Annotated in this window: 52 protein-coding genes, 1 tRNA gene and 2 CRISPR repeat arrays (1 of these 55 running past the window's edge); of the genes, 19 read left to right on the top strand and 34 right to left on the bottom strand. The window is 62.6% G+C overall.

Annotation, left to right across the window (positions count from 1 at the left end):
• The 3 genes from FY251_RS00265 to FY251_RS00255 form a co-directional block, all read left to right on the top strand.
• On the top strand, positions 1-64 hold the final stretch of the coding sequence (locus FY251_RS00265) for a prefoldin subunit beta (protein WP_008577429.1). Its footprint begins 320 nt before the window's first position; only the last 64 of its 384 coding nucleotides appear in the window; the start codon falls outside the window, past its left edge; the stop codon is at positions 62-64.
• Complete coding sequence (locus FY251_RS00260) at positions 65-319, top strand: DUF3194 domain-containing protein (protein ID WP_004970217.1); 255 nt, start codon at positions 65-67, stop codon at positions 317-319.
• A 184-nt stretch (positions 320-503) separates the two neighbouring features.
• Positions 504-710 (top strand): HVO_0649 family zinc finger protein, encoded by a 207-nt coding sequence (locus tag FY251_RS00255; protein WP_089779155.1) that lies wholly within the window; start codon positions 504-506, stop codon positions 708-710.
• Positions 711-828: 118 nt separating this feature from the next.
• On the opposite strand, the gene FY251_RS00250 is transcribed toward FY251_RS00255, so the two are convergent.
• From FY251_RS00250 to FY251_RS00240, 3 genes are all read right to left on the bottom strand, one after another.
• Positions 829-2,742, bottom strand: a complete 1,914-nt coding sequence (locus tag FY251_RS00250) for a DUF2070 family protein (protein WP_148412947.1) — start codon at positions 2,740-2,742, stop codon at positions 829-831.
• A 216-nt stretch (positions 2,743-2,958) separates the two neighbouring features.
• On the bottom strand, positions 2,959-3,510 hold the full coding sequence (locus tag FY251_RS00245; RefSeq protein ID WP_148412946.1) for a GMP synthase subunit A: 552 nt from the start codon (positions 3,508-3,510) through the stop codon (positions 2,959-2,961).
• 115 nt (positions 3,511-3,625) lie between these two features.
• Entirely contained in the window at positions 3,626-4,168 is a 543-nt protein-coding gene (locus FY251_RS00240) for a hypothetical protein (protein ID WP_148412945.1), read from the bottom strand.
• Between the two features lie 101 nt (positions 4,169-4,269).
• On the opposite strand from FY251_RS00240, the gene FY251_RS00235 reads away from it, so the two are divergent.
• Together FY251_RS00235 and FY251_RS00230 are read left to right on the top strand one after the other, a co-directional pair.
• Positions 4,270-4,617 (top strand): DUF192 domain-containing protein, encoded by a 348-nt coding sequence (locus FY251_RS00235; protein ID WP_148412944.1) that lies wholly within the window; start codon positions 4,270-4,272, stop codon positions 4,615-4,617.
• A gap of 207 nt (positions 4,618-4,824) precedes the next feature.
• The gene (locus tag FY251_RS00230; protein ID WP_089779168.1) at positions 4,825-6,363 is read left to right on the top strand and encodes a (R)-citramalate synthase; all 1,539 of its coding nucleotides are present in this window, start codon (positions 4,825-4,827) and stop codon (positions 6,361-6,363) included.
• Between the two features lie 64 nt (positions 6,364-6,427).
• Here the strand turns inward: FY251_RS00230 and FY251_RS00225 are convergent, their stop codons facing one another.
• A complete protein-coding gene (locus FY251_RS00225) occupies positions 6,428-6,607 on the bottom strand; it encodes a hypothetical protein (RefSeq protein WP_148412943.1) in 180 nt (59 codons plus the stop codon).
• A gap of 135 nt (positions 6,608-6,742) precedes the next feature.
• A complete protein-coding gene (locus FY251_RS22330) occupies positions 6,743-6,892 on the bottom strand; it encodes a hypothetical protein (protein ID WP_187367304.1) in 150 nt (49 codons plus the stop codon).
• Between the two features lie 102 nt (positions 6,893-6,994).
• On the opposite strand from FY251_RS22330, the gene bluB reads away from it, so the two are divergent.
• A complete protein-coding gene (gene bluB / locus FY251_RS00220; RefSeq protein ID WP_148412942.1) occupies positions 6,995-7,660 on the top strand; it encodes a 5,6-dimethylbenzimidazole synthase in 666 nt (221 codons plus the stop codon).
• A gap of 185 nt (positions 7,661-7,845) precedes the next feature.
• Here the strand turns inward: bluB and FY251_RS00215 are convergent.
• Positions 7,846-7,930: transfer RNA gene (locus FY251_RS00215), tRNA-Ser, on the bottom strand.
• A 196-nt stretch (positions 7,931-8,126) separates the two neighbouring features.
• Between FY251_RS00215 and FY251_RS00210 the strand changes: the two genes are divergently transcribed.
• Positions 8,127-9,077: a MoxR family ATPase gene (locus tag FY251_RS00210; protein WP_148412941.1), complete on the top strand. Its 951-nt coding sequence runs from the start codon at positions 8,127-8,129 to the stop codon at positions 9,075-9,077.
• A 47-nt stretch (positions 9,078-9,124) separates the two neighbouring features.
• Here the strand turns inward: FY251_RS00210 and FY251_RS00205 are convergent, their stop codons facing one another.
• The 4 genes from FY251_RS00205 to FY251_RS00190 are packed head-to-tail and all read right to left on the bottom strand — an operon-like array spanning position 9,125 to position 12,412.
• On the bottom strand, positions 9,125-9,631 hold the full coding sequence (locus tag FY251_RS00205; protein ID WP_148412940.1) for a hypothetical protein: 507 nt from the start codon (positions 9,629-9,631) through the stop codon (positions 9,125-9,127).
• Positions 9,619-10,887, bottom strand: a complete 1,269-nt coding sequence (locus FY251_RS00200) for a DUF58 domain-containing protein (RefSeq protein ID WP_148412939.1) — start codon at positions 10,885-10,887, stop codon at positions 9,619-9,621. The genes FY251_RS00205 and FY251_RS00200 overlap by 13 nt, the downstream gene beginning before the upstream one ends.
• A complete protein-coding gene (locus tag FY251_RS00195; protein WP_148412938.1) occupies positions 10,884-11,456 on the bottom strand; it encodes a hypothetical protein in 573 nt (190 codons plus the stop codon). Before FY251_RS00195 ends, FY251_RS00200 begins: the two co-directional genes overlap by 4 nt.
• Positions 11,453-12,412, bottom strand: coding sequence for a DUF4129 domain-containing protein (locus FY251_RS00190; RefSeq protein WP_148412937.1), 960 nt, complete (start codon positions 12,410-12,412; stop codon positions 11,453-11,455). The genes FY251_RS00195 and FY251_RS00190 overlap by 4 nt, the downstream gene beginning before the upstream one ends.
• 1,607 nt (positions 12,413-14,019) lie before the next feature.
• Here FY251_RS00190 and FY251_RS00180 point away from each other — a divergent pair.
• The 3 genes from FY251_RS00180 to FY251_RS00170 all read left to right on the top strand — a co-directional run bounded on the left by FY251_RS00180 (position 14,020) and on the right by FY251_RS00170 (position 19,370).
• Positions 14,020-15,246, top strand: coding sequence for an orc1/cdc6 family replication initiation protein (locus FY251_RS00180; protein WP_148412936.1), 1,227 nt, complete (start codon positions 14,020-14,022; stop codon positions 15,244-15,246).
• Positions 15,247-15,342: 96 nt separating this feature from the next.
• Positions 15,343-16,797, top strand: a complete 1,455-nt coding sequence (locus FY251_RS00175; protein ID WP_148412935.1) for an ATPase domain-containing protein — start codon at positions 15,343-15,345, stop codon at positions 16,795-16,797.
• Positions 16,794-19,370, top strand: coding sequence for a PAS domain S-box protein (locus FY251_RS00170; RefSeq protein WP_148412934.1), 2,577 nt, complete (start codon positions 16,794-16,796; stop codon positions 19,368-19,370). Before FY251_RS00175 ends, FY251_RS00170 begins: the two co-directional genes overlap by 4 nt.
• A gap of 30 nt (positions 19,371-19,400) precedes the next feature.
• Here the strand turns inward: FY251_RS00170 and FY251_RS00165 are convergent, their stop codons facing one another.
• The 5 genes from FY251_RS00165 to FY251_RS00145 all read right to left on the bottom strand — a co-directional run bounded on the left by FY251_RS00165 (position 19,401) and on the right by FY251_RS00145 (position 26,354).
• Positions 19,401-19,799 carry a hypothetical protein gene (locus FY251_RS00165; RefSeq protein ID WP_148412933.1) on the bottom strand — a complete coding sequence of 133 codons (399 nt, stop codon included), beginning with the start codon at positions 19,797-19,799 and terminating at the stop codon, positions 19,401-19,403.
• Positions 19,800-19,805: 6 nt separating this feature from the next.
• Positions 19,806-20,741 (bottom strand): ABC transporter permease, encoded by a 936-nt coding sequence (locus FY251_RS00160; protein ID WP_148412932.1) that lies wholly within the window; start codon positions 20,739-20,741, stop codon positions 19,806-19,808.
• Positions 20,738-21,757, bottom strand: a complete 1,020-nt coding sequence (locus FY251_RS00155; protein WP_148412931.1) for an ABC transporter permease — start codon at positions 21,755-21,757, stop codon at positions 20,738-20,740. The genes FY251_RS00160 and FY251_RS00155 overlap by 4 nt, the downstream gene beginning before the upstream one ends.
• Before the next feature lie 24 nt (positions 21,758-21,781).
• The gene (locus tag FY251_RS00150) at positions 21,782-23,503 is read right to left on the bottom strand and encodes an ABC transporter substrate-binding protein (protein ID WP_148412930.1); all 1,722 of its coding nucleotides are present in this window, start codon (positions 23,501-23,503) and stop codon (positions 21,782-21,784) included.
• A 148-nt stretch (positions 23,504-23,651) separates the two neighbouring features.
• A complete protein-coding gene (locus FY251_RS00145) occupies positions 23,652-26,354 on the bottom strand; it encodes an ABC transporter ATP-binding protein (protein WP_148412929.1) in 2,703 nt (900 codons plus the stop codon).
• A gap of 168 nt (positions 26,355-26,522) precedes the next feature.
• Between FY251_RS00145 and FY251_RS00140 the strand changes: the two genes are divergently transcribed.
• Together FY251_RS00140 and FY251_RS00135 are read left to right on the top strand one after the other, a co-directional pair.
• Complete coding sequence (locus FY251_RS00140) at positions 26,523-27,032, top strand: hypothetical protein (RefSeq protein ID WP_058568506.1); 510 nt, start codon at positions 26,523-26,525, stop codon at positions 27,030-27,032.
• A gap of 104 nt (positions 27,033-27,136) precedes the next feature.
• Positions 27,137-27,562: an EamA family transporter gene (locus FY251_RS00135; RefSeq protein WP_042664268.1), complete on the top strand. Its 426-nt coding sequence runs from the start codon at positions 27,137-27,139 to the stop codon at positions 27,560-27,562.
• Between the two features lie 35 nt (positions 27,563-27,597).
• On the opposite strand, the gene FY251_RS00130 is transcribed toward FY251_RS00135, so the two are convergent.
• Both FY251_RS00130 and FY251_RS00125 read right to left on the bottom strand, forming a co-directional pair.
• A complete protein-coding gene (locus FY251_RS00130; protein ID WP_148412928.1) occupies positions 27,598-28,095 on the bottom strand; it encodes a zinc ribbon domain-containing protein in 498 nt (165 codons plus the stop codon).
• A 98-nt stretch (positions 28,096-28,193) separates the two neighbouring features.
• Positions 28,194-28,622, bottom strand: a complete 429-nt coding sequence (locus FY251_RS00125) for a MoaD/ThiS family protein (protein ID WP_148412927.1) — start codon at positions 28,620-28,622, stop codon at positions 28,194-28,196.
• A gap of 150 nt (positions 28,623-28,772) precedes the next feature.
• Between FY251_RS00125 and FY251_RS00120 the strand changes: the two genes are divergently transcribed.
• Complete coding sequence (locus tag FY251_RS00120) at positions 28,773-29,666, top strand: UbiA family prenyltransferase (RefSeq protein WP_148412926.1); 894 nt, start codon at positions 28,773-28,775, stop codon at positions 29,664-29,666.
• 113 nt (positions 29,667-29,779) lie between these two features.
• On the top strand, positions 29,780-31,594 hold the full coding sequence (locus FY251_RS00115) for a histidine kinase N-terminal 7TM domain-containing protein (RefSeq protein ID WP_148412925.1): 1,815 nt from the start codon (positions 29,780-29,782) through the stop codon (positions 31,592-31,594).
• 401 nt (positions 31,595-31,995) lie between these two features.
• On the opposite strand, the gene FY251_RS00105 is transcribed toward FY251_RS00115, so the two are convergent.
• From FY251_RS00105 to FY251_RS00100, 3 genes are read right to left on the bottom strand one after another with little or no spacing between them, the layout of a single operon-like run.
• The gene (locus FY251_RS00105; protein ID WP_148412924.1) at positions 31,996-33,276 is read right to left on the bottom strand and encodes an RNA-guided endonuclease TnpB family protein; all 1,281 of its coding nucleotides are present in this window, start codon (positions 33,274-33,276) and stop codon (positions 31,996-31,998) included.
• A complete protein-coding gene (locus FY251_RS22325; RefSeq protein WP_187367303.1) occupies positions 33,251-33,412 on the bottom strand; it encodes a hypothetical protein in 162 nt (53 codons plus the stop codon). Before FY251_RS22325 ends, FY251_RS00105 begins: the two co-directional genes overlap by 26 nt.
• Positions 33,409-34,350: a site-specific integrase gene (locus FY251_RS00100; RefSeq protein ID WP_255516576.1), complete on the bottom strand. Its 942-nt coding sequence runs from the start codon at positions 34,348-34,350 to the stop codon at positions 33,409-33,411. The genes FY251_RS22325 and FY251_RS00100 overlap by 4 nt, the downstream gene beginning before the upstream one ends.
• Positions 34,351-34,981: 631 nt before the next feature.
• Between FY251_RS00100 and FY251_RS00095 the strand changes: the two genes are divergently transcribed.
• Positions 34,982-36,430, top strand: a complete 1,449-nt coding sequence (locus tag FY251_RS00095; RefSeq protein WP_148412923.1) for a lamin tail domain-containing protein — start codon at positions 34,982-34,984, stop codon at positions 36,428-36,430.
• Positions 36,430-36,729, top strand: a complete 300-nt coding sequence (locus tag FY251_RS00090) for a DUF3006 domain-containing protein (RefSeq protein WP_148412922.1) — start codon at positions 36,430-36,432, stop codon at positions 36,727-36,729. The genes FY251_RS00095 and FY251_RS00090 overlap by 1 nt, the downstream gene beginning before the upstream one ends.
• Positions 36,730-36,798: 69 nt before the next feature.
• On the opposite strand, the gene FY251_RS00085 is transcribed toward FY251_RS00090, so the two are convergent.
• The 13 genes from FY251_RS00085 to cas6 all read right to left on the bottom strand — a co-directional run bounded on the left by FY251_RS00085 (position 36,799) and on the right by cas6 (position 51,567).
• Positions 36,799-37,260, bottom strand: a complete 462-nt coding sequence (locus FY251_RS00085; protein WP_148412921.1) for a hypothetical protein — start codon at positions 37,258-37,260, stop codon at positions 36,799-36,801.
• A gap of 80 nt (positions 37,261-37,340) precedes the next feature.
• Entirely contained in the window at positions 37,341-37,862 is a 522-nt protein-coding gene (locus tag FY251_RS22995; RefSeq protein WP_255516575.1) for a transcription initiation factor IIB family protein, read from the bottom strand.
• A gap of 520 nt (positions 37,863-38,382) precedes the next feature.
• Positions 38,383-38,607 carry a hypothetical protein gene (locus FY251_RS00075; protein ID WP_148412920.1) on the bottom strand — a complete coding sequence of 75 codons (225 nt, stop codon included), beginning with the start codon at positions 38,605-38,607 and terminating at the stop codon, positions 38,383-38,385.
• A 48-nt stretch (positions 38,608-38,655) separates the two neighbouring features.
• Positions 38,656-39,204 (bottom strand): SWIM zinc finger family protein, encoded by a 549-nt coding sequence (locus tag FY251_RS00070; protein WP_255516574.1) that lies wholly within the window; start codon positions 39,202-39,204, stop codon positions 38,656-38,658.
• Between the two features lie 75 nt (positions 39,205-39,279).
• The gene (locus FY251_RS00065; RefSeq protein ID WP_255516573.1) at positions 39,280-39,915 is read right to left on the bottom strand and encodes a DNA polymerase domain-containing protein; all 636 of its coding nucleotides are present in this window, start codon (positions 39,913-39,915) and stop codon (positions 39,280-39,282) included.
• 51 nt (positions 39,916-39,966) lie between these two features.
• A CRISPR array of direct repeats spans positions 39,967-42,194; the repeat unit is 37 nt; unit sequence GTTTCAATCCCGGTCTAGGTTTTCTCCCTACTGCAAC.
• 115 nt (positions 42,195-42,309) lie between these two features.
• Positions 42,310-42,582: a CRISPR-associated endonuclease Cas2 gene (cas2, locus tag FY251_RS00060; protein WP_148412919.1), complete on the bottom strand. Its 273-nt coding sequence runs from the start codon at positions 42,580-42,582 to the stop codon at positions 42,310-42,312.
• Positions 42,582-43,628, bottom strand: coding sequence for a CRISPR-associated endonuclease Cas1 (cas1, locus tag FY251_RS00055; protein ID WP_148412918.1), 1,047 nt, complete (start codon positions 43,626-43,628; stop codon positions 42,582-42,584). Before cas1 ends, cas2 begins: the two co-directional genes overlap by 1 nt.
• Positions 43,628-44,242: a CRISPR-associated protein Cas4 gene (cas4, locus tag FY251_RS00050; protein WP_148412917.1), complete on the bottom strand. Its 615-nt coding sequence runs from the start codon at positions 44,240-44,242 to the stop codon at positions 43,628-43,630. Before cas4 ends, cas1 begins: the two co-directional genes overlap by 1 nt.
• Positions 44,239-46,152, bottom strand: a complete 1,914-nt coding sequence (gene cas3 / locus FY251_RS00045; protein ID WP_148412916.1) for a type I-D CRISPR-associated helicase Cas3' — start codon at positions 46,150-46,152, stop codon at positions 44,239-44,241. The genes cas4 and cas3 overlap by 4 nt, the downstream gene beginning before the upstream one ends.
• Complete coding sequence (locus FY251_RS00040) at positions 46,149-46,862, bottom strand: hypothetical protein (protein ID WP_148412915.1); 714 nt, start codon at positions 46,860-46,862, stop codon at positions 46,149-46,151. Before FY251_RS00040 ends, cas3 begins: the two co-directional genes overlap by 4 nt.
• Positions 46,855-47,790, bottom strand: a complete 936-nt coding sequence (gene cas7d, locus FY251_RS00035; RefSeq protein WP_148412914.1) for a type I-D CRISPR-associated protein Cas7/Csc2 — start codon at positions 47,788-47,790, stop codon at positions 46,855-46,857. The genes FY251_RS00040 and cas7d overlap by 8 nt, the downstream gene beginning before the upstream one ends.
• Positions 47,790-50,201 (bottom strand): hypothetical protein, encoded by a 2,412-nt coding sequence (locus FY251_RS00030; protein WP_187367302.1) that lies wholly within the window; start codon positions 50,199-50,201, stop codon positions 47,790-47,792. Before FY251_RS00030 ends, cas7d begins: the two co-directional genes overlap by 1 nt.
• Before the next feature lie 508 nt (positions 50,202-50,709).
• The gene (gene cas6, locus FY251_RS00025) at positions 50,710-51,567 is read right to left on the bottom strand and encodes a CRISPR system precrRNA processing endoribonuclease RAMP protein Cas6 (RefSeq protein WP_148412913.1); all 858 of its coding nucleotides are present in this window, start codon (positions 51,565-51,567) and stop codon (positions 50,710-50,712) included.
• 142 nt (positions 51,568-51,709) lie between these two features.
• Between cas6 and csa3 the strand changes: the two genes are divergently transcribed.
• Entirely contained in the window at positions 51,710-52,354 is a 645-nt protein-coding gene (gene csa3, locus FY251_RS00020; RefSeq protein WP_148412912.1) for a CRISPR-associated CARF protein Csa3, read from the top strand.
• A 109-nt stretch (positions 52,355-52,463) separates the two neighbouring features.
• A CRISPR array of direct repeats spans positions 52,464-54,103; the repeat unit is 37 nt; unit sequence GTCGCAGTAGGGAGAAAACCTAGACCGGGATTGAAAC.
• A 9-nt stretch (positions 54,104-54,112) separates the two neighbouring features.
• Here the strand turns inward: csa3 and FY251_RS00015 are convergent.
• Positions 54,113-54,988 carry an ImmA/IrrE family metallo-endopeptidase gene (locus tag FY251_RS00015; RefSeq protein ID WP_148412911.1) on the bottom strand — a complete coding sequence of 292 codons (876 nt, stop codon included), beginning with the start codon at positions 54,986-54,988 and terminating at the stop codon, positions 54,113-54,115.
• Positions 54,989-55,270: 282 nt separating this feature from the next.
• Between FY251_RS00015 and FY251_RS22990 the strand changes: the two genes are divergently transcribed.
• Together FY251_RS22990 and FY251_RS00005 are read left to right on the top strand one after the other, a co-directional pair.
• A complete protein-coding gene (locus tag FY251_RS22990; protein ID WP_148412910.1) occupies positions 55,271-55,885 on the top strand; it encodes an ArsR family transcriptional regulator in 615 nt (204 codons plus the stop codon).
• Complete coding sequence (locus tag FY251_RS00005) at positions 55,886-56,341, top strand: hypothetical protein (RefSeq protein ID WP_148412909.1); 456 nt, start codon at positions 55,886-55,888, stop codon at positions 56,339-56,341.
• The last annotated feature ends 64 nt before the right edge of the window (positions 56,342-56,405 follow it).

The raw sequence follows: 56,405 nt of genomic DNA, 5'->3' as shown, positions 1-56,405 counted from the left end.
GCTCCAGCAGATGCTGCAGGGCGGCGCGGGCGGCGCGGGTCCGATGGGCCCCGGCGGCGCGTAAATGCCACAGCCGACGGACGAAGAGGTGGTCGAGACCGCCGCGGAGGCGGCTGAAGGCCTCATCTTCGCCCGCTTCAAGCAGTCCCGCGTCAAGGACTTCGACGTCACCGTGACGTTCGAAGACGGCGTCCTCGACGTGGACGTGTACGTCAACGCGCCCGACGACGCCGACGACGCGGAGGCGGTCGCCGAGGAGGCGGCGCTGACGGCGCAGGAGGCCGTGGACGAACTGTTCGCGGCCGCCGACGAGGAGTAAGGGACGTTCTCGCGGGCACCCCCCGCACTCGGTTTCTCCCGGCGAGCGGCCGCGCTGTCGCGGCCGTCGCGCGGAACGAACGCGAAGCGATTCGCGCACAGAATTTCGGATTCCGCAAGTATCACCAGAGGTCGGTGTGAAACCGCCCGACACAATTAAACATGATAGTGATGTATGTTACCTCATGTCAATACGAAGAACGCCGAGAGGGACGACCGCGTTGGACCGGTTACGAGAGCGATACAGCGAGGCCGACCGCACCTGTTCGAAGTGCGGCTTCACCGACGACGACGGCGAGTGGTCGGCCAAGACGACCGGGTCGAGCGTGTTCTACCGGCGCGTCTGTCCGAGTTGCGGCGCTATCGAGACGCGAACGCTCTCGCTGAAGTAGTGCGACGGGCGGTCGCTCATCGCTCGCATCAACTCGTGAGTGGCGACGGCGGAACCGCGGAGAACGAGAGGTGGGAGGGAGCGCCGGACGAAGACGAGCCGCCGGCCGCCGGCGTCGGCTACGCGAGGAGATACACGAGCAGGCTGACGGCCATCGCCGCGAGGATGAGCGCGATGGCGAGCGCCCCGCCCATCGAGACGACGACGTTGGCGTGACTGGCGAGCGTCTCGGTGCGGTCGTTGCCGAAAATCGTCACCTCCGCGCGTTCGGTCGCCATGCCGGCGACGACCGGCTCGGCGTCCGCGAGCGCGTCGTCGACGAGGCACTCGATGGTCTCGCGGAGTTCGTCGGGGTCGATGGCCGCGCCGACCTGATTTTCCGCCTCGACGGTGTTGACGATGTGGGTGTCCGTCGTCATCACCTCGGCCACGTCGACGCTCGCCTCCGGGCCGGTCGTCAGCGCCTCGACGATTCGGTCGCGCAGGCCCGGTTCCATGTTGTTGCCGTCGATGAGGACGTACGCGGTCGTCTGGTCGCCGACGGTCGTCGCGGCCACGCGGATGCCCAGCGGGCCGATGCCCTCCCGCGGCGTCCAGTCGGTCGGGTCGAACGCCGTCCCCAGCGAGAGCGACCCGCGCGGCGACGCCGAGAGTTCCTCCCCCGCGAGCCCGGCCGCGGTAATCATGTCGAACGACCGCTTGCTCCCCGGGGTGACGTGCCCGAGGTCGGGGCCCTGAAGCCCGTTGTTGCAGTTGTGGGCGTCGACGAGGAGTACGTCCCGGAGGCCACTCGTGCGGGCCTCGGCGGACGCCGAGAGGCCGACCGCGTACTCGACGTCGTCGGCGAACTGCGGGGCGTACGTCGAGACGAGGAGCGCGTCGTCGCCGAAGCGCTGGCCGAGCATCTTCGCGTCGCCGGACTGGACGCGGGCGCTTTCGGTCACCTCGGAGCTGTACTCGATGCGCTCGTAGGCGTCGTCGGCCGCGTCGAGGACCACGTCGACCTCGCGCTCGGTCACGAGGTTGAAGTCGTGGCCCGCGGTCGCGTGGGGCGGGAACACGAGGCCCTCGGCCCGGCGGGCGACGCGCTCGGGGAAGTTGCCGCCGCCGATTTCGCCCATCGGACCCGGGTGAATCATCGGTAGGACGAACCGGGCCTTCTCGGTGCCGTCCTCGCGCTCGAACGAGAGCACGGTGACGGGGACGATGGCCTCCTGTCCGAGCTGTTCGAAGAAGTCCTCCAGTTCGCGAGTGCCCTCGGCGATGTGGCCGATGAAGCCGCGGATGAAGTCGAGGACGGACACGCCGAGTCCGCGACGCCACGGCCGGTCGACGATGCGGAGGAAGACGTAGACGCCGAGGGCGTACATCACGCAGGTGATTGCGAGGAGTTGGAAGTGGCTCAGCGCGATGGCCGACAGCTCGGGCGGGGCCCGGTCGGGGCGGGCGAGATACGGCATCAGATAGGCGTCGAGGATGGGGCCGCCGACCTCGAAGAAACGGAGCGTCCCGCTGTAGACGAACAGGAGGGCGGCGGACGTGAGCGTCTGGATGCTCGCCGGGACCGCCGCGATGAGAAGCGACGACCGCGAGACGGCCATCACGATGAGCAGGCGGAAGGCGAACACCGACGCGAGGGCGACCACGAGCGCGTCGAAGACGAACGTCTGGCCGAGGCCCGTGAAGACGGAGACGATGGCGGCCCCGGTGAGGAACGTGACGATGATCACCTCGCCGGCGAGCGCGAGGAGCGACGAGCGGTTGTGCGTCAGCTTCCCGCCGACGAACCGGTCGACGCCGGTGGTGCCGAACGCCGCGACGACGGTCGGAATCCCGATGAAGAAGATGCCTTCCCAAGCGTCTCTACCGAGGAAGAAGATGCCCCGCCACGAGCCGGCGAGGTCCCCGGAGTCGAACGCCCCGATGCCCGCCATCGCGGCGACGAGCAGGGCGAACCCGAGACTCGTGTACCAGCTGGGCGCGCGGAAGATGAACCGCGAGAGCCCAGCGAGGTCGCTCTGGGTGGAGGTCATTTCCCGAACAGACAGAACGGAGGCCGGTAAATGTCTCGGCTTGCTTCCGAGGAACGACCGTGAGAGATTGCGTCGCGTCGCCGGGACGCGGTTTTCCGCGTCGGCGACAGGAGAGAGAGTCGGGTCGCGGCGAGGGAGAAAAGCGCGTCGCCGCGGAGCACGCGGCCGCGGTCGAAGGCGGCCGCGGTCGAACGGCCGACCGCTGGCAGTCGTCGATTACCGCTCGCAGATGTCGATGAAGTTCTCGAACACTTCCTCACCCTCGGCGGTGTGGGCGACCTCGGGGTGCCACTGGACGCCGTAGAGGTCGCGGTCGGCGTCGCTCATGGCCTCGATGGTACACACGTCGCTCGTGGCGGTGTGGGTGAAGCCCTCGGGGACCTCCTTGACCTCGTCGGCGTGGCTGGCCCAGACGCGGGTCTCGGGGGCGAGCGAGCCGATAAGGGGGTCGTCCTCGTCGAGGATTTCGACGTCCACGTCGGCGTAGCCGCCGTAGTCGCCGGAGCCGACGCGACCGTCGAGCTCCTCGGCGAGAACCTGCATGCCGAGACAGATGCCGAGGACGGGCACGTCGAGGTCGAGGTAGTCGGTACTGCGGCCGATGCGGTCCATGTCGGGGCCGCCGGAGAGGACGATGCCGTCCGCGTCGATGTCCGCGGGGTCGGTGTCGTTGTCGATGAGTTCGGTGTCCACGCCGAGGTCGCGGAGCGCGCGCCGTTCGAGGTGGGTGAACTGCCCGTGGTTGTCGATGACGACGATGCGGGTCATGTCCCGGATTGGACCACCGTGCCTAAAAGTCAATCGAAGAGTGGTCGAGATACGCGTATCCGTGCATCAGATTGGCACGTCGGGGGCGGTTGGGGACGGGAGTCGCCACGGCGACTCACTCGTCGCCGGCGCGGTCCCGAGCCGTCTGAAATCCGAGTTCGTCGAGTTCCTTCGTCCGGCGACCCTCCCGCTCGGCGATGGCCTCGACGTCGGGCGAGGCGTCGTCGTCGATGCGGGCGAACGACTTGTGGACCTTCGTGTGACACCACCGACACAGCGCGACTGTGATTTCGTGAGAGGGTTCGCTGCCGTCACCGTCGCCATCACCGCCGCGGCCACCGTACGAGAGGTGGTGTTCTTCGAGTAGCGGGCGGGCGGTCGAATCGTGGGCCATTCGGACCTCTTCGAGGCCGCACCGGATGCACTCGCGGCCGCTCGTCGTCGAGGCGTAGTGCGGGCAGTCGCGGAAGTCACAGCCCGCCGCGGCCGCGACGCACTCGTAGTCCGCTCGGGCGCGCTCGCGGGCGAACGCCGGGTCGCGGTCGGCGTACTCGCGGGCGAGGCGACACGCGCCGTCGCTCGTGAGGTGGTCGCAGCGGCCGGCGTGGTCGTAGGGGTCATCGACCCCCACGGGCGTCCCTGTCGGCGTCCGCTCCATGATGCGCGTTCGGGGCGGGGCGGGCCTAAACGTTGCTCTCGGCGGCGGACGGCCCGCCGTCTCGGCGGTGGTTTCATCACGCCTGCAATCGAAGCCGGGTCGTGAGACTCGTTCACCGACAGAACGGCACCCAATCGACCCTCGCGTCGGACGTGGAGACGGCCGATTCGTTTCTCTCGCAGGCGCGCGGGCTGATGTTCCGCGGCTCAGTGCCGGACGACTACGCACTCGTCTTCCGGTTCGACGACGCCGACCGCCACAGCCTCCACATGGTGTTCGTCCCGTTCGACATCGACGCGCTCTGGCTCGTCGGCGACGAGGTGACGAAGAAAAAGCGGTTGTCGGCGTGGACGGGCATCGGCTTCGGCATGGCCGACACCATCGTCGAACTCCCCGCGGGCGCTGCCGACGGCGTCGAACCCGGCGACCTGGTCGAGATTTCGGAGTGACTCGTCGGCCTCGAATCGACGCCCGTCCAGCGCGGTCCCCGGAGAGACACCAATTTCTGTCGGAACCATCTCTTTTATCCCTTCATCGACAAATGTCTTCAACTACTATGTCGGAACCTACCACACCGACGGAGGATAGAGTAAGTCGTCGCGAGACGGCTGGCTGTGAAATTCGACGGTTCTAACCCACAAGGACACGATTCTACCGTGAACGAACGATTCGGGAAGACCCCCGAGCTACGCACTTCTGATTCAGTACAGCTCTTAGACACCACGCTCCGCGACGGCGAGCAGGCCCCCGGCGTCTCCCTGACGCCCGCCCAGAAGGCCGATATCGCCCGCGCGCTCGACCGCGCCGAGGTCGATTACATCGAAGCCGGCAGCGCCTGCACCGGCCCCGGCGAGCGCGAGACCATAAAGCGCGTCACGTCGCTCGGTCTCGACGCGACCGTGACGAGTTTCGCCCGCGGCGTCAAGAACGACGTCGACCTCGCGCTCGACTGCGACGTGGACGGCATCACGCTCGTCGTCCCGGCGAGCGACCGACACGTCGAGTCGAAGGTCGGGACGACCCGCGAGGGCGTCGTCGAGACGACCGACGAGCTCGTCGCCTACGCCAAGGACCACGGCCTCTGGGTCGAGGTCATCGGCGAGGACGGCTCGCGGGCCGCCCCGGAGTTCCTCGAATCGCTCGCTCGCGCCAGCCACGACGCCGGTGCCGACCGCTTCTGCTTCGCCGACACGGTCGGCCACACGAGCCCCGAACACACCTACGAGGTCGTCTCCCGGCTCGCTGAGCTCGGCCCGACCTCGACGCACACCCACGACGACCTCGGCCTCGCGATGGCGAACGTCCACGCCAGCCTCGCCGCGGGCGCGGACCTCGTCCACACCACGGTCAACGGCATCGGCGAGCGCGCCGGCAACGTCGCGCTCGAAGAGGTCGCCATCGCGCTCGACCACTGCTACGACGTCGAGTCGGTGAAGCTCGACGAACTGTACGCGCTCGCCCAGAAGGTCGCGCAGGCCACGGGCGTCTCGCTCCCGCCGAACAAAGCGGTCGTCGGTCAGAACGCGTTCACCCACGAGAGCGGCATCCACACCGACGGAACGCTCAAGGACGACGCGATGTACGAGCCGTACCCGCCGGAGACGGTCGGCCGCGAGCGCCGCCTCGTCCTCGGGAAGCACGCCGGTCGCGCCGGCGTCAAGGCCGCGCTGGAGGAGCACGGCGTCGACGCCACCGACGAGGAAGTTGCCGCCGTCGTCGAGCGCGTGAAGGAACTCGGCGACCGCGGCAAGCGCGTCACCGACGCCGACCTCCTCGCGTTCGCAGAGGACGTACAGGGACGCGAGCGCGCCCGGCAGGTCGAACTGCTCGACCTCACGGCCGCCTCGGGCGGCGGCACGCCGACCGCGAGCGTCCGCCTCCGCGTCGAGGGCGAAGAGCGCGTCGCCTCCGACACCGGCTCCGGCCCGGTCGACGCCGCGGTGAAGGCCGTCCGCGAGGCGCTCGGCCCCGACGCCGACGCCCAACTCGACGAGTACCACGTCGACGCCATCACCGGCGGCACCGACGCCGTCGTGACCGTCGAGGTGACGATGTCGCTCGGCGACCGAAGCGTCACCGTCGCGGCGTCGCACGCCGACATCACGCGGGCGAGCGTCCAGGCGATGGTGGACGCGCTCGACCGACTGCTCGCGCCGAATCACACGTCGCCGACGCCCGCGTCGGCCGACGACTGAGAAAACGACCCCGTCGCGTCCGCGTCCGCGTTTTTCTCCCGCTCCCGGGACGGCTGAGTCCGGACTACTGCGTGTCTTTGGCGACGAGGTAGGTCCAGCCGCCCCGGCGCTCGAACCCGATAGCGGCGTCGCCGAGTTCCGTCTCCGCGAAGTCGGCGACGCGGCCGGTCCGGACCGTCGTCACGTCGATGCGTCGCGTCCCGTCCCGTTCGCTCGTGTCCGCGCTTGCTGCGTTCGCACTCATACTTGCGCTGACGCGGGCAGGGGATATGTATCGCATCCTAGTAGAGTGAAAGTGAAATCGAGGGACTGCACGGCCCCGTGCGGAAGACTCACTAATCACGTGTAACGGCGGCACTCGCTTCAAACGTCGAAGCGGTTACTCCGGACGAATGACGACGACGATGATAGTAACGATGACGACGAACGCGGCACCAAAGTAGCCGGCCACTCGGTAGCTCTCGATGAGCAGGAGCAAATACAGGAGGGCGATGACCGTGTCGAGTTTGTGTTCGAGTGCGGCGTCCATGCAGTCGCTATTCGTGTCTGATTATTAACTATTTCGAGCACGGAGTCCGCTCCGTCGGGCGTATCAGAACCGATTTGCAAACCAGTCTGGACTATCGAAACGATGGTTGGGTTCACGGAGCGCGAGCGGTCGGGAGTGTACAAGTCGATATACGCGCGGCGGGACATCCGGCGGTTCGGCGACGACCCGGTGACCGAGGAGACGCTGGCGCGACTGCTCGACGCCGCGCATCACGCCCCGAGCGTCGGCTTCTCGCAACCGTGGGACTTTGTCGTCGTCGAGGACGACGAGACGAAAGCGGAGATCGCGTCCATCGCGGAGCGGGCGATTGCGGCGGCCCGCGAGGGCTATCGAGAGCCTCGAAAGTCGGAGTTCGGCCGGCTGAAGTTGGAGGGCATCACCGACGCGCCGGTGAACATCTGCGTCACCTGCGACCCGACCCGCGACGCGCCGCACGTCCTCGGGCGCAACACGATGCAGGCGATGGACGCCTACTCGACGTGTCTCGCCGTGCAGAACCTCTGGCTGGCTGCGCGGGCCGAGGGCGTCGGCGTCGGCTGGGTGTCGTTTCTCTACCCGCACGAGGTCCGCGAGGTGCTGGGCATTCCGCACCACGTCGAGCCGATTGCGTATCTCTGCGTCGGCTATCCCGAAGACGGCTTCCCGGAGGAGCCGGTGCTTCAGCGAGAGGGGTGGCGCGAGCGCATCGACACGAGCGAACTCGTTCACTGGGGAGAGTGGGAGTTGAGAGAGGGCATCGAGGAGTGAGGGGCGACGAGACGAGACGCGCCGCTCGAAATGTTGTGGCCGCGGAAAAGCGCCGAGGGTGAGATTTGAACCGCAGTCGCTCCCGTGCGGTCGCTCCTTGATTCAAATCTCAGGACGTTGCACACGCGGCCACGAAGTCGCGACGCGACGAGACGCGCCGCTCGAAATGTTGTGGCCGCGAGAAGCGCCGAGGGTGAGATTTGAACTCACGTGTCCGAATGGACAGTAGATTTCGAATCTACCGCCTTGGCCGGGCTAGGCTACCTCGGCTTCCATCGTTGTCTCTCTCGCGGATAGTTTAATCCGTTTCGATTTCCGAGGGCCGCGGCGGAGAGTCACACGGATGCGGTCGGCGGGTCTGCGCCGGGCGGGGCCGATCGGGGCGGGCGGTGTCGCCGACGGGCGAGCGACCGGCCCGAGCGCCGCCGACCAATGGGAATAAGTCGCACGCAGACCCGGGAGATGTATGGACATCGACACGGCCAGCGAGACGTGCGCCGAGGTGCTCGACGCCATCTCGGAGGCCGTCATCGCCGACCGAGCCTTCCTCGAAACCGTCCTGACGGGCGTCCTCGCCCGCGGTCACGTCCTCCTCGAAGACGTCCCGGGAACCGGAAAGACACTCACCGCGCGGAGCGTCGCCACCGCGCTCGGACTGTCGTTTTCCCGCGTGCAGTTCACCCCGGACCTCCTCCCGGCCGACGTGACCGGGACGAACATCTACGACGAACGCGAGCGGACCTTCGAGTTCTCACCGGGGCCCATCTTCGCCAACGTCGTCCTCGCCGACGAGATAAATCGCGCGCCGCCGAAGACGCAGGCCGCGCTCCTCGAAGCGATGGAAGAGGGGCAGGTGACCGTCGACGGCGAGACCCACCAGCTCCCGAGCCCCTTCTTCGTCATCGCCACGCAGAACCCCGTCGAACAGGAGGGGACGTTCACCCTGCCCGAGGCGCAGGTCGACCGGTTCGTCGTGAAGTCGGCCATCGGCTACCCCGACCTCGACGGCGAGGTCGAACTCCTCCACCGGCGCGCCGGCCGGAGCGAACAGAGCCCGAGCGTCGAGCGCGTCCTCGACCGCGACGCCGTCGCCGCCGTCCGCCGCGCGCCCGAGTCGGTCCGCGTCGAGGACGACCTGCTCGACTACATGGCGAAACTCGCGCGGGAGACGCGCACCGACCGCCGGGTCCGCATCGGCGTCTCGCCCCGCGGGACCCAGCGGCTGTTCGAGGCCACCCGCGCCCGCGCCGTCATCGAGGGCCGCGAGTTCGTCACGCCCGACGACGTAAAGCGCGTCGCGCAGTCCGTGCTCGCCCACCGCCTCGTTCTGACGCCGGACGCGCGGGTCGAAGACGTGCGGAAATCGGACGTCGTCGACGACGTGCTCGGCCGGGTGACCGTGCCGACGCTGGAGTAATCGGGAGAGCGGAGACGGGAGCGCGAGACGCGAGACGGACACGCCGCTCAACGCGCGACGACCGCCACGAGCGCGACGACGCCGACCAACAGTAAGACGACGGCCGTGACGGGCTGGCCGCCGGCGGCCGTCCGGTCCGCGCCGTAGACGACGGCCGCGCCGACCGCGAGCACGACGAGCGTCGCCGCCGCGTGGACGAGTTCGAGCCGGCGCGTGTCGGTCTCGCGGCCGAGGTGTTCGCCGACGGAGCGCGCGTTGTCGGCGAGGTCCCACGCGAGTATCGACCCGACCGCGGCGAGTAAGAGCGCCTCCGTCCCGGCCCCGCTCGCGCCCGCGAAGAGGAGCGAGAGGAAGAACAGCCCGGCGGCGACGTCGACGATGCGGCGCGAGCCCCGGACCAGCCCGGCGGCGAGCGCGACCGTCGCGGCGAGGCCGCCGACCGCCGCCGTCGACGTGGTAAAGCCGAGCGCGAGGACGGTGAAACCGGCGGCCGACAGCGCCATCGCGATCCCCGTCCGGGTCGGCTTGCGGGTGATTTCGCTCACCGCGACCACCCCGCTTCGGCCCGCGCGAGCGCGACGCCGAGGGGTTCGTCACCCCAGTCGACGACGCGGACGCCGCTCCGCCGGAGTTCGCGGAGCCGCAGGTCGCGCTCGATGCGCGCGAGTCGCGCGCCGACGGTCGCGGTCGTCGTCGGGTCCGGCGAGACGACCGTCACGGCGTGGCCGTAGGCCTCCAACCGGCGGGCGACCGAGACGGCGTAGTCGTCCACGAGCGGCGAGCAGAAGACGACCTGCGCGTCGCTGGCGAGTCGCCGCCGGAGCCGTCGGAGGGCGACGGAGGAGAAAAAGGCCCCGTCCGGCGGCGTCGGCGCGAACGCCGGATGCGTGGCGAACAGCCGCCGGGCGCGGGCGCGGTGGTCGACTCCCGAGGAGGGGGCGAGCCAGCACTCGTCGGGACCGAACGCCGCGACGCCGACGCTGTCGCCGCTGTCGAGGAGCGCCGAGAAGGCGACGCTCGCGGCGTCGACGGAGCGCTCGACCGCGGTCTCGCCCCCATCGTCGGGGGCGACGTGCGCCTCCGCGCGGGTGTCGACGACGAGCACGACGGCCGCCGCGCGCTCCTCTCGGAACTCCACCGTGGCGAGTTCGCCCGTGCGGGCGCGGCGGTTCCAGTCGATGCGGCGAATCGGGTCGCCGTGGCGGTACTCGCGGATGGAGGCGAACTCCAGGCCCGACCCCGGCACGTCGGTCTCGACGCGCCCGGCGTACTTCGAGGTGAGGCCCCGAAGCGGCAGGTCGGCGGTCGCGGCGAGTTCGGGCTCACAGCGGAGCGCCGTCTCGGCGTCGACCGTCTCGCGGGACTCGACGGCCCCGGTCGGGTCGCGGACGACGACGACCGTCTCGTCCCACGAATGCTCGCCGCGGACGGCCGTGACGGTGTACGTCGCGGTCGCGGTCGCACCCGGGCGGAGCGCCGTCCCCAGTCGGGCGGGGCCGTCGGCGACGCCGAGCGCCGGCGGGACGCCGTCGACGACGCGGAGGTCGAACAGCGTCCGCGACCCCTCGTTGGTGACGCGAAGCGTGACCTCGACCTCGTCGTCGGGGTCGGGCGTCGCATCGGAGAGGTCGCGCTCGATTCGGAGCGACACCTCGGGAATCGCCGCGACCCGGACGTAGGCGAGGACGACGACGCCGAGGCCGGCCGCGAGGAGTAGCGACGGCTCGCGGGTGAACACGCCGGCGGCGGCCGCGACGAGGACGAAGCCGTCGAGGCCGGTCCAGCGTTCGGTGTCGAACCCGCGGCTCATCGGCGGTCACCCGCGGGACCGTCGGCGGTGCCGACTCGCTCTATCGCGGCGACGGTTCGTTCGGCGCGGTCGGCGAGCGACGACTTCCCGGACAGAAACAGGCGGACGCGCTGCCGAAGCGGAACCGAGACGGACGCGCCGAGGAACCGCGCGGCGACCGGGTCGTCGGTCCACCCGCCGGTTTTGAGGAGCGCGGCCGCCTCCTCGGGAGCGTGACCGCCGCGAGCGACGAGCGCCTCCGTGGCCCGCGTTTCGAGGCGGTCGACGACGCGCTGGCGGGCGGCCCAGCGAGTGTGCCGACCCGCCGCGGACACGAGGTCGTCGTCGAAGTCGGAGCCGGGTATCGGGACCGTGGCCCGCGCTTCCGGGTCGCCGGTGACCGTGGTGTTCGGGGCCGAATCGCGGCGGCGCTGGACGTACCGAAGCCCCTGCAGCGCCGCCAGCGCCGCGACGAGTCCGAGGAAGACGTCCGTCAGTTCGAGGCCGAGCGAGACGCCGGCGACGGCGGCGAACCCCGCGACGGTGGCGACCACGCCGACGAGCAGGAACAGCCGGCGCGTGAGCGTCATCGGTCGTCCCCCGTCGAATCGGCGTAGGCGTCTTCGATGTTTCTGAGCGCGTCGACCGCCCGGCGTTCCCGCTCCGGGGTCGCCTCGAAGCCGCCGTAGCGGACTTCCTCGAACAGCGTCGTCAGGTCGCCCACGTCGTCGCGGTCCATGCCGGCGTCGACGGCCGAGTCGGCGAACTCGGCGGGCGTCGCGGCGCGACGGTTCGGCACGTCGAGGAGCGCGGTCATCTCGCCCCACGCGCGGAACACCTCGTTTTCGACGTCTGCGTCGCCGTCCTCGATGCGCTGAGCCGCGGCCCCGGCGGCGCGGCCGACGGCGGCGACGTCCGGCCCCTCGTCCTCGTCGGTGGGGGCGACTTCGTCGTCGGCCTCGGGCGAGTCGTCGGTCCCGGTGACGAGCAGGAAGACCGCGACGACCAGTGCGACCGCGAGCAGGAGGCCGAACAGGAGCGTCGGCGGCGAGACGGCCTGTGCCGCGCCACCGCCGCCGAGACTGCCACCGCCGCCGGCGGGGAGAAACGACACGTTCCGCGCGGCGGCCGCGGCGCGAGACGAAAACGAGAACTCGCGGCGACACGCCGTCAGCAGGGCGAAAAGCAGGACGACCGGCGGTCCGACCGCCGCGAAGATGGCGAGCGGCGGGAGCAGAGAACCGGTCTCTCGGTAGGCGTACGCGCCGAGGAGGACGAAGACGAGCGCGACTCCGGCGAGGATTCCGGGCGAGAGCAACCACGGGAGACACGGCGTCGGGATGCTGAGACTGCCGGACGAATCGCCGGTCGGCTGGAAGGTGGGCTGGTCTGTGTCTCCCGCGACCGCGCCGCCGGTGTCGCCGCCACCGAATCCGACCGGACCGCCGCTTGAGACGACGGTCGAGTCGATGGTGGCGGCGACGACCGAGAGGGCGGCGACCGCGAGGAGGGCCAGTGCGAGCGCGCGGAGGGCGGAACGGTCCACGGTAGTCAGTAACAGTATCCGGGGTAAAGACATTTCGAGGGACGGAGCGGTCGTCGGGGGTGCGAACACCGTCGCCTCAGCATCCGACCGGACTGGATGGCGCTGTTGAAATCCTCAACCGCCGATAGCTTGTCGAGGCCGTGCTGAATACAGCGCGCGTGTCAGTCACGGGTTTCAGCACTAGTCTCGGAGAGTCGAATCGGTCAGAACAGAGAAAACGCATATCAGTTAGTCCAACGCACAGTTGTCGGGGTCATCGATATCAGGTTAGAATAAATACATGAAGGCGGTAGCGTCTGTTACTGGTATGAACCCTCCTCTCCCCCGTCGCCGGGTTCTCGCACTCGCCGGTGCAATCGGAACGGCGGCCCTGTCTGGGTGCCTCAATACTATTACGCGACGTGACCGGAACGTCTGTTCTTCGGGTTATCGAGACGTTGGGGACGTGTTCACCAACCGATCGATAGTGGACTACCTTCGATATGCGTCTCTGACAGTGCCACAATCTATCTCGCTAGGTGAGCAATTCGTCGCGACGCTCACAAACGAGTCTACTGACTCCCTCACCACACTCGGGAAACCACGATACATGATTCAGCGCTTGGTCGATAAGGGGACGTGGCGAAACACAATCGGTGTGCGAGACGAGTACGAGTGGTCATCCTCTGAACAGATACTGGCCCCTGGCGACGAGCTCCGATGGGAGATGGAACTCAGTGCGAACGACTTCTGGGGACCATTTCAACGGTGTACGATACATACGGCAGGAACGTACCGATTCATCTACTGGGGATTCTCCGATAACGATACGGGAATCGCACTCGCCGCACCATTCGAGATCGTCGAATAAGCGTTGGAACGTTCGCAGTCGCTACTCCGCGGTTAGTTCAGTGTGAGTGAGACGGAATAAACGAGTTCTCCGTGCTGAATGCACGCTCTATATTCAGCACGCCGAGTCCATCAGATTCTGCGGATTTCAACGGAGCCGACCGGAACAACTGCGTCGATTGACTACCCGTACAGACCACCTGTACAAGTGAACCACTCGTGAGCACGGCGGACGAACCCGAGGCTCGACACCCACACACCACGCTTGCAAGTGAATTGGCGGCGGAAGGGAGGGGGCCGGCGGACCCACAGACACCACCGTTACACGTGAAGCGCGGTGACGCTGCGGAGGGGGTGGCACCAACGGCCGCGTGGGGAGAGCACCGATGCAAGTGAACCGCGAACGGGACTCACCCCTCACCACCCACCACCGCTGCAGGTGATTCGGGGCGTTTCAGACCGGTTACGCGCCGTTCACAGCAGACACGTCCCACCGAGACTCGCATCGTGAGCACCAGAACATGTCATCGCTTTAGTTGAAAATATGCTCTGTTGTTCTACTAGTCACTCTCGCGTACTCTCATTCACTTGTAATAGTGGTGTGTGTCTGTTCAAACGAGTTCACACGAACCACGATATATGGTACCGTGACCCGCCTAGATGGCGACGATTCTGACCCGAACACGCGGTCCGACCCCAACGACACCGCCGCTCCAATTCACATGAATCAGATGAAATCGGGGTTTTAAATAAGGGGACGCTACAACGGACCGACGCTAATGCGCCGGTTCGAGCGAAAACAAAACGTCTTCACCAACAAGGACGCCCTCGGGGAGTCCTACAAGCCCGAGCGCATCGAGGAGCGCGACGACGAGATTTCGGAGTACATGGACGCGCTCCAACCGGTCGTCGACGGCTGGGAGCCGAACAACGTCTTCCTGTACGGCAACACCGGCGTGGGGAAGACCGCGGTCACCGAGTTCCTCCTCGAAATGCTCCTCGAAGACGTCTCGCAGTACGACGACGTGGACCTCAGCGTCATCTCCATCAACTGCAAGACGCTCAACTCCTCGTACCAGGTGGCGGTCGAACTCGTCAACGAGCTTCGACCGCCGGGCGCGGAGATCAGCTCGACCGGCTACCCCCAACAGACCGTCTTCAAGAAACTGTTTCAGGAGTTGGACGACGTGGGCGGGACGGTGCTCATCGTCCTCGACGAGGTGGACTCCATCGGCGACCGCGACGAACTCCTCTACGAACTCCCGCGGGCGCGGTCGAACGGAAAGCTCGAAGACGCCAAGGTCGGCCTCATCGGCATCTCGAACGACTTCAAGTTCCACGACCAGCTCGACCCGCGCGTGCAGGACACCCTCTGCGAGCGCGAACTCCACTTCCCGCCGTACCAAGCGCCCGAACTCCAGAACATCCTCGAATCGCGCGCGGAGGTCGCCATCGCCGAGGACGCCTGCGAGGAGGGCGTGCTCAACCTCTGTGCGGCGCTCGCCGCCCGCGACAGCGGGAGCGCGAGACAGGCGCTCGACCTCCTGCGGCTGGCGGGCGAACACGCCGAGAACAAAGACGACGAGCGAATCACGCTCGACCACGTCGACATCGCCCGGCAGAAACTCGAACAGGAGCGCGTCGTCGAGGGAATGCGCGAACTCACCGAAAACGGCCACTTCGCGCTCCTCGCGGTCGTCTCGAAGGCCGCCCACGACGAGACGCCGTGTCGGATGCGCGACCTCTATCAGGAGTATCTCCGGCTGTGCAACTCCGCCGGCATCGACCCGCTCGCCCAGCGGTCGGTCCACAATCACCTCTCGGACCTCCGGATGCTCGGTATCCTGTCGGCCGAGGAGAACCGCACCGGGTCGCGCGGGAACTACTACAGCTACGCGCTCGACGTCCCCTTCTCCAGCGCGATGGAGGCGCTGTCCGACGTGCTCGCCCTCGACTCCGTCCTCGACGAGATTCGGAAGACCGCAACGCAGGCCGAAGCGGTCTGACCGTCACGAAACGCCTCGCGTTGCGACGTTGTGTTCTGAATCACAGAAATTCAGACCGGTGGTAGTTTCTTGGTCCCTGAATGAGACGTGTGAGACATGACGGATCCTTCCCCGAGGCTCTCCACGGATATCACCGGACTCGACACGGTACTGGACGGCGGGCTAGTGCCGAATCGGACGTACATGGTTCGAGGGGTTTCGGGGGCGGGAAAGACCATCGTGGGCTACCACTTCCTGGCCGCGGGAGTGGAAAACGGTGAGGACGTGCTTTTCATCTCGTTCGAGGAGTCGGCCACCGACCTCAGGGCGAACGCCGAGACGCTCGGGTTCGACCTGTCGACAGTCCCGGTTCTCGACTTGAGTCCGTCGCCCGAGGCGTTCTTCGACGACGAGGCGTACACCATGCTGTCGCCGAGCGAGGTCGAGGGGAAGTCGACGGCGAACGAACTCCGGGACGCAATCGAGGAACACGACCCCGACAGAGTCGTCATCGATCCGCTGAGCCAACTCGGTCGGCTCTCGTCGGACAGCTACCAGTTCCGTCGGCTCGTCTCGTCGCTCCTGAGCTACCTCAAGCGGTCGGGGGCGACGACGCTGTTTACGAGCCAGCCGTCGAGCGGCGACACCGACGAGACGCTCGCGTACCTCTGCGACGGCTCGGTATCGCTGTCGCGGTCCGAACAGGGGCGGTCGGTCCGCGTCGAGAAGTTCCGGGGGTCGGACTCCCAGAGGGGCCCGCACGCCATGCGAATCGACGGCGACCGCGGGATGCGCGTCTTCCCGCGGCTCGTCCCCGAAGCCCACCACCGCGAGTTCACCATCGAACCGCTCTCGTCGGGCATCGACGACCTCGACGACCTGCTCGGCGGCGGCATCGAACGCGGGAGCATCACGCTCGTCAGCGGCCCGAGCGGGGTCGGCAAGTCGACGACTGGGACCGCGTTCGCGCGGGCGACTGCAGACCGCGGCGAGCGCGCCGCCATCTACCTGTTCGAAGAGAGCGAACAGAGCTTCAGGCACCGCTCAGAGTCCATCGGCATCCCGATCGACGACCTCGTCGAGTCGGGGAACCTCCGAGTCGACGCCGTCGAACCGCTCTCGCTTTCGACCGACGAGTTCGCCCAACAGGTGCGCGACGAAGTCGAGGCGAACGACACGGCGTTCGTGCTGATAGACGGGACGGCCGGCTACGAACTCAGCCTCAACGACGAGCGCAGCGACATCCGCCGCGAACTCCACGCGCTGGCGCGGTACCTCAAGAACATGGGCGTCACCGTCGTGTTGACCGAGGAGATCCAGCAGGTCACCGGCGCGTTCCACGCCTCGGACAACCACGTGAGCTACCTCGCGGACAACATCCTGTTTATCCGCTACATCGAGGTTCGCGGCGAGATCCGCAAGGCCGTCGGCGTCCTCAAAAAGCGGTTCGGTGGGTTCGAGCCGACGCTCCGGTCGTTCGAAATCGGGACGGACGGCATCACCGTCGGCGAACCGCTCGACGAGCTCCGAGGCGTCCTCACGGGGACGCCGACGTGGAACGAGGCTGAGTGACCGTGCGCGACGACGCGTCCCGAAACGGAGTCTGTTCCGCGCGAGGCGCGTCCGGAGAGGAACGGATACTCCTCGCGGTTCGCGGCGCTCGCGACCGCGAGCTACTGGCCGACCTCCTCGACGCGTACGAGGTCGTCGTCTGGGAGCGCGGCCGCGAGGACGAAGCCGAACTCCCGGAGTTCGACCTCTGTATCGTCGACATGGGGACGTACTCGACCCTCGCGGAGGCGCTCGCCGAGCGCAAAGCCGACGCCGGCGACCGGTTCGTTCCGGTGTTGTTGACGGTCGCCCGAGACGAACAGGCGGTCGCCGCACAGCGACTCGACGACGTTCCGGACGACGTGCTCGCGGTGCCCGCGCCGGGCGCGGCCATCCGGTCGCGGGTCGAATCGCTCCTTCAGACCCGACGGCAGTCGCTCCAGTTGGCGCTGTATCGCCGCGCGATGGACAGCGCGACGGTCGGCATCACCATCACCGAGGCCGACGAGGACCAACCGCTCACGTACGTCAACGACGCCTTCGAGGAGATGACCGGCTACGACCGCTCGGAGGTCGTCGGTCGGAACTGTCGGTTTCTACAGGGTGACGAAACCGACCCCGAGCCGGTCGAGACGCTTCGCGAGGCGGTCGAGAACGGTGAGAGCGCCGCCGTCAGCCTCACCAACTACCGGAAGGACGGGACACCCTTTTGGAATGACCTGAAGATATCGCCGGTCTACGAGGACGATGAACTCACCCACTTCGTCGGATTCCAGACCGACGCGACCGTCCGCAACGCGCTCAGGGACCAACTCGTCCACGAGACGCAGACCCTCAAACAGCTCTTCGAGACGAGTCCGGTCGGAATCGCGGTTCTCAACGAAGGCGGAATCGTCGTGCGCGCCAACGAGGCGGCCCAGGAGATTCTCGGCCTGCGGCGGTCGGTCGTGCTCGGACAGCCGTACGACGCGCCCGAGTGGGACCTCGTCGACGAGCGCGGAGAGCCGCTCGACCCCGGCGACCTCCCCTTCGATCGGGTGAGGGAGACCGGCGAGACGGTCAAGGGCTTCGAACACGGGATCGAGACCGACGACGAGCGTCGCTGGCTCGTCGTCAACGTCGCGCCCCTGAACAGGAGCGACGAGGAGCGCGTCGGTGTGATCACCTCCATCGAGGACGTGACCGAACTGAAGCGACAGGCGCGCGAACGCGAGCGACTGCTCGACCTGTTCGACCAGAGTCAGAAAATCGCCGCGGTCGGCGCGTGGGAAGTCGATATGCGAACCGGGGCAGTCCTGTTCACGAGCGGACTCGCGGAGCTGATCCGCGTCGACCCGGGAGACGATTACGACCTCTCGGACGCGTTTTCCTTCTATCATCCCGAAGACGAACCGAGGGTCCGCGCGGCGTTCGAACACCTCGTCGAGACCGGCGAAGAACAGTCAGTCGAGTGTCGACTGGTGACGACAGACGGCGAGGTTCGGTGGGTGAACGTCCGCGGCGTCGCGGCCACGGAGACCGACGCGCCCGTTTACCGGGGGACCGTCCAAGACATCACCGAGCGGAAGGCCCGCTCCGAGGAGCTAGAGCGCTACGAGCGCATCGTCGAGACGACCGCCGACGCGATTTACACGCTGGACGGGGACCTCCGATTCGTCCTCGCGAACAGCGCGACCGCCGACCTGCTGGGCCGTGACCCCGACGAACTCGTCGGGGAGCACGTCTCCTCGGTGTTCGGCGAACGACACTCCCAAGCGCTCTTGGAGGCCATCGCGTCGCTCATCGCGGGCGACAGCATCAAAGAGACCATCGAGACGGTCGTCACCGACCGAGGCGGCACTGAGCGGCAGTTTCAGACGACAATCGCGGCGAGGGGCTCCGAAGACGAGTTCGACGGCATCGTCTGCGTGGGCCGCGACGTGTCCGAACTCCGAGAGCGCGAGCGACGGCTTTCGGTCCTCGACCGCGTCGTCAGACACAATCTCCGGAACAAGATGAACATCGCGCAGGCCCACGCGGAGATGGTGCTCGAAGGCACCGACGACGACGACGTGCGCGAGTCGGCAGCGGCCATCGAGCGGGCGACGAGCGAACTCCTCTCGCTCGCCGAGACGGCGCGGAAGTTCAGTTCCGCGCTCGACCCCAACGTGACGGAGCGAGTGCAACCACAGAACGTCGCCGGCTGCGTTCGCAGCGTGGTCGAGGGCGCTCGGCTCAGCTACCCCGAGGCGACCATCACCGTCGACGCGCCGGAGACCGCGACCGCGTGGGCGCACGCGACGTTCGAACTCGCGGTGAACGAACTGGTCGACAACGCGGTCGTCTACGGCGGCGGCGAGGTCAAAATCGAACTCTCTGTCACCGAGGACGACGACACCGAACAGGTGGTCATCCGCGTCGTCGACGACGGGCCGGGACTCCCGCCGCTCGAACGCGAATCGCTCATGACCGGGCGGGAGTCACCGCTCCAGCACACGAACGGGCTCGGGCTCTGGTTCGTCCGCTGGACGGTGACGAACAGCAACGGCTCGATGGACATCGTGGACAACGAACCCAACGGGACGGTCGTCGAACTCCGGCTCCCGAGGGCCTGAACGAGACGAGTCGGTCGGAGCGCGACCCGCTCAGGCGACGGCGGCGACGACCGAGACGGCCGACCCGACCGCCGTCGCCCCGAGCATCACGCCGAGTCCGAACCCGAGAATCCGGGCCATCGCCCGCCGAGCGTCTCTTTCCGTCCACCCCGTACCGGTGTCGAGGTGCGTCTGCATCGACTCGATGCCGCGGCCGAGCGCGACCGCCCCGGACCAGCCGAGGAGGCCGAACCCGAACGCGAGCGAGCCGAGCGCGAACGTCGTCTCGACGCTCCCCGCGAAGTCACCGGCGACCAGCGTGGCGGCCAGCACGACGGCCGAGACGAGCGAACCCGCGAGGGCCGCGGTGCCGACGAGGCGGAGGCGAACCGCCGCCCGCTCGCGTGCGGGGGGCGCGTCCGCGTCCCGCGGTTCCGGTGGCGCGGCCACGGTCTATCAGTCGACCGCTTCGCGCATCCGCGGGTCGAGCGCGTCGCGCATGCCGTCGCCGAGGAGGTTGAACCCCAGCACGGTGAGCGCGAGGAAGAACCCGGGGAAGAACGACCACCACCAGACGCCCGTGAGCAGGCCCTGGCTCACGCCGTTCGAGAGCATGAGCCCCCACGAGGGCGTGCCGGCCTCGGCACCGAAGCCGAGGAACGACAGCGCCGCGAGGTCGATGATGGCCAGCCCGAAGTTGAGCGTGCTCTGGACCGTGATGGGCGCGAGGCAGTTCGGCAGGACGTGCCGAACCAGCACCCGCGGGTCGGCCGCGCCGAGCGCGACCGTCGCGTCGATGTACTCGTTTTCGAGCACGGTCAGCGCGGCCCCGCGGACGACGCGGGCGAACCGCGGCGTGTAGACGAGCGTCAGCGCGGCGACCGCCCGCCACAGCCCGAGGTCGTCGGGGAAGATGGCGACGAGCGCCAGCGCCAACAGCAGCGACGGGAACGCGAGCAGCACGTCCATCGTCCGCATGATGACGTTGTCGGTCACGTCGCCGTAGTAGGCCGCGACGATGCCGAGACCGACGCCGAGGACGGTCGAGGCGGCGACCGTGACGGTTCCGAACAGCATCGCGTACCACGCGCCGTACGCCACTCGCGGCAGGAGGCTCCGGGCCTGTCCGTCGGTGCCGAACGGGAAGTCGAGACTCGGCGCGGCGCGGTTCGGGTTCGTGCCGAGCTGCGACTGCGTGATGACGTCGAGGTCCAAAAACAGCCGCGCGTACAGCGCGATGACCACCATCGCCACGATGATGGCGATGCCGGCGAGCGCGAGGCGGTTCGACAGCAGTCGAGAGACGAACTGCGACGCGGTCAGGCGGTCGATGAGCCCGCGCTGGTCGACGTCCGACGCCGTCTCGTTCGTGGTCGTGGTTTCCGTGCTCATTGTTCGATCCTCGGGTCAAGGACGGAGTAGGTGATGTCGACGCCGAGGTTGACAAGCGTGAACAGGAACGCGAACGTCAGGACCGTCCCCTGTACGATGGGGTAGTCGCCGACTTTGATGGCCTCGACCAGGAGCGTCCCGATGCCGCCGATGGCGAACACCGTCTCCGTCAGCACTGCGCCACCGAGCAGGCCACCGAACTGGATGCCGATGACCGTGATGACGGGAATCATCGCGTTGCGGAAGCCGTGTTTCAGGACCGTTATCTTCGCGCCTTGGCCCTTCGCGCGGGCGGTCCGCATGTAGTCCTGCCGGATGACCTCCAGCATCGACGAGCGCATCATCCGGGAGATGAGCGCCATCGAGTAGACGCCGATGACCGACGCCGGGAGAATCATGTGGCGGACCGCGGAGACGAACATGTCCCAGTTGCCCGCGATGAGGGTGTCGACCGTGACGAGCCCCGTCACCCGGATGGCCTCGACGTTGTACAGCACCGAGATACGGCCGCTCGTCGGGAGCCAGCCGAGCATCTGCGCGAACAGCAAGATGAGAAGCGGACCGCTCCAGAAGATGGGCACGCTGATGCCGGCGAGCGCGCCGATGCGAGTCAGGTGGTCCGTGATGCTGTCCTGCTTGACGGCGCTCAGGATACCGAGCGGGATGCCCAGCGAGATGCCGATGAGCTGGCCGTAGATGGCGAGTTCGAGCGTGACCGGCAGCTTGTTGGCGAGCACCTCGCGCACCGCGGTGTTCCGCTGGATGATGAAGGACTCGCCGAACTGGAACTGCGCGGCGTCGGCGAGGAACCGCCCGTACTGCACCCAGATGGGGTCGTTCAGGCCGAGGCTCTCTTCGATCTGCCGGACGAACTCCTCGCTGGCGCGCTCGCCCGCGATGGTAAGCGCCGGGTCGCCCGGGGAGAGATGCAGGATGGAGAAGACGAGCGACGCCACTCCCACCAGTACGGGGACGAGCAACAGCAGCCGCTTGAGTACGAATCGTGTGGAAATCATGAAAGTCGAAGCGCGGTCAGTGCCTCAGTTCAGGCTGACGAGGTTGAGGTACGGACCGCTGATGGCGGCGATCTGGAACCCGCTGACGCGGTTGGAGACACCGCGAAGCTCGTCCGCGTAGTCGAGGTAGACCCACGGGGCCTCGTCGTGTGCGATCTGGTTCGCCTCGTTGTACAGCGACTCGCGTTCGGCCTCGTCGTAGGTGCTCTGGCCCTGCTCGACGAGGTCCATGTAGTCGCGGTTCGCCCACGCCGAGCGGTTACTGGTGTTGTAGCCTTCGGCGTCGAAGCTGACCCAGTCCTGTCCCTCCGTGAGTTCGCCCTCCTCTACCTGCGGGTGCAGGAGGACGTACATGAAGTTGTCCGGGTCGGCGTTGTCGGTGTACCAGCCGAGGAAACACGCGTCGTGGCGGCCCTGGGCGGTGTATTCGAGGAACGGCCCGAACGACTGCTGGTTGATGTCGACTTCGATGCCGACGTCGCCGAGGTTGGACGCGACGGTCTCTGCGGTCTGAATCGGCGACGGGTTGTAGCCGCGGGGGTTCTGGAACGTCGCCAGTTCGAAGGAGAAGCCGTCGCCGTAGCCGGCCTCTTCGAGGAGGCGCTGGGCCTCTTCGGGGTCGTACGGGTACGGGTCGATGTCGTCGTTGTGGCCGAGGACGTTCGGCGGGAGCGGCTGGCTCGCCTGCGTCGCGAAGCCCGAGTAGATCTCGTTGACGATGGCCTCGGTGTTGATGGCGTGGCTGACGGCCTGCCGGACGCGGCGGTCGCGGAACTCCTCGCGGCTCGCCATGTTGAACGCCATGTAGCCGATGTTGATGCCCTCGGTCCGGACGAGGCTCGCGTTGCTGGCGTTTTCGACCTGAACGGACGACTGCGCGCCGAGCCCGTCGATGATGTCGAGTTCGCCCGACGCGAGCGACTGGGCGCGCGTCGAGTTCTGGCCGATGGTGACGAAGACGACCTCGTCCACCTTCGGCACCTCGCCCCAGTAGTCGGGGTTGGCTTCGAGGCGGATGAGTTCGTTCGCGTCGTCGAGGTTGCTCAGTTGGAACGGACCCGTGCCGACGGGGTTCGAACTGAGGTCAGTGCCGTACTCCTCGATCGCGGCGAGGGAGTGGACCGCCGCCGCGAACATCGCCAGGTTACGCAGGAACGGCGCGTACGACTGGGTCAGCTGAATCGTCATCGAGTAGTCGCCGTCGACCTGAATCTCGTCGATCCACGAGCCGAGGGTGAACGGCCCGTACGCCGAGACGTAGTCGTCGCCGGCGTAGTACTCGTAGTCGCTGTCGACGAAGCGGCGATAGGTCGCCACGAAGTCCTCCGCCGTGAACTCCTCGCCGTTGTGGAACGTCACGCCCTCGCGGAGCGTGATGGAGGCCGACTGGCCCTCAAGGGAGTACTCGGTGGCGAGCCCCTGCGTCAGCGTGGACTGCCCCGGCTCGAAGTTGATGAGCGTGTCGTAGAGCTGCTCGGTCACCTTGGCGACCTCGCCGCTCGTGCTGTTCTGGAAGTCGAGCGTCGGCGAGTGGCTGCCGCGACCGTAGCGAAGGACCTGCGCCGAACCGTCGTCTTCGGTCTGCTCGGTCTGGTCCGTCTCGCCCTCGCCGGTCGTCTCGCCGGATTCGGTGGTGGTGTCCTCGCCGCCGCCGCCGGAACAACCCGCGAGCGCGGCCGTCGCTGCAGCGGTCCCTGCGGCCGTCAGAAACCGACGCCGAGAGACGTTATTGCCATCTTGTGACATACGTGAACCTATCGATGTATCCCTATAAAAATAACGAAGGTACTGCCACGGGAACGAACGACACCACCGACCTGTTCCGGTAAAAATACGAGTCAATCAAAAAACGTCAGATGCGTGACGAGAGGCCGTATAGGCCCCTGCTGGCCGTCTATTCGTCGACGAGGTGACACGCCGCGGGATGCGTCCGTTCACCCAGTTCGGGGGCGTCGCGCTCGCAGACGCTCTCGAATCGCTCGCGGAGAATCCCGGCCGCCTCGTCCCAGTCGTCGGCGACGACGCGTTCGAGCGCGCGGTCGACGACGCCCCGGAGCTCGGGCGACAGCGTGTGCGACAGGTGCGACTCGCGGAGTTCGTCCACGACGGCGTCGGCGTCGGCGGTGCCGCCGTCGGCGCTCACCGTCGCCTCGGCGCTCGGGTCGCCCGCGTCGAGCGCCGCGTCGCGGGCGGTGTCGACGTCCAGCGCCTCGCGCTCGACGCGCTGGCGGAGGTCCATCACCTCGCGGTAGGCCGCCTGCTCGATGTCGAGGTCCGCGGGCGGGATGACCTGCGGACACCGCGTCCGGAAGTGACAGCCCGACGGCGGGTTGATGGGGCTCGGCACGTCGCCTTCGAGGATGATGCGGTCGTCGGTCTCGGCGGCCGGGTCGGGCTCCGGAATCGCCGACAACAGCGCCTGCGTGTAGGGGTGTCGCGGGTCGTCGAACAGCTCGTCGGTCCGCGCGACCTCGACGATTTCGCCGAGGTACATCACGGCCACGCGGTCGGAGATGTGCCGGACGACCGAGAGGTCGTGGGCGATAAACAGGTACGTCAGCCCGAAGCGCTCCTGGAGGTCTTCGAGCAGGTTGAGAATCTGCGCCTGCACGGACACGTCGAGCGCCGACACCGGCTCGTCGGCGACGATGAAGTCGGGGTCGACCGCGAGCGCGCGGGCGATGCCGACGCGCTGGCGCTGGCCGCCGGAGAGTTCGTGCGGGTAGCGGTCGTACTGGCCGACTTCGAGGCCGACCGCGTCGAGCAGTTGGTGGACCCGGCGACGGCGGCGCTCGCTGGTGGAGTCGCCCGGCGTGACGCGGACGGTGACGCCCGAGACGACGTCTCCCTCGCGCTCGACGTCGACCTCGGCGCGGAGGCGCTCTTCGACGGCCACGTCCACCTCGCCGTCGGCGACGGTGACGGTCACGGTGGCGGTGGCGACGCCGTTCGAGGAGCCGACGATGGCGTCGATTTCGTCGCTCGCGGTGACCGAGACGCGCCCGGCGTCGATGCCGGTCACGGTGACGTCGGCCTCGCCGCGCACGTCCGGGTCGGACTCGGGGAGGTCGTGGACGTCGAGCGGCTCGCGGATGGTCTGGCCGACGGTCATCCGGGGGTCGAGCGACGACATCGGGTCTTGGAAAATCATCTGCATGTCGCGGCGCATCGCCCGGAGTTCGTCGCTGTCGAGCCCCGAGAGGTCGGTCCCCGAGAAGACGACGCGCCCGCCGGTCGGCGGCGTCAGATGCAGGAGGCTCCGCCCGGCGGTGGACTTCCCGCAGCCCGACTCGCCGACCAGCCCCAGCGTCTCGCCCTCGTAGACGGTGAAGTCGATGCCGTCGACCGCCTTCACGCTCCGGTCGTCCGCCCCGAGGAACCGGTCGAGGATGCCGTCGGCCTGCTCGTAGTACTTCTGCATGCCGTCGACTTCGAGAAGCGGCCTGTCGGTCGGCTCGGTGCCCGTCGACGACTCGATGGCGTCGCCGCCGTACTCGCTCGTGTCGAAGTCGTCGAGGACGCACTTCGAGCGGTGGTCGACCGCGTCGTCGCCGTGTTGCTTGTACGGTATCTCTCCCGAGGTACACTCCGGCTGAGCCCACGGACACCGGGGCGCGAAGTGGCAGCCCTCGGGCATGTCGATGAGGTCCGGCACGTTGCCCTCGATGGGCGTCAGGCGCTCTTTTTCCTCGCTCGGGAGCGATTCGAGCAGCGTGTACGTGTAGGGGTGCGAGGGATTGTGGAAAATCTCCTCGACCGGCCCCTCCTCGACGATTTCGCCGGCGTACATGACCGCGACCCGGTCGCAGGTCTCGGCGACGACGCCGAGGTCGTGGGTGATCATGAGAACCGACATGCCGAGGTCCTCTTGGAGGTCGTCGATGAGGTCGAGAATCTGCGCCTGAATGGTCACGTCGAGCGCCGTCGTGGGTTCGTCGGCGACGAGCACGCGCGGCTGGCAGGCGAGCGCGATGGCGATGAGGACGCGCTGGCGCATCCCGCCGGAGAACTCGTGGGGGTACTCGTCGACCCGCGCGCCGGGCTCGGGGATGCCGACCGATTCGAGCACCTCGATGGTCCGCTCGACGATTTCGTCGTCGATGTCGCGGCTGATTCGGGGGAGCAGTTCGCGGACCGCGTTGAACCACGAGTCCTTTCGGCGGCCGCCGTACTGGTGGAGCCGAAGGCTCTCTGCGACCTGCTCGCCCACCGTCAGCGAGGGGTTCAGCGAGGTCATCGGGTCCTGGAAAATCATCCCGAGTTCGCGCCCGCGGACGGCCCGAAGCGCCTCCTCGGGCGCGTCGACGAGGTTGACCACGTCGCCGTCGACGAAGGCGGGGTTGTTGTACTCCTCGCGGAACTCGTCTGCGAGCCGGGCGCTTTCGAGTTCGACCGACCCCGAGACGATTTCGCCGGGGTCGTCGACGAGCCCCATCGCCGACAGCGCCGTCACACTCTTTCCGGACCCGGACTCGCCGACCAGTCCGACCGTCTCGCCCTCGCCGACCGTGAGGTCGAGGCCATCGACGGCCTTGACTTGACCCCGGCCGGTCGAGAACTGCGTGCGGAGGTCCGAAAGAGAGAGTAGATTCCTCATTGACTGGGAATGACCTGCATGGCGTGAAATACCTTTTCAATTTTTGCCAGTTGATGGGCGGTTGTTGACACGTCTCAGAGACCGCCAGTCCCCCGCGTGACGCGCGAACGCGGGCGGCAGCGGCGGGAGAAGCCAAAGTTTAGGTACCGGACTCCGACACCATGCCGCATGGAAGAACATCCGCTCTCGGACGAGTCGGGCACGTGGGAGACGGTGGTCGAAGAGTGCGAGGCGCTCGCCGACGACTATCGGGAGCGAGACTGGACCGTCGTCGTCGCCCTCCCCGGGGACGTGGTTCCGGTCCCCGGCACGGGCGACGAGGTGGTCGAACACGTCGGACTCGACGTGGTCGTCGGCGACGACGTCTACCCCGACCTCGAAGCCGCCGTCGAGGGCGCGACGTTCGACGAGTACGAGGCGTTCCGCGCGGTCACCGGCGGCCTCGTCTACCTCGCGCTCGTCGTCCGCGCCACCGACGACGAAGTCGCCGTCTGCCTCCCCTTGTACTACCGCCTCGCGGAGTCCGAACGCATGTTCTCGCTCCTCGACGCGGGCGAGACGATGCGCACGAAGGTCCACCCGCTCGACCCCGACAAGGGCGTCGAGTTCGTCCACGAAGACCCCGACCCGCTGCTCCCGCCGGACTGGGACGCCGACCTCTCCGACGAGTTCGCGTAGTCGCCTCACGGAATCGAGTTCCACACGCGGCTAGCCGCCCCCGCATATACACCGATTATAGTGGCGGTCCGGTTTCTTTTGAATAGCGACGCGAGGGGTCACCGATGGAATTCGCAGAGGTGGACTCGGCTGTTTTGTTCGGCCTGGTTACGATGGTGACGTGGGGGATTTGGATAGTCGTTGGCAACGCCGCCTCCGAGTCCATGGACCCGCGGACCGCCGCCGCCATCTCGTATCTCGTCGCGGCGGTTCTGGCGTTCGGCTTCATCGTCGTTTCGGACGCGTCGCTCGCAGTCACCGCGAGAGGGGGACTGCTCGCCGGGGTGGCCGGGCTGTTCACCGGAATCGGCCTCATCTCGATGTACATCGGATTCACCCACGGCTCGACGACGGTCGTCTCGACCCTCGGAGCCATGTACTTCGTCGTCGCGGCCGTCATCGGCATCGTCGTTCTCGGAGAGAACCTCACACTGACGAAACTCACGGGTATCGCGTTCGCCGTGCTCGGTATCGTCCTGGTCACCCGCTGAGTGGCGCACTCGGCCCGTGGCCCTGCGGTCCTGGTCTACTCCTCGCGCTCGCCGCCCGCCGCCCCGTCGTCTGCAGTCTCGTCGTCCGCCGCCTCACTCACCGAGATATCCGTCTCGCGGTCCCGCTCCGACTTCCGCCGTAACTCCTCCGCCCGGAGCTCGGCGCGCGTGTAGGCGTCGTACACCGCGTAGAGCCACACCGCGGGCGCGAGGAGGAAGCCGACGAACACCATCACCGAAACGGACGCGATGATAAAGCCGACCGCGAAGACGAGGCCGCGTTCGAGTTCGCGGTTGTACAGTTGGCCGAGGCCGGGGAATATCGCCGACAGCACCGCCGCGACGAAGGGGTTGCCGCCGTCGAACAGGTCGTCGAGCGCGGAGTCGACCGACGACTTCGGCGGGTCGCGCTGGCGGACCCCGCACTCGGGGCAGATTTCGGCGCGCGCGTCGATGACCGCGCCGCAGTCGCGGCAGAACGCCTCGTCGGGGCCGCGGTCGCGAGTCGAGTCGTCCGCGGAGGTCGATTCCATACCGGCTATCTGTCGGCCGCGAACGTCAGTCCTGCGGCTGTCAAGCGTCGGGGCGACTCGCGGCCGTGCCCGAGGGGACGCCTCCTCGGGTACCCCGCTCACAGGCAGAACAGGAACGGCTTCATCAGCGCGACGCGGTCGCCGTCTTCGAGTCGCGTGTCGAAGCCGTCGAGGTTCTCGTTGAACACGCCGTTGACGAGCACGCGGGCGTAGGGCCGCGTCTGCTCCCCTTCGGGGTTCTTCCGCCACGTCCCCGGCGGGCGGTCGACTCGCGCCCACCCCCGCGTCGTCGCGTCCGCCTCCCGCTCGGCGATGACGAGGTCGCGCACCTCGTACGCCGCGAAGAACGCCTCAAGGAACGCCCGGAGCGTCTCGCCCTCGAAGGTGAACTCCGTCCGGTGGGTGCCCGCGGCCGACCTGACGTGGCCGGTCAGTTTGACCTCGACCGTCGTCTCCGCCGACTCGGCTGTCGTCGCTGTCTCTCCTGTCGCTGTCGTCTCCGCCCGCTCGGCTGTCGGCGTCTTCATGCGTCCCCATACGCGCCGGGGCAGAATGAGCGAGGCCCCGAACACGTTCGACCGCGAGCGCGAAGCCGACAACCGGGGAGAACTGTTCAACCGGGGAAAACTGTTGTCTGCCGCACACCTAATTCGCCGGCGAACCGATTCTAAGGTGCAATGCGAATCGTTCCACCCCGCCTGTACGGTGCGGTCGTCCACAGTTCAGTGTTCCTCGGCGCGTCGACCATCGCCGAAGTGTTCGTCGCGTCCTCGCTCGCCGGCATCCCGCCGAACGCCGCCCTCGTCGTCGGCTTTCTCATCACCGTCGGCATCTACAACTTCGACAAGCTCGCGGACCTCGACGCCGACGAAGAGAACTACGCCGAGCGGACCGCGTTCGTCGCCACCCACCCGCGGATGTACGCCGGCTTCTCCGCGCTCGCAATCGTCGGCGCGCTCTGGCTCGCCGTCCGGCACGGCGGCGTCTACGGACTCGGGCTGACGCTGTTCCCGGGCGTCGTCGCGGTGTTCTACAGCGCCCCGCTCGTGCCGCTTCCCTCGGTCGACCGGCTCAAGGACGTCTTCCTCGTCAACACCGCCTCGGTGTCGCTCGCGTGGGCGGTCCTCGTCGGCTTCGCCCCGCTCGCGGTCGCCGCGACGGCACCCGAGTACGCCGCCGGCGCGGTCGTCGCGGCGGTCTGGTTCTTCCTCCGCTCGGCCATCTCGGTCGAGGTGCACAACGTCCGCGACGTGACGGGCGACGCGCGCAACGGCGTCGAAACCCTGCCGACGGTCGTCGGCGTCCGCCGCACCCAACTGAGCCTCTACGCGCTGGAACTGGTCTCGCTCGGGCTCGTGTGGGTCGCGGCGCGGGCCGAGATGGTCCCCGCGTGGGCCCCTGTCGCGCTCCTTCCCGCCGTCGCCTACTCGACGTGGATCACCTACGAGCTCACCGGGTCGGACCGCTCGGTCGAACGGCTCTGTACGCTCCGCGACGCCGAGGGCGCGTTGATGGCCGTCGGCATCGTGGTCGTCGCCGCGGTCGCCGGAACCGGCGGGACGCTCGGGTGACCCGCCGGCCGGAGCCGAGGCTCCAGAGACCCGCGGGGGAGCCGGCACCGCGTCGAGACAGCCACCGAAATTCTCGAATACTCTTTTGTCACATGATGTAAATTACCACTGTAGTGACTCCGAACCTTGAGTGGGGAACCGTCGAACAGTTGGTGTTCGGAGGAGCCGCGGGTTCCCAACTCCTCGCGCAGCCGACAGCCCTCGTGGTCGTCGTCGTCGGATTGATGGTCACCACCGGGATCGTAAGCGGCTACGTCGCCCTGTTCGCGTGGCGGCGGCGGTCGATGCCCGGTGCCAGCGGGCTGGCCGTACTCGCGTTCGCCAGCGGCTGGTGGTCGTCGGGCTATCTCCTCGAACTCGTCGTCGCGGACGTCGCACTCAAGCTCACGCTCGCCAAACTCCAGTGGGGCGGCGTCCTCGCGGCCCCCATCGCCTGGTTCTTCTTCGCGTTCTCCTACGCCGGCCGGGACCGATTTACCTCGTCGCCGTCGATTAGCGCCCTCTCGTTGCTCCCGGCGGTCGGCCTCGTCGCCGTCTGGACCAACTCCGCACACCACCTGATGTGGACCTCGGTCACCGTCGTTCCCGCCGTGGGGCGGACCATCACCGTCCTCCAGACGGAGTGGGGCCCGCTGTACTGGATCGTACTGGGATACAGCTACCTGCTGTGGCTCGCCGGCGCAGTCGTCATCTTCCGGACGGCGCTCGACATGCCGAACATCTACCGAGTCCAGGCGACCACACTCATCCTCGGGACGCTGATGCCCGTGCTCGGGAACTTCGCCACGACCCTCCTGGAACTCTACGGCGCGGCGATCGACATGACCCCCGCGGCGTTCACGTTCGTGGGACTCGCCTGCACCGTCGCTATCAGCCGCTACGAACTCCTCGAATCCCGGCCGGTCCCCCGGTGGGTCGCCCGCGACCGCGTCGTCGAGACGATGGCCGACGCGGTGGTCGTCACCGACACCAAGTGGCGCGTCACCGACGTCAACCGGGCGGCCGAGCGGATTCTGAACGACACCGCCGCCGAACTCAAAGGCCGCCCCGTCGGCGACGTCGTCGAGGAGTTCTCGCCCGACCAACGGAACACGGACCAGGTCACGGTCAGACTCGGGTCGAGCCAACGGTACTTCGAGCTCCGGACGAGCGCCTTCAGCGACCACCACGGCCGCGACATCGGCCACGCGCTCGTCTTCCGCGACGTGACCGACCGCCGGCTGAACCTCCAGCAACTCGAAGTGATGAACCGCGTCCTCCGACACAACCTCCGAACCGAGGCGAACCTCCTCGAAGGCTACGCCAACCTCGTCTTGGACGACATCGACGGCGGCGAGTTCGACGACGCGCGGGGCCACGCGAAGACGCTCCAAGACCGCGCGAAGACGCTCGTCAACATCAGTCAGAAAGCGCGAAAGCTCGGCGCGACCCGCGGCAGCGACGGGAACGGCGATCCCCGACTGCACCCCGCGGCCGTCCAGATACGCGCCGCCACGGACGCCGTCCGCGCCGATTTCACCTGTGCGAACGTCCGGCTCCTCGAACTCCCCGACAACGACGTGGTCTGTGCGCCCACGCTCGAACCCATCGTCCGCGAACTCGTCGAAAACGGCGTCCAGCACAACGGGTCGTCGACGCCGGTCGTCTCCGTGACGGCGAACTGGGAAGGCGACGAACTCGTGGTTCGAATCGAGGACAACGGGCCCGGAATCAACGCGAGCGAACTCGCCGCAATCAACGCTCACGGCGAGACGCAGCTCAGACACGCGAGCGGCCTCGGCCTCTGGCTGGTGAAGTGGGGCGTCGACCAGCTCGGCGGCACTGTCACGTACCACCGCCGCGAGGAGGGCGGGACCGAGGTGGTGCTTCGCATTCAGGCGGTGCGGGCCGAGTGTGGGAGTTCAGCTACCCGGTGGAACAATATGTGACATATTCAATAATTTCTAAGAGGAACAGTACTACGCTTCCTCGATTAATTTGTAGATATCCGCTCGGTATGTTGCTTCAATATCTTCGTAGTAGGCGTGAAGATATGCATCGATCCCACTACTGTTCGTAAAGCTACCAGTCCGGTCGCCTCGGAGATATTTCACGAGTTGCCGGTTCAGGTTTTGTTCGACACGCCAATACGTGGTGAACCGATGCCGACCGAAATGACTTGTAATCGGTCGATGCGCGTCCGTTTCTGCATACTTCGGGTGGAAGTTCATCTTCCAGACCTTGTTCACACCTTTCACAGTTATCTGGGTGTGGCTTTTTTTCGACAGAAACAACCGTGACATCCTCCCCGGCGTAAACGCCGGGGCTTCCCACACGGTGGGAATGCCAGTTAGTCGTCGTCAACGCTGGCAGTGGGTTTCGACTCTTGAAACGATGTGAGTGTCATCTGCGAGGGTGTCTCGCTCTGCTCACACTGAGTCGTGGCCGTGTCACAACGGCTCCCGTCCTGTAGCGAGTCATCGCCTACCTGTTTCCACGGCAGGCTCTCTCCCCACGGGTTGACGCGTCGTGCGATGTTCGCACTCGCGTTAATATCCGCTTGAAACGTCGAAACGTGGCACTCTGAGTTCTTGCACGTGAACTCGGCTTGCTGAGGCCGATACCCGATGTGCTTGCACGAGTGACACGTCTGCGAAGTGTACTGCGGGTGGACGTATCGGACTGGAATCCCAGCGTCCTTCGCTTTGTCTTCGATACGCCCTTGCAACCGAGCGAACGCCCACGAGTGCAGGCGTCGATTCATGTACTTCCCGTAGTCCAGCGACTCTCGAATGTACGTTAAGTCTTCCAGCACGATGACAGGGTTCTCGAACTGACGAGCGTACTCCACAGACTCTCGAGAGGCTTTCTCGATGATGTCTGTGAGGCGGTTCTGGTAGTACGAGAAGCGTTCCTCGATACGCCATTCAGAAGCGTCTCGCTCTTGCAGGCGCTTGAGCGTCGTGAACATCTCCTTGCGGATTCGTTTGGCTTCCTTCCCGTTGAGTAACAGAGGTTTGGTGGGAGTGTCGTGTTGGAGGGCACAGCCCACGACCAACATCGACTCGCCAATATCGAACCCAACCCGAGTCGGGTTCTCGGGGAGTTCTGAGGTGTTCTTGATTTCGTATTCGACGGTGACGTGGAGTGTCCACGTCTTCCGGTGTTTCTGCAAGCGAAGTTCGCCCACTTTGGTTCTCGACTCGTCATCGAGCAGGTCGTCCCACAGTTCTTGTTGGTCTGGGTTCAGTCGAAGTGGTATCCAGAAGTTGGTTCCGCGACCGGGTTGCGGAACGTTCCAACAGATTTCGTACTCGCGCGAGGAGTCGCGGTCGAACCTTCCAGCTCGATTCACGAATCGGAGCGGGTGTTCGTCGTCCAGCTCGTTGGCGTTGTACGTGTTGTGGAGTTTTGGGACGTAGGATTTGAGGGCGTCTTTCGCTTGGTACGGCAGGTTGTACGGCGTTACCACGTCGTTCGTGGCACTCATCGTCGTACAGTCTTGCTCGAAGGCGTCGTTGAGCGCGTCCCGGTATTCAGACAGCGTTTGCTGGAGGCGTTGCTCTTTGCACCGAGTGGGCGGGGCGAGCGTGGCTTCCAGCGTCTTATTCGTCGCCTGAGTCGTTGACATCGTAGCCTTCGGATTCGAGTGCTTTGCGGAGGAGTTCGGGGTACGCTCGTGAGTGGCGTATCCCGTGGTCGCGGGCGTACTGCTTCAGGGCTTCGTGAAGTGGCCCGCCTCGCTCCATATCGAAGTCGGCTCTCATCCGCGTGATCGTACGTTTTTACGTAAGTTAAAAATAACGATCGGAATTCCGTCTGAGTGGCAGAACGTGGTTAGTTCAGCAGTTGTCAGATTCCCTCCCGACCTGAAGGCCGGGATTCCCTCCTCGTAGGATGATGGCTCACCGTTCTTGGGTCGTGCGTATAGGTAGCGGTCCAGAAGCGACCGTAGTTCTGTATCTAACGGGAGGAGCCGCAGTCGAACCGATTTATTCCCGTCCCGCTCATCTCGCGACGGGATGTACACGAGGTTTGTCCTCGTGCCTAATGCTTCATGCGACCCCAGCGTTGGATATGCTTCATTTGTAAGCGACGCTGTTAGCCGGAAGTCGTCGAGACGAAGGTTCGAAACTTCACCAGCGCGCAGGCCAAGCTTCAACTGAAGCATAATGAGTGTCCTCTTCCGGAGATTGGTTACTGAGACAATCATATCCCGGAGCTCTGAAATCGTGACCTTTCGATGCTCTTTGGTCTTCTTGACACGCAACGGAACCCGTGTTTTGGCTAGCTCGAATGGGTTGTAACCGTCTTTCTGTGGGAACACGGGGTCTTCCTGCCAGTACTGATACGCCCGGTTGAGCTTGCGCAGTTTTTCTTTAACCGTTCGTGCCGTGTTTCCGCGGCCACCCTCCTTTTTTGGTGTACGCTGTATCTCAATGTAGGCCTCGACGTGTTCGAGAGCAGGACAAGCCGGGTGTCGTCCTATCTCACACATATGTGAGCGCCACTCGTCGAAGACATACGCAAAGTATCCTCGAGTTGCTGATGAGAGATCTCGTGTGTTTAGCACTTCCTCGGAGAACACCTCGAATGGGTCGACGGTCGTTTTGTTGAACGTTGGTTCAAGCGCGGCAAGTGGGTCGGTCGACTGACTAAACTCCTCTGCTAACGTCTCACGAGGTGTTGGCGGCTGTTCAGTCACGCAGAATCACCTCCCTTGTGCCGTGGGCGAACAGTCTCCCATTTCTGAATTTTCACATCCCAGATGTCAGCAGCAGCACCACCGGCGACGACAGCAAGCATTACTGGAGAATACCGATGTGGGTGGTTGGTATGCCACAACAACCAATCGTAGAAGCGCCTGATACGAACCCAGTAATTGTACGCGGTTGCAGCTGACTTATTATCCAGAAGGCGTCGACACCAACGCTCAACGTGTGTTGGCGTCGCAAGGGCATGATGACACTGCAATTCGTCCATATGTTCGAGCCAATGTGATCCAGCCCGATCGACTGCCTCGTTGTACCGTAGACCAGAGCCACGCCCGTACTCGTATTCCTCACAAAATTCGGACCACGTGTCTCGGCCTTGGTACGTCGGCTGATGCCGTGAGAGCCGGTGAATCTCTGGAACGTCGCCAATACGAGTGTATATCCCAACACGATCTATCGCATCTCTTGATTTCGTTCGTCTCATACGGAATCGTCGACCGAATACAGCCGACACCCCTGTCGGCTGTTATAAAATTACGCACGACCCCAACGGAAACGGCCGAGTAGGAAGTCCACTCGCCGACGACTAAAGGATAAAGCACCTGCCGCCGATGTCGTCGTATGACTCTCCAGATTCAGACGATTGCGGTCGTCCTTCTCGTCTTCATTGCCGGCTGTACCGGTGCCGGTGGCCCCGCACTCGACACAGGAACAACCGCGTCGTCGACAGCAACACCGACAACGACTGCGACAACACAGGCAACCCAGACTGTCGCGCCGGTCAATGGATCACTCGACGTCCACTTCATCAACGTCGGCCAGTCCGTCAGTACGCTCCTCGTCGCCCCTAATGGGGAGACGATGCTCATTGACACCGGCGATTTCCGAGACGACGGTGAACATGTGCTTTCGTACCTCCAAGCACACGAGATCGACCGCATCGACTATCTCGTGACCTCCCATTCCGATGCGGACCACATCGGTGGGAACGCAGCCGTTATCGACTACTTCGAAACGCAGGCAGACGGTATCGGTGCGGTGTACGACCCCGGGATTACCTCCACATCGCAGACGTACGAGGCGTATCTCGACGCCATCGAACAACACGACGTGCCGCTTTATCGAACGCAGACCGGCGACGAGATTCAGATGGGATCGGTGACCTCCCAAGTCCTGTCGCCACCCGAAGGCTACCTGGCAAACGAAGACCGCAACGAGAACAGCATCGTCCTCATGACGCAGTTCGGGTCGACGGGCTTCCTGTTTACCGGCGACGCAGAACACGAAGCCGAAGAGTATCTCGTCGACACGTACGGCTCGCAGTTGCACGCGACGGTGCTCAAAACGGGCCACCACGGTTCGGGTGGAAGTACGACGGCCCCGTTCTTGGCGGCGGTCCAACCGAACGTCGCCGTCGTTTCGAGCGCATACGACTCTCAATACGGCCATCCGAACGAAGAGACGTTGTCCCGTCTCGCGGCACAGTCCGTCCCGACGTACTGGACGGCAACCCACGGCACGATTGTCTTCGAAAGTGACGGCCAGCAAGTCACCATTCGCACCCAACGCGATGCACCGACTGACCCGACACAACTCCGTGAGGGGACGGCAGTCGAACCGGGAACGACTGGCGACGTGTCGGCCCGGACGACGATTACGACCGACGGGACGGTCTCGACGCTCACGCCGGTCGCAACCGATGGTGGTACGGAGACCGAAACTGAGTTCGAGACACCAGCCGCGTCGCTGGCGGTCGCTGATGTCCACGCCGATGCTGCGGGGGCCGACACGGACAATCTGAACGACGAGTACATCGTCTTCGAGAACACCGGAAGCGAGACGCTCGACATCTCCGGGTGGACTGTCTCCGATGCCGCAGGTCGGACGTACACCTTCCCATCGGGGTCGACACTCGCCACAGGTGCGACGGTCACCCTCCACACCGGGACTGGCACGGATACGTCGACAGACTACTACTGGGGCTCCGGGTCGGCCATCTGGAACAACGGTGGCGATACCATCACCGTGACGGATAATACCGGTGGGGTTGTAGTTGAGGAGACATACTGATGATTCCAGACGGGACGTACACGGCGACAGTCGACCGATTCGAGGACGACCGCGCGGTGTTGCTCGTTGAAGCCGACGGTCAGGATATCGACCAACTCGTCGTCGACCGCGACGAATTGCCGTGGCGAGCGAGAACCCAAAACGCGGTCTTGACGATTACCGTCGCCGACGGCGCATACGACGGTGGACGGTACGAACCCGACGAAACCGAGGCGCGAACCGAGGCCGCTCAATCACGCTTCGATCGACTCTCGCGACGCCCGCCGGCTGCTGACAACGCAGGCGACGAAGACGCCTAAGCAGACGGCCGTCGCCGTTTTGTCCACGAGTTGTGCGCTCGAGGAGGCCCAGTTACTACAGAACGACTGTCAGGGACAGCTAAACAGCAGTTCGACGTCCCAATCTTTGGAACTAACTCCTGTTCTGGTGACGGTCAGCGTCTTCCGCTCGTTTGGTTCGAGAACGCCAAACCCCTTCTTTGCGATAGTTGATGGCTCGAACCCTCCTTTCTCCCTGTAGAAAAAGACTTGTGCGGCAACTTGTATCGGGAAATCAACAACACTCGTCACGGTCAAATCTACACTCTCAATTTCTGTCGTTCCATTCGCGTATCCTTCCCACCGAGCTTTGACGAGCGATTCATCCTCAACTTTAGACGTATCACACGTGGGCGTTGACTGGCCAGACTCGTCGCTCGTCTGTGTCGGCTCAGGGTCCGGGCTCACTGCTTCTGCCTCACTGTCTCCCCCGGTACAACCAGCCAGCCCACCGAGCAACCCAGTAGTCGTTGCTGCGATGAATGCTCGCCGTTGATAACTGCAATTGTCCATGAGCGAGTATCATAATAATCGCCGATAACGCTATGGACTAAAATACTAAATTTGAGAATTTAGTGGGTCGTTCGCCCAACTCACGCCAGTTCTGTCAGCTCGACGTATCGTGCTCTGAGCGTTGGGACCGAGACGTCAGCGAGTGCGGCGAGTGCAGTCTGTGTGGGCCCCACATCGAACTCAGTTCCCGCGAGGTAGAGACACGCCGCCGCGACGCCAGCTGGATTCCGCCCGTTTGTAATTCCTTCTTCGTCCGCACTCGTCGCGAGTTCGTACGCCCGTGACTGCACCCGCGAAGAGAGTTCGCTCTCGGAGCCGAGTCGAGTGACGTACGTCCGCGCGGTGACGATCTGTGCATCGATCCCCAACTCGCTGTTGAGCGCCCGATAGCCCGTCTGGACCTGGTCGCACGAACAGCGCGCGACGCTCGCGATTTCGTCACGCGGGCGTGGGAGGCCACGCCGCCGACACGTCGCATACAGGCTCCCCGCGGCGATCATCTCGACTGACCGCCCTCGAATCAGGTCCGCATCCTGGGCGCATCGGTAGAGCTGACTGGCTTCTTCGATGAGACTCCACGGGAGTTCGAGTGCGCTACTCATCCGGCTGATTTCACCGAGCGCCGTCGCGAGATTCCGCTCTGCTTTCGTCTCGAAGCGTGCCCGCCGATGTTCGCGCCGAAGTCGGTGGAGTTGGCGTCGCTTCTTGGCAGAACCGTTCGGCCGTTCGCATCGCGGTTGTAGCCGATTTCTGCGGAGACGCCTCTGTCATGTCGTGCGGGAGTGAGTTGGCCACCCGTTTGCGGAACTGAGTGTGGGTCCTCGTCGAACACATGCGGGCCGTGGGTGTGGTCGAAATAGTACTGGTCGACGATGAGCCCACACGCCTCGCAAGCCGTTTCACCGCTATCCGTCACGAGTCGACCGTCACATTCCGGACACTCGCTGGCGTCGATTGATTGTCCGCACGATTCGTCGAAGGTTCGCTCGTAGATTTCTCTCAGAGACATGGTTGTCGGTCGGGAGATGGCCTGATTCGCCACCCCGCACCCCTCAAGGGGTGATACAATTGGCTGGCGGTGCGCTCCGATGTGTAGCGTGTCGTCGTCGCGCCGACCGCGACCTACACCGGCCGGTTCGGACAGTCCTGTTCGAACCCGGACGGCTCATGCCGTTCTTCGCCGCATTGGACACAGCGCCAGACGCGCCGCCGACCCTGATCGAACTGCGCGAGTGTTTCGAGCGACGGTGCAACGTCGTCGTCCCACTCGGTGACGACGAGAATCTCGTGTCCGGTCGGTGTTCGTTCGGCGATGCCGCTGTCGTGGTTGGGATCGTTCGTTGCCATCAGAAGTGCGAGGTAAGTGTCCCCGCACCCCTCAGGGGGAGATACAATTCACCGCGATTGCCTGACCGGCTTCGTCTCTCGTCGCGACTCTCGTTCACACCGCGCGAAGCGGCCGTCCGGCTGGGGCAGGATGCGCGTCCTGAGTTCGAACAACACCCGTCTGAGGTGCTTGCACTCGGCACCGCGTTTCTGGTGGTCTGGGCAGGTACACGTGCTCGCCGCGATATCGACCTCGTAGGTGTTTCCGCTCGCGGAGTCGACTTCGTAGCGCGGGCCGACGGTCCCGAAGCGGACGGTCATCGATTCGGTGAGTGCTTTCCACGTCCGCGAATCCTCGACTGCGTAGCCGCCGTCGCTCACGAGCGGGCGACCGGGTGTCGCGCGACACGACTCGCGGAACTCGTCGCGCCGATTCCGCTCGTGACCGCAGTTCCGACAGCGCCAAAAGCGCGTTCGGTAGCCGTCGCCGTCGGACAGTTCAATGTCGTAGTCAGTTGGCTTGCTTCCTGGCAGCCACTCGGTTACGCGGACGAGGTCGTGACCGCGGTGGGTCGATGTCGATACAGACTGTCTGGTGGGTGGTCTAGTCGTAGTCATTGGCACGGCGGGCGCTCGTGGTGAGCCCCCGCACCCTGTGTGGGGGCGATAAAATTGCTCGGCGGTCACTCACGCCTATCGGGCCAGCGACGTCTCGGTCGTCTCCGCGAGCGCTCGTTCGATGCGTGCTTGGGTCCATCCACACGGAGCGAGCACGCTTGTTGCCGCCCGAATCAGCGCCGTTGCGGAGAACCCCGCATCGTACGTCGACGGCGCTTCTGCGCGGAGCGCAACACGTTCACGGCCGCGCTTGTCATCGTCGACGACGACGTACTCGACCGTGCTTCCTGCAGGCTGGTCGTCGTCATACAGTCCGTCCGCTCGCTGCAGCGCCGCAACCGTCTGGGTCGCCTGGTCGTACTCGGTAAGCGGCTTCGACGTTCGCGTGGTGATCACGAGGTCCGAGGGGTCGACACGACCCGCGTGCAACGCATCGATATGACCGGCCAGGTTGTCGATGACCGGCCCAGGCTTGCGGTACTGGTCGAACGTCTGAATGAGTTCTTTCTGGACGCTCCCAACGAAGGGCGGGGTGCTCTGTTGGCGACACTCGATGCCTCGGTATTTGTACGCCGACCCAGCCGCTGTTGGCTCGGTGTACTTGCCGAAGTATTTGGTGAGGGTACCCTCCACGGAGTCACGCTTCGGGACGAACGCAACCCAGTCGAACGCTCCTTCGTACTCTAAGCGGATTCCGACGTTGTCCGTCACCGTTCGGCAGACCTCGGTGAGTGGTCGCTGGTCGCGGTCGGATGTGGGCGTGTTTCAATCCCGGTCTAGGTTTTCTCCCTACTGCAACTGTCGGCTCCGCCATTGTTTATCTCGTTTGTCACGAGTTTCAATCCCGGTCTAGGTTTTCTCCCTACTGCAACGAGGCGAGGTGCCTCCAGTTGCGTCACGAGGATAAGTTTCAATCCCGGTCTAGGTTTTCTCCCTACTGCAACTGCTTGGGCAGGTCGATTCGATGCTCCCAGCACCGGTTTCAATCCCGGTCTAGGTTTTCTCCCTACTGCAACACTCGTCCTCGAAACCGATGCGGGCGCGCTCGAAATGTTTCAATCCCGGTCTAGGTTTTCTCCCTACTGCAACCGTCGTTACCTATCCCGGCCAGCGGACCGCGGAGTTTCAATCCCGGTCTAGGTTTTCTCCCTACTGCAACGCCGCCGTATCTCGTCGACGCGACGTCCTCGACAAGTTTCAATCCCGGTCTAGGTTTTCTCCCTACTGCAACATTACGATGCGTCGAACTTCGGCGCTACGTCGTCGTGTTTCAATCCCGGTCTAGGTTTTCTCCCTACTGCAACGCTTTAGTCGGGAATCGTCTGGGACCGTCCCATGTTTCAATCCCGGTCTAGGTTTTCTCCCTACTGCAACGGCGCTTGTCGACAAACTCAACGAGGACCTGAGATGAGTTTCAATCCCGGTCTAGGTTTTCTCCCTACTGCAACAACGACGTTGGCCCGCGGACGGCGTCGGTCGATGCCGTGTTTCAATCCCGGTCTAGGTTTTCTCCCTACTGCAACGTGGTTGAGTTTAACAGACTCAGTTGGGATTCTTGCGTTTCAATCCCGGTCTAGGTTTTCTCCCTACTGCAACATGGCAAGAGAAAACCGGAGGCACGTGGTCGGACCTGTTTCAATCCCGGTCTAGGTTTTCTCCCTACTGCAACACTCCTGTCCCCACTAATTTGGTCCCGGAATCACGGGTTTCAATCCCGGTCTAGGTTTTCTCCCTACTGCAACGGGCGACTCATCTGGAGTGAGCTACCTATGACTGACGAGTTTCAATCCCGGTCTAGGTTTTCTCCCTACTGCAACAGCGCTCCGCCAGGACATGCGCGGGCTGATCAGCCAGGTTTCAATCCCGGTCTAGGTTTTCTCCCTACTGCAACAGTCACGGAGGCTACCACCCCTGACGATTTACAGTTGTTTCAATCCCGGTCTAGGTTTTCTCCCTACTGCAACACGTGCTCTCGCAACTGTCGGACCCGACGAGTACCGTGTTTCAATCCCGGTCTAGGTTTTCTCCCTACTGCAACACGTGCTCTCGCAACTGTCGGACCCGACGAGTACCGTGTTTCAATCCCGGTCTAGGTTTTCTCCCTACTGCAACATATTGAATCGCTTGACTCGACCAAGCGGCTCGAAACGTTTCAATCCCGGTCTAGGTTTTCTCCCTACTGCAACGACACTGAACAAGCGAGCGCGGCCCTCGACCGCGACGTTTCAATCCCGGTCTAGGTTTTCTCCCTACTGCAACACGAACCGCCACTTGCGTATCTCAAGTTAATATAAAGTTTCAATCCCGGTCTAGGTTTTCTCCCTACTGCAACGCTCGACGCCCATGGTCTGGCCAGCTGGGACCTGGCGTTTCAATCCCGGTCTAGGTTTTCTCCCTACTGCAACGTCCTTGCACGTGCATGACCGCGTCCGCCGGTCGACGTTTCAATCCCGGTCTAGGTTTTCTCCCTACTGCAACAAGGACCGCCTCAATGAGCACAAAGAGTTCGTCTTTGTTTCAATCCCGGTCTAGGTTTTCTCCCTACTGCAACCGAGGACGCCCTTACGGTCTCGAACCCGAACACGCTGTTTCAATCCCGGTCTAGGTTTTCTCCCTACTGCAACGTTGGCGGTGTCCCACTCCGACTCAAGCCAGATGAGGTTTCAATCCCGGTCTAGGTTTTCTCCCTACTGCAACACGCCGGACGTCAACCGAAACCGCCAGCAAGCGCTGTTTCAATCCCGGTCTAGGTTTTCTCCCTACTGCAACCGCACGGGTCGGGGAGCGACCGGACTCTAAACGGAGTGTTTCAATCCCGGTCTAGGTTTTCTCCCTACTGCAACGCCTCGTCGAGCGCGTCGTGAAGGGGCTGTACCGAATGTTTCAATCCCGGTCTAGGTTTTCTCCCTACTGCAACCCTCGAAGTACTCGTCCAGGTCATAACCGCGGAAGTGTTTCAATCCCGGTCTAGGTTTTCTCCCTACTGCAACAGGGGGTGAAATTCAGCCCTGAGACAATATAGTGCTTTCTCTGCCAATGAAATCACCGGCATCGTTCATCGACTGGGGCTGTACAGTTATTTAATAAGGGTCGATGAAAACTGACTCAGATCACGTTTGACTGTTCATCAGGTGGATCGTCACCGAGGTCAGTAATATCGTCTTGACACGCAGTACAGAGTCGATAAATCCGAATTCGGTCACTCTTTGCTGGCGTAATCGTGCCTTTTAATTCGGATTCTAGCTCGACACGCTGTGCTTTCGTGATCTTGAGCTCGAACACACTATACTGCCGCCACGCACCGTACCGTTCGAGTGTCTGATATACTTGTCGACGACGGCTATCATCACTAATGTCGTACGTGACTGCGAGGTGCATTAGTGATCGAACTCCAGTGCGTGGTAGTCGTCTAACTCATCCGTCATTGCTTTCCGAAGCAGAATCGTTTGTTGCCGGATTGCCTCTCGTCGTGTGACTCGATAGTCGAAATACGGGTGCGTGAACGTTTCTTCCATATATGAGTCGAACTTCTCCGCATACGTCGAGAACATGTCATCGTTGAGGTGGTTATCGCGACGGAAATCATCGTGTGTGATCGTCCCGCGATTGATAAGTCGCGTCACGAACGTATCACAGAACGCCGGTCGAAACTCTTCGAGGAGATCAAGCGCAAGAGACGGTCGACCGTGCCGGTCAGCATGAAACACGCCAAGGAATGGATCGAGATTGAGTTGTCGAAGCGCGGAGAGCACCTCGTTTTTCATGAAGACGTAGGTCAACGAGAGGAGGGAGTTGATGTGATCTTCAGGTGGGCGGGTTGTCCGTGTTTCAAACGTCCACCCGTCTGCCAGCGTCTCGTCTAATCGCGAGAAGTACCGTGCTGCAGCATCACCTTCGACGCCACGAAGTTCGTCTTTCGAGTTAACGTGTGTGACTTTCTCTCCAAGCTCTCGAAGCGTGTCTGTCCCACGAACGCCTTTCCGTCCGAGTACTGTTCTGGCGTTTCGGATTTTTGCGGCGATCATTGATTTGGCGAGTGCGAGCTCAGCCGCCGTCGACAATGCGTACTGTGCGCGGCGTACCTCGGCAATCGTGTTCCGTTCAGGCACGAAACTTCCGCGGTATTGTCCGTGTTGACTAAAGTAGTTCAACACGATGCCATCCGTACTGGCACGCGCGAGAAATGGCGTCGTGAAATTCACTCCGCCGAATACGTTGACCGTGTCCACCTGCTCTCGTGGAAACGTGGCGAGGACTTCGACCCCGGACTGCGATGACTCAGTCGGTGACTCGTGGGTTTGACTCGGTGCCGATTCATCATTGAGATCACGAACGACGATTCGTCCACCTTGGACACCGACTTGTGTTCCCTGCTTCGTGACGTACACCACCGAGTCATCGAAGACACCTTCAGTTGCTTTCATTAGCTCTCCAACTCCGAACGTACTGCTTGTGGGTCTTCCCAGCCAGTCTGTTGTGCCTTCGACGGTTCCAACATAGCAGTTTCATAGGGCATACAATACGATTTGGCCGAACAGGATCGACACTTTCGAGGGTTGTCGACAAGCGGTGGAACCGAATCAACAGTCATCGAGCGCATCTGTTCCACACTTTCCCGAACGAGTTGTCTGTGCTGTTCGGTGATTGGGATGTGCATCCGTTGGTCGGTCTCGTAGAGGTAGATTGCACCTTCTTCGACCGGCTCGTTGAGATGCTGCTCTAAGAGCAAACAGTAGCCGGCTAGCTGAATTTTGTCGCTTTGATAGTACTGGCCACTTTCGGCTCGCTTTCGCTCGACTGGAACGACACGCGAGCTATCCAAGTCAAGCACGTCGATTTTTCCTTTGAGACCGACTTCTTCGGACTCCAAATAGAGTTCGTTGAGCCAATCGCTCCGAGTACTCTGGTTTTCGTGTGTGGTCTTCCCATCAATTCGTTCATAATTCCGTCCCTGCGTATCGTAGAAGTGAAGATACCAGTAGCGTCGCGGACAGTAAATAAACTGGTTTAAGTCGGAGACATTGACAAGCTCAGTCATCGCTGTCGCTCCTGGACGGAGAGGGTCGGTGGTCCTGACCCGTCATCCTTGATCTCGATTTCATACTGTGCAGTGGTAATCGTCTTCGGGACGACCGCATCGGTGATTCGAACGATTTTGAAAAACCGATGGAGGAGTTCGATGGACACGTCAATCCGGCCGTGGTCCTCAACCCGACAAATCTCTCTGTGAAGCTTGGTCTGCAGTTCCTCCTCGATTTTCGTCGTTGGTCGGTTGTACTGTGTTGGTTGGGACTCGTACCCCGGTAGTTGTGCGGTTACAACTGACAGCGAGTCATCCGAACGCGGAACAATGAGGAGGACTGGCTCGTCGTCACGGTATTCGACAGCCTCGATATCGTAGTATCGAAGTATCGTTGTCAGCCCGTACGTCGTCAACCCGGTGCGATCTCCACGTGGGTATTTCACGGAGGCGTTGACTGATCGGCCGCGAAGCCCGTGGAAGGCCTTGAAACACTGAGCCGTGAACTCCAGTAGCTTCGCTTCTGGGTCGACTGGTGTGTACTTCCCAGGGTCGAATCCTGTAGCAACTTCATCAAGTTCAGCTTGCACTCGATAAATGAACCCACGCCAGCGTTTGTGGTACTCAGTATCTGCTGCGAAATCCAGTTTCAACCCCTGGTCGAATCGGCCATCTGATTCGCGGGTGATAAGCGCCAGTGCTCCCCGAAATCCAACTAAGTCACCAAGCCAGTTGAGCGGCATTCGGCGTCCATCAGCCCGCTCGTAAGCGTTCAGTCCCTCGTAGATCTGTGTTTCAAACGTCGGGAATGAAACGTCGTCGCCCCATGGTCCCTGTCCCAAGCCGTACACGTGGACCGTCGCTGGTGACTTCCGTCCTGCGCGGCCAAATCGCTGTAAGAACGGCCCTGCTCGCCCCGGATTCTCCATGTGCATCAGCCGGATGTCGTAATCGAGGCCAACTTCCCCCTTACTCGTCGTATTTAGGATGTAGAAGTCTTCATCGTCGAGGGCTGCCGCAACGTCGTTTGTATCGAAGCCGTTGTCTTTCTCGGTGTGCTCAAAGACATCTGGATATTCGTCGTGTAGATATTGGTGGAAATCGTTGCTGTGCTTGACGCTATTGAACACCACCACGGCATGTGGTTCGTCGTACCCATCGACGCGGTTGAGTTCGTCACGGAGTGACTCGGCGACGGCCTGTTGTTGATCTCGGATACAGCGATCCTCGTGACGGTGTACTTCGACGCTGTGACGGAATTGATCACCGTTATCGACGTATTCCGCGTTAATATCCCGAACAGAGAGCCCGAGTCGATCTCGAACGAAATCGACGAAGTCCTCATTCGGCGTCGCCGACGCCAAGAGGACCTTCGCATCCGCATGTCGTGACTCGATGATTTGCGTTTGGAGCAGGAGTCCACTCGCCGCAAGCGCATCGTAGAAGTGGAATTCATCGAAGACAATCGTCTTGATGGCGTCGAAAATGCGCATCGCCTTCGAACCCTGATACAGTCCCTGAATCGCCGCTTGGAGGATATCTGGATTGGTGAGAATGACGTCGAAGTCGTGCTGGTACGAGTCGAAGAATCCGAGCAGTTGTTCGACTCGGGTATTCCCGTGGCCACGAAGCGAATCACTGGTCAGTACGCCAACACCCACTCCTTCGCGCTCAAACCGAGATTGCTGCTGTCGGAGGAGCGCGTTCGTTGGATAGACGATGAGCGGGACGTCTCTCGCGTTGATCAGCGAGTGAAACGTCGCGGTCTTGCCTGCACCCGTCGGTGCGCGAAGGACAGCGACTGGGTCAGAACCATCATAGGCCCATTCTGCGACCTCGTTTTGGAACTGTCGAGCATGTGGAAAGCCACGCTCCGCGAGGTCGTATCTGGGTGGTGCTGTCGCCAGACTCGCACCAGCAATATTCATCCGAGAACCTCCGGCATAATCTCGGTTCTTACGAACTCCGGATCGGGACCGACGAAATGTTGCAACCGTGGGTCGTTTCCGCGTCGGAACGACGTGCTGTGTTCCATCAACCTCATCAGGAGATCGGTGTCAAGCTCGTACACCTCTGTCAGGAGATACTTATTGAGAACGAGTGTGTCGAGGGAAGCGGCAGCTGCACGGAACTCGCCAGTCTGTTTGATTCCCATCTTGAAGAAGGGATTTTCGGGGAGTTCAGTCAGGTCATCGCGGTGCCAGATGGTGAATTCGAACGTTGACCCAGGAGCGATACCAAGGTAGTTTCGGATTGTCTGGTACGCGGCCCCAGAGTTCTCTAATATCGCCGGTACCGATTTCGTCCCCTCGATCTGTCGAGCAAGCTCTAAATCGTTCGTCGTGAAATGGCGCTCGGATCGATAATCGGTACTCCGGAACGTTCGCTCGTCGGTCTCAACTGCGATGGGCCTCATGTCCGTCACGAAGAACGGAAGGTCGGACAGATGCGAGTAATCTGGTTGTGTCGCAGCGTCGCCGAATTCTGCGTACCGTTTTTCGAGCCCGAAGTAGCGATAGCCTAGTGCATGCATAAGCGCCGTCGCTGAGAGCGTCGGCTGTGTCTTAATCGCTCTTCCCTCCGAGCTGGAGTAGAAAAGCGGGGCGTAGAGGGTCGCCTCGAACGTCTGTTCAATCATCCCCGAAAAGCACGTCTGCCGCGTCGTCTTTCAGCTGGCGTAGCTCTTCGGCGAGGACTTCATCAGCGTCGTCTGCAGTCCGCTCAGCGACAGCTCGCATCCGAGTGAACCAGTCGGGGAACGGCGTTGCACCCTCGAAGTCGCCGTAGACTTCCCAATCCCTTCGTTGGACTGCGTCGAGATAGGCCTGGAGCCCCTCTTCAAAGTCGTCGTCGTAGTATTCCATGAGGAATTCACCAGTCGAGAGCGACGTATCATGCTCTCCCAGTACGATGCCGACGACTTCGTTACGGATATTCCGTCCCGTTCGGGTCTCTCTCGCGCCGTACTTTCCAGTATTTAGGATATTGTGGAGCACGTAGAGAAGCATCGGACCAGTCGCAGCCTCGAGCGTGATGAAGTGGACGAGGTCGTTTCCAGGCTGAACCTTCACGAAGTCGAACAGCGCCTCCGATTGATCTCCATCCGCATTGCGCATCGTTCCCGATTCGTAGACTGCGTTTCGAGTCTCCTTGTTCATCAAGTCGTACTCATCGGTTGTGTACGTGTAGCCCTCCACGACCCGCGATTTGATCGCGAAGTCTTGCTCGCCCGTTCCGGCGAGGCCGTACGTAATCGTCCCTGCGTTCAGCGACTCTTCGAAGCCAGCAGGCTCGTTGTAGGTGTAATCGTCGTGCACGAGGGTTTCGTCTAACTGGCGCTGTAGTGCCAGCCCAGTCAGGCGTTCTTTACTCGTGAACTTCTCACCGTTCACCTGTGCGTGCAGTTGGTCACCGAACCGTTGAGTCTCTGCACGGTCATGACTGGAGTTCCGGAACAGCGTAGGCTCCATCACATCGCGTCTGACGACGAGCGTGACGGACGGCTTTGTTTTTCGGTAGACACTAAACGATTCAACGAGGCCTTTGTCGGGGTATTCGAGCGTCATTAGTGGTTCTGAAGTGCTTGGTCGTAGGCGTAGTAGTACGAGTTGACGAGCGCGTTCTCCCAGTCGGAGAGCTTTTTCAGGTCGTACAGATTGTTCTCGACGAGATACGTCTGAATCGCGTCGACGAAGGCTGCTGCTTGTTCGGGTGTCGCACGACCGGCGTAGTCTTCGCGGTCGGCAGCAGCGTAGACCTGACTTTCAACGTACTCGTGCAGGATGGATTCGTCCATCCGTTGGTTCATTCCGCTAAGGAACGCGTCAATCGCTTCGCGGAAGACTTTGGTCTTCTTGTACTTACTGTCGTATTGCTTGCCGAACAGGTCGATTCCTCGTTCAGCAACGGTTGTCATATCCATGAGTGCATCCTCGTGATACGCTTCGAGGTACGATTTGAGGGGGCTGAGTCGCGTTGCAGCGTCGTGGTTCACCACAGCGAAATTAACGACGCTGTGGAACGTATCGCGGTCAAGTTGGAGGTACGGATTCCGCATGTTCGCTTCCTGTCCGACGATACTCATGATTTTGAAGAGATGAAGTGCACGTTGAAGGTGGGAGTCGGTTCGCCCGTCTGTGATGAACGACGGCAGCGGCCCGAACCGCTCGACTTCATCCAGTCCGAGGAGTTCTTGTGGTCGGGTGGCTTCCTCGTCGGTAAAGACCGCATCGGCGCTCTCGAAGCGCGAAAACGGCCGTCCCATCACCACCTTCATCCCAGCGTCCTGTGCAGCCGCCATCAGCTGCCGGATGACAGCCATCCGGTGATTCTCGTTGAGGACGTACACCGGCTGGAGATAGTATTGGGGGCCGAGCAGGCTCGTTGACACCTCTCGTGTATCGAGTTCGTCGCTATCGCCTTGGACGAGATTCCCAACACGCCGGCCACGAACGCGAACGTCGCCGAGGAAGTCATCGAAATAGAAGTACGCAACCTCGACTGCGTTGTTCGTACTTACGTCGCTCTGGTCGCAGATGTACGACAGGAGCGCGTACTCAAGGTTGCAGACCTCGCAGATAGATTTGTACTTCGCGTGTGGTGGGACGCGGCGAGAGTACTCTTGTGTTCGGTAGATTGCGCTGAGCCCTTTCTGGTATTTGGTTTCAGTAGGCGCACCACAGAGGAAACACATCTCGTGTTTCGACCCAAGGTCCCGAACTGTCTGCCCCTCGAAGAACCGGTCTACGACGGAACTCATCGCGTCGGTCTCTGGTGTCAGGTCGTCATGGAGGGCTGGGCGGAGCTCTGTCGCGAATGCGTCAAGGAACTCGCGATGGTCCTCGGCATGTTGAACGAGATACGCGACGAAGTGGAGCTTGACTTTCTGGACGCCCTGCTCGTCTTTGATTCGGTCGTACGCCGCTTGGACGGCCGCGTCGTCGAATTCCGAGCGACCATCAACGTAGATGGCCTTCGCGAGTATTGGGAAGTACGCATCGAACGACTCAGGAATGTGTTCAAACGCGTCAACGCCTGCAGACCCCCGCTCTAGGAGCGCGCGGAATGCGTCCGCAATCTTCTGTTCTTTCGCTTCGATGGGGATGGCCACCTCAGCGAGGACATCGTATCCAAAAGAGTTCCAGTTGAGTTTGCACTCGAATTCGAATTCAGTACCGATTCGCTCGGGGACACGTTCGTCCACACTCGTCTGTAGTTCTGCTCGGTCGATTTCCTCACCGAGATAGAGAATTGCGTCCGGAGTACTGCCGATGATGACACCACAGGCGGGTCGGTCAGTCTCTCCCGCAATCACCTCTTTGGCGCTCCCAAGTAGGACGTCGTTCAGAATCGGCTGTTCGAGGTCGGTACACTCGACGAGATGGACGGTAGCTGGGTCAAGTATCTCAGCGAGTTTCTCGTATGCGCCTTTGATGCCATCTTTGAGTGCAACTGATGAGACGACATCGCCGATACGGCAGTATCGGGCAAGTCCTGCGAATTCAGTCTCAATCTGCCGTGTCGTGCTGGTGTCTTCTGTTGTCTCCGTGCGCTGGACGAGATACAGTAGATCGTCACGGTAGCCCTCGCCAACAAACGATTCGATACTGAACGGGTCTGGTTCGACGCCTTCGACTGGTGGGTCGAAATACCAATCGAACGCCGCTGGTGTATTGCCGTTGACGTCAACGCCGTGTGCTTCCTGGAGGAATTTGTTCGTATCGTGGAGTGCCAACGCTCCAGCAAGAACCCGGATCTCTTCTTCGTACTCGCTGAAGTGTTCGTCTGGTCCGACGGCGTTGAAGACGAATGTGTTCACCCCAACGGTGACTGCGTTGAGGAGATGAGACGCGAGTGAGCAGTTCGCTTCAGGGTTGATTTTTGCGTCGTACTGGCCCGCAGCGTCGATGACATTCGAATAAAGGTCGGTCGACTCAACGAGTCGTTTGTGTGCCTTGCGCGTCGCTGTGGGGTTCACTGTTCATCACACCTCGTGACGGACGTGATATGCAGAACTGGTGTGTTAGGTGGGGTTGAGTCAAGCCGACCAGAGTTGAAGATGAACTCAGTTCCAACGACGAGCTTTTGGAGATCTGTGAAGAATCTCTTTGTCTCGCTATCCTCGAATTCTAACAGCCCCTCCAGTTCCGAGTGTGGTGCTCTTTGGGTCTCATCGAGGCTCCGAACTCGGAATTTTCGACCTCGGTAACCCCTGATGCTGCCTCGCATATCCTCCCAATTCCGATGGAAGTCACTTATTTCTAGGTGTTGGTTATTGACCTGTATGAATCTGTTCCCGAAAACCCGGTTTTGACTATCCAATTTGGGTTCATGGGACTGGGACTTAGTGAGCCGACACCAATTTGTAGCTTGACGCCACTCCATTAATCTGGAAACCCAAGTCGGGATTGAAACTTGGTTATTGACCTGTGGATGCGTATCTGAAAACCCAGAACGGGATCTTTCACAGCTCAAGGGTGTCAATTTTAGTTCACCTTCACTCCAATATTTCCGCACCCTCGAGCAACAGCGCTGCCAACGCCAGAGAACTGTCCAAAGCGTGCGAGTGCGACGACTGCGTTCGAAACTGACTCGGGAGCGTCTTTCAGCCCGTACCCACACTCGCCGGTGAACCCCTGCCGGAAGATGTTCCGCGTCTCTCCGTCCTCATTTGTGACGCGGTTGACAAGGACCGAGTGAGTCGCATAGCTCCGTGCATCCGGTTTTTCGTAGACGTGTTGTCGAATTATCTCTCGGGGGAGAGACAGCGCTAACTCATCTGGTGCGGTTCGGTTCCATTTCCCGGCCAACGACATGAATACCGGTTCGCGGTGTGGGAACATCGTTGTTACCTCATCCGCTTCTTCGATGCAGGTTGGTGCATTGAATGACATTTCGACGAGTGGGTCGTCAAGCTCGGCGGCGTGGCTGAGCAGCGCTTCGTGGGTAGTGTTCGTACTCTCGAAGGAGTCGATACGAAGTTCACCGTTCGTGAGCGACAACGTCTCTCCCTTGAGGACGAACGAGTTCACAAGCGCGTTGAAGATCTCTGTATCTTCGGGGTCGACAACACCGAGCACCAGCCGATACGTCTTATCTGGAAGGACAAGCTGCTGATGCCGTTTATCCGCGCGGCCGAACGTCCCCTGGAGGCCGCTATTGTGGAGGCTCCCAAGCGACGAGTCGTGTACTCGTTCGCTCGTTGACTCGTCAGCTGACGCGAGCGCGTTCAGTAGCGCTCCGTAGACCGAGTACCCATTGGATTTTGGGAGTGAGAACCGCGTTGTTGGCCGAGCGGTAATCTCAATCCGGCGCAAATTTGATACTTGTTTGCTCTGTGCCATTTGGTAGTATACTCTCGCTTCGTTGCGTTACCACAAATAAGTTTCGGATATTTGATACGATTGCATAGAATTGAAATTCAACAACCCAATTCCGAGTGTATGCAACGATACCGTTTTTGCAATAGCAAGCGAACTGTTGATAGTGCGAACGTATCTCTCACCGATTGGTTTTAACAGCACCAGCGTGACACGTCCACTTCTTCGGCACGGACTGGACATGGACGACCGTGTCGTCGTTGTTCGCCCCACAGAGGGAACCGATGAAGCCAGATCGAAAGAGGCGATTGCGGATGTTCGCCGACTCCTCGGTGAGATTGAGCCCGATATTTCGCTGTCAGTTGAGCGTGTCCCCCACGATGATTTCGAGGAGGCAGTCCTCTATTGTCGCGATATTATCCGTGCAGCAGAGGGTGAGTTAGTCGTCAATCTGAGTGGCGGTGCACGTGACGTGTTTCTTCCGTTTTCAACGGCTGTACTGTCGGAGTTTGGTCGAGTAAGTCGGACACTCTGTTTTAGCGACATTGATGGGCGTGTGCGTGAACTGAACCTCCCCAATCTGTCTGTGGAACTGTCGGACTCCGTTGCGAAGACACTCATCGCTATCGAACAGCTCGGTGGAGAGACTTCCATCCCTGAACTTACTGAGACCAGTGACCAAGCCAAGAGCACGGTTACTCGGCACGTTGCCGAGTTAGAATCGTATGGTGCTGTTGTGTCCGAAAAAGAGGGGAAAGTCAAGCACGTCTCGATGACGCTGACGGGGCAGTTGTTGGCCGGTCGGCGTTGATTTCATGGACCATTATTAATACGCTGTACAGCCCCAGTCCATGATCTGACATCGGCTTCTGGACTCGTCACAAAGCATTATAGGCTCTGAGCCGTGATTTTCACCCCCTGTCGCAGTAGGGAGAAAACCTAGACCGGGATTGAAACCCACCCGCCGAAGCCGCCGCGACACACAGCCGGGTCGCAGTAGGGAGAAAACCTAGACCGGGATTGAAACGGAGCCGCTCCTGATACCACGCGTCAGCCTCGTGGGTCGCAGTAGGGAGAAAACCTAGACCGGGATTGAAACCAGAGGTCGACGCGAGCGTCACGAACGCGACGACGAGTCGCAGTAGGGAGAAAACCTAGACCGGGATTGAAACCTGTCACAAGCACTCCCGTCCCGAGGCGAGTCATCGTCGCAGTAGGGAGAAAACCTAGACCGGGATTGAAACTCGGAGTGTCGTGACGCGGCGTTTTGGCTCTTGGAGCGTCGCAGTAGGGAGAAAACCTAGACCGGGATTGAAACAAACACGATACTGTGGCGCAATGCCTGAAGAAGTCGTCGCAGTAGGGAGAAAACCTAGACCGGGATTGAAACATTTAGATGGACATCGGCGGCAACCAGAACGAGCAGGGTCGCAGTAGGGAGAAAACCTAGACCGGGATTGAAACCGCTTGACGTCGACGACCTCGCTGAAGTCGCGAACGTCGCAGTAGGGAGAAAACCTAGACCGGGATTGAAACAAAGAGACCTTGCCGTGTCCCACGGCCTTCTGCCCGGTCGCAGTAGGGAGAAAACCTAGACCGGGATTGAAACTCAACGTAATGGCAACACGTTCTGCGTCCGATGGCAACGTCGCAGTAGGGAGAAAACCTAGACCGGGATTGAAACTGTCGAAGACACCTACGGTGTTACCGTCGATGCGTCGCAGTAGGGAGAAAACCTAGACCGGGATTGAAACAATGTGTTCGATGTGGACTACCAATAACGGTCCAAGTGTCGCAGTAGGGAGAAAACCTAGACCGGGATTGAAACGGAGCCGAAGAGCGCAAAGCCCGCTGGTTCCTCATCGGGTCGCAGTAGGGAGAAAACCTAGACCGGGATTGAAACGCCGAGCAAGGCCGTCGTCACGCAGAGCGCGCCGAACGTCGCAGTAGGGAGAAAACCTAGACCGGGATTGAAACTGAGAGATGGGCGAGGATGTCTGTGGGTCTGAAACGGTCGCAGTAGGGAGAAAACCTAGACCGGGATTGAAACTGGGTCCGCTTGGTTTCGATGTCGCCATCGGGCGTTGTCGCAGTAGGGAGAAAACCTAGACCGGGATTGAAACTCAGAACTCATAGGTAAGAGACTCCAGTGTCGCCGTTGTCGCAGTAGGGAGAAAACCTAGACCGGGATTGAAACTCGACGAAACGGGAGAGGTCCATGAGTTGCTACCTCGTCGCAGTAGGGAGAAAACCTAGACCGGGATTGAAACTCCTCGAACGTGGTACAAATCGCCCCCGACCCCGCAGGTCGCAGTAGGGAGAAAACCTAGACCGGGATTGAAACATGTACGCTCCGAGCTCGCGCCGGTCACCGTTGTGTCGCAGTAGGGAGAAAACCTAGACCGGGATTGAAAATCGTCACTCATTGGGAGAACACCCGAACCGTTCCGTTGCAGTAGGGAGAAAACCTAGAACGGGATTGAAACACTGCCGGTGAGCGAGCGCGTCACGGTTCGGACCGGCGTTGCAGTAGGGAGAAAACCTACATCAGGATTGAACCGCGAAGTCGTCACCGAACGCGGTGCGGTTGTGTCGCAACCGCCCCGAGTATCGACGCCGTCACCGACCGAATCCGGTTGAGCCGTTCGAGGACCGACTCTGCCTCCTCGTCCGCCCATGCAGCGAGATAGAACGCCGAATTGCTGACGTCCAGCCCGAACTGGCGACCGACGAGATACGCGACCGCTTCGGCTTCGACTTCGCGCAGCGACCGCTCTGGCAGGCTCGTCCGGTCTGCGTGCAGCAGTCCATGGGCGAACTCGTGGACGAGCGTCGTCGCCATGTCCGCCTCATTCGGCCGCTGTCTGACTTCGATGTTCGGCCGCTGTCCACGAGTGAACGTACACACGCCGCGCGCAGCGCCGTGGGACCACTCACTCGGAGAAACGAGCGACACGTCCACGCCGAGCGAGTCCGCTGCAGCACAGAGCACGGAAACGAGGTCGACTGCATCACCGTACGTCTCCGTGGGTAGCGATGGAAGCGGCTCGCCAGTCGTCTGTGACACGTCGAACACGGGGACCGGCTTGAACGAGCGCAGCTGCGTCGGCCACTCCGTGGACGGCACACCGTCGCTCTCACAGTCGTCGTCATGGCTGGCTTTCGGTTCGCCACAGGTAGGACACACTTTCGCCGTAATTGGAGCCCAAATCCAAATCGCCGACTCACCTTCCGAAACCTGTCTGTCGAACTCGGTCTGCCACCTCCGGTAGCCCGCGACGTGTGTCGCGTCCGGATATTGCAGCGAGATTAACAGGGCGTTCCGCGCCGAGTAGTCGTGGAACCGGCTCTGGGCGTCAAGCCATCGTTGGAACGCCTCGCTTGTGCGTGCGGTGGTCGTCTCGTCGAGGAGGTCGGTAATCCAGTCCTCAAGCGTGTCGTGCATCTCGTCGGCACGGGTAGGTGCGTCGCTAAACGTTGCTGGCTGCGTGGCTGTATCTGGCTGTGACATTTCGAATCAGCAGGACGAATGGACGCCCCGCACCCGAAGGGGGCAGACAAAATTTAGAGCGCGAACGGCCGTGGTCAACGACTGTCCGAGAGACTCGTCTAGATTATCTTAATCACTATCGCTGAGATGACCTGCCTAGCGCAGTTGGGCAGTAGATAGACAAAATTAGCAATTTCCAGCAAAGCTATTTTACTTACTGCGCTCGTACGACGACCAATGACCGGAGCAGACTCCTCCACAACACCGTGGCAAGGTGACGTCAACGAGGCAGTCATTGCTGACTGGAAAGCAGACACCACGACGTTCGAGCGGATTCGACAGGTAATCGACGTTACAACCAACCCGCAAACTGCTAGCGAAGTTGCTGAACGCGCCCACGTGAGTGAACCAACTGCACGGAAGCATCTCTTAGCGCTCGCTGAGACTGGGCGTGTCAAGGTGATCGCAGCTGACGATGCCACTCGCTACATGCGCGCACCGCAGATGTTGGCGATGCGGCGGATTGCCGACATTCATCGCGAGCACACGAAAGACGAGATTCGACAGGCGATTCGAGACCTAAAAGATGAACGGCAAGCGATCCAAGAACAGTACGACGCGACGACTGTCGACGAGCTGACCTTGGAATTGGAGTCCGGTGCTGACGGGTGGGCAGACCTCACTCGGTGGCAGCAAATTGAGCAGAACCTTGAGATCGCCCAGGCTGCACTGACGCTCTACGACTTCGACCCAGATGATAGCCGATCTGCAGCGGCTCGGCTCTCTGATCGTAGAAACACGATCCGCGGCCGCGGTGCACTACAGGACGACGCCTCTCACACCACAGCGTAAATGGCAGGCGAGACGGACATTGAGGGCGCGGTTGGCCCGGTCGATGATGTCGCACTTGAAGAGATTCGCACAGTCTTCACACGCGCTGACGGTCTCGTCGAAGATGCGGGATTCGATAGTCGCCTCGACCCAACGAAGCTACAGATTCACTTCCGAGACGGGATCGCCGAGGCGACGTGGTGTCGGTTCGATATTCGCTGGTCCCAGCGTCAGTACTACAGTTACCATTATCTCGATGAGTGTGGTGTACAGTTCCGCTACGATTACCATCCCAAACCGGACGCACCAGCGAAGCACTTTCATACGCCACCCGAAGCAAATTCGGACGATGTAGAGCAGTCCTGTATCGTGACGATAGAGCCAATGCTCGTTGCACGAGCGGTACATCAACTCTGGCGTCGAGCGTACGAAACGGCCTCATTCGGCGCACTAAACACAGCCGAAAATCCGCCGTGAGGTCGTGGCTGCGCGCGCAGCACCGCAGGTGCGAGCACGGAGCGGTGGGTGGGGAGGTGGGGCC

Source organism: Haloferax sp. KTX1, assembly GCF_902410085.1.
GTDB lineage: Archaea > Halobacteriota > Halobacteria > Halobacteriales > Haloferacaceae > Haloferax > Haloferax massiliensis.
This window is presented reverse-complemented; position numbering and strand designations above follow the sequence as displayed.

What these genes read in the sequence shown, in the direction of transcription:
- FY251_RS00260 (WP_004970217.1), top strand. Translation starts at nt 65, where the DNA reads ATGCCACAGCCGACGGACGAAGAGGTGGTCGAGACCGCCGCGGAGGCG.
- FY251_RS00255 (WP_089779155.1), top strand. Translation starts at nt 504, where the DNA reads ATGTCAATACGAAGAACGCCGAGAGGGACGACCGCGTTGGACCGGTTA.
- FY251_RS00250 (WP_148412947.1), bottom strand. Translation starts at nt 2,742, where the DNA reads ATGACCTCCACCCAGAGCGACCTCGCTGGGCTCTCGCGGTTCATCTTC.
- FY251_RS00245 (WP_148412946.1), bottom strand. Translation starts at nt 3,510, where the DNA reads ATGACCCGCATCGTCGTCATCGACAACCACGGGCAGTTCACCCACCTC.
- FY251_RS00240 (WP_148412945.1), bottom strand. Translation starts at nt 4,168, where the DNA reads ATGGAGCGGACGCCGACAGGGACGCCCGTGGGGGTCGATGACCCCTAC.
- FY251_RS00225 (WP_148412943.1), bottom strand. Translation starts at nt 6,607, where the DNA reads ATGAGTGCGAACGCAGCAAGCGCGGACACGAGCGAACGGGACGGGACG.
- FY251_RS22330 (WP_187367304.1), bottom strand. Translation starts at nt 6,892, where the DNA reads ATGGACGCCGCACTCGAACACAAACTCGACACGGTCATCGCCCTCCTG.
- bluB (WP_148412942.1), top strand. Translation starts at nt 6,995, where the DNA reads ATGGTTGGGTTCACGGAGCGCGAGCGGTCGGGAGTGTACAAGTCGATA.
- FY251_RS00210 (WP_148412941.1), top strand. Translation starts at nt 8,127, where the DNA reads ATGGACATCGACACGGCCAGCGAGACGTGCGCCGAGGTGCTCGACGCC.
- FY251_RS00200 (WP_148412939.1), bottom strand. Translation starts at nt 10,887, where the DNA reads ATGAGCCGCGGGTTCGACACCGAACGCTGGACCGGCCTCGACGGCTTC.
- FY251_RS00195 (WP_148412938.1), bottom strand. Translation starts at nt 11,456, where the DNA reads ATGACGCTCACGCGCCGGCTGTTCCTGCTCGTCGGCGTGGTCGCCACC.
- FY251_RS00180 (WP_148412936.1), top strand. Translation starts at nt 14,020, where the DNA reads ATGCGCCGGTTCGAGCGAAAACAAAACGTCTTCACCAACAAGGACGCC.
- FY251_RS00175 (WP_148412935.1), top strand. Translation starts at nt 15,343, where the DNA reads ATGACGGATCCTTCCCCGAGGCTCTCCACGGATATCACCGGACTCGAC.
- FY251_RS00160 (WP_148412932.1), bottom strand. Translation starts at nt 20,741, where the DNA reads ATGAGCACGGAAACCACGACCACGAACGAGACGGCGTCGGACGTCGAC.
- FY251_RS00155 (WP_148412931.1), bottom strand. Translation starts at nt 21,757, where the DNA reads ATGATTTCCACACGATTCGTACTCAAGCGGCTGCTGTTGCTCGTCCCC.
- FY251_RS00150 (WP_148412930.1), bottom strand. Translation starts at nt 23,503, where the DNA reads ATGTCACAAGATGGCAATAACGTCTCTCGGCGTCGGTTTCTGACGGCC.
- FY251_RS00145 (WP_148412929.1), bottom strand. Translation starts at nt 26,354, where the DNA reads ATGAGGAATCTACTCTCTCTTTCGGACCTCCGCACGCAGTTCTCGACC.
- FY251_RS00140 (WP_058568506.1), top strand. Translation starts at nt 26,523, where the DNA reads ATGGAAGAACATCCGCTCTCGGACGAGTCGGGCACGTGGGAGACGGTG.
- FY251_RS00135 (WP_042664268.1), top strand. Translation starts at nt 27,137, where the DNA reads ATGGAATTCGCAGAGGTGGACTCGGCTGTTTTGTTCGGCCTGGTTACG.
- FY251_RS00130 (WP_148412928.1), bottom strand. Translation starts at nt 28,095, where the DNA reads ATGGAATCGACCTCCGCGGACGACTCGACTCGCGACCGCGGCCCCGAC.
- FY251_RS00125 (WP_148412927.1), bottom strand. Translation starts at nt 28,622, where the DNA reads ATGAAGACGCCGACAGCCGAGCGGGCGGAGACGACAGCGACAGGAGAG.
- FY251_RS00120 (WP_148412926.1), top strand. Translation starts at nt 28,773, where the DNA reads ATGCGAATCGTTCCACCCCGCCTGTACGGTGCGGTCGTCCACAGTTCA.
- FY251_RS00105 (WP_148412924.1), bottom strand. Translation starts at nt 33,276, where the DNA reads ATGTCAACGACTCAGGCGACGAATAAGACGCTGGAAGCCACGCTCGCC.
- FY251_RS22325 (WP_187367303.1), bottom strand. Translation starts at nt 33,412, where the DNA reads ATGAGAGCCGACTTCGATATGGAGCGAGGCGGGCCACTTCACGAAGCC.
- FY251_RS00095 (WP_148412923.1), top strand. Translation starts at nt 34,982, where the DNA reads ATGACTCTCCAGATTCAGACGATTGCGGTCGTCCTTCTCGTCTTCATT.
- FY251_RS00090 (WP_148412922.1), top strand. Translation starts at nt 36,430, where the DNA reads ATGATTCCAGACGGGACGTACACGGCGACAGTCGACCGATTCGAGGAC.
- FY251_RS00085 (WP_148412921.1), bottom strand. Translation starts at nt 37,260, where the DNA reads ATGGACAATTGCAGTTATCAACGGCGAGCATTCATCGCAGCAACGACT.
- FY251_RS22995 (WP_255516575.1), bottom strand. Translation starts at nt 37,862, where the DNA reads ATGAGTAGCGCACTCGAACTCCCGTGGAGTCTCATCGAAGAAGCCAGT.
- FY251_RS00075 (WP_148412920.1), bottom strand. Translation starts at nt 38,607, where the DNA reads ATGGCAACGAACGATCCCAACCACGACAGCGGCATCGCCGAACGAACA.
- FY251_RS00070 (WP_255516574.1), bottom strand. Translation starts at nt 39,204, where the DNA reads ATGACTACGACTAGACCACCCACCAGACAGTCTGTATCGACATCGACC.
- cas2 (WP_148412919.1), bottom strand. Translation starts at nt 42,582, where the DNA reads ATGCACCTCGCAGTCACGTACGACATTAGTGATGATAGCCGTCGTCGA.
- cas1 (WP_148412918.1), bottom strand. Translation starts at nt 43,628, where the DNA reads ATGAAAGCAACTGAAGGTGTCTTCGATGACTCGGTGGTGTACGTCACG.
- cas4 (WP_148412917.1), bottom strand. Translation starts at nt 44,242, where the DNA reads ATGACTGAGCTTGTCAATGTCTCCGACTTAAACCAGTTTATTTACTGT.
- cas3 (WP_148412916.1), bottom strand. Translation starts at nt 46,152, where the DNA reads ATGAATATTGCTGGTGCGAGTCTGGCGACAGCACCACCCAGATACGAC.
- FY251_RS00040 (WP_148412915.1), bottom strand. Translation starts at nt 46,862, where the DNA reads ATGATTGAACAGACGTTCGAGGCGACCCTCTACGCCCCGCTTTTCTAC.
- cas7d (WP_148412914.1), bottom strand. Translation starts at nt 47,790, where the DNA reads ATGACGCTCGAATACCCCGACAAAGGCCTCGTTGAATCGTTTAGTGTC.
- cas6 (WP_148412913.1), bottom strand. Translation starts at nt 51,567, where the DNA reads ATGGCACAGAGCAAACAAGTATCAAATTTGCGCCGGATTGAGATTACC.
- FY251_RS00015 (WP_148412911.1), bottom strand. Translation starts at nt 54,988, where the DNA reads ATGCACGACACGCTTGAGGACTGGATTACCGACCTCCTCGACGAGACG.
- FY251_RS22990 (WP_148412910.1), top strand. Translation starts at nt 55,271, where the DNA reads ATGACCGGAGCAGACTCCTCCACAACACCGTGGCAAGGTGACGTCAAC.
- FY251_RS00005 (WP_148412909.1), top strand. Translation starts at nt 55,886, where the DNA reads ATGGCAGGCGAGACGGACATTGAGGGCGCGGTTGGCCCGGTCGATGAT.